This is a genomic window from Shewanella sp. KJ2020 (genome assembly GCF_024197625.1).
Taxonomy (GTDB): Bacteria; Pseudomonadota; Gammaproteobacteria; order Enterobacterales; family Shewanellaceae; genus Shewanella.
Map to the genome: position 1 here is coordinate 1 of NZ_JAKUKD010000024.1, position 57,671 is coordinate 57,671.

Below are 57,671 nucleotides of genomic sequence, written 5' to 3' on the forward strand. Positions count from 1 at the left end.
GCGGTTTCGAGCTTAATGGCAGCGCTATATCGTGCACGTTTACTTTTATTCATATTGTCACCTAAATGGGTTATGAGTGAGATCATAACATTTCTTATTAGGTGGCCAAATTCACTATGCCACTACAAACATAGCGAATGTAAAGTGTCTAAAGAGTTCACTTGGTTGATAGGTCCTGCTTGTCATGCCGCAGAACGACTGATGTTTGCTCATGCAGTTGAAAGCTTGAGTGATGCAATACTCTCTATTTTGCTTAAAGCGCCAGCTATTCGTAACTGGCGTGGAGAGAATTTCAGTGAACATAAGAACAAACTTCATGATCTGGTTCCAAGATGGCCAGAGTTAAACGATGCTTTATTTTGGAAAAATGTAACCGAGTCACGTGAAACTAATAAACGCAGTAATGATAGATTGACGAATATATGGCAAGTGGATTGGCCTGAACATTATTGGCAGTTTAATTCTGAGGCCTTTGAGCGAGTGCTAGCGTTTATAACATCCCAGCAGTTTGAGGATGACAAACTGGTCGCTCTTTCATTAGCGTTTCGCCTTTATGAGCAAGAAAATGAGCCTGAAGAATGGTTAGAACGCATACGACAAACCATTTTAGATAATCCAATACTCGAGTCGTCGCTTGAGGAGCGCTTAGCCTCCTTAAAACAGCGGAAAATCAATCGAGAAGAGAGCCCTTATGAGCGCCAATATCAAGCCAGACGCAAAAAAGAGGAACGTAATCGGGCTCTATGGATAAAGAGATTGCGTGCTAAGCCGGATTCTATTAGAAATCCGCAAAACCTTAGTCCTGGGGAATTAAGTGATGACCAAGGTTGGTTGCTAAATGAAATAGAAGATGGCCACGGAATGAGAATGAACCGTGGAAGAAAAGTCGACTGGCATTCACTCATCAATGAGTTTGGTGAGGACGTTGCCTATGCATTTCGTGACGCAGCAATTGCTCATTGGCGAGCTTATCAACCGGCGCTGCGTTCTGACGGAGCAGACACAAGTTCCGTAAGCTATTCGCTTATTTTTGCTATGGTCGGATTGGAGTTCGAAGCTCAAGAAGTCGATGGCTTTCCACTAAACCTTACCTATGCTGAAGTTGAGCATGCTTTACGTTATGCCACATATGAACTTAATGGCTTTCCAAGTTGGTTGGAGAGTATGTATAAGGCGTACCCGCAGCAAGTCAAAGCTGCCGTAATTAAAGAGCTTTATTGGGAGCTGGAAAATAGCAAAGTCGATAAACCTTTGCATTACATACTGCACGATCTAGCTTATTACGCACCTTGGTTGCACTTCGAGTTAGTTGAGCCCATTAGCCAATGGGTCTCTATCAATCAGTAAGTCATCAGCAAAATTTACGGTATTGCCTTCAAATTCTGACTAATGGTGGCGCTGCTACCGAGTTTCTTGCTGATTTGGCGAAGTCTAAAGTGGAACACTGTGACTCAGAGGATTTATTACCCAACTGGTATGCACTCTGGGTGGATATGGAGCCTGAAACGGGTATTCAAGCTGTCGAGTCTTGGTTGGAAGAAAAAGATACAGATACGGCAACGTTGGCTGCGCAACTCTTTATAACTGCGTTAACAGGCGGGCGGCGTAATGATTTAGGGAATGGTACGGCTGCTGGGAAATTTCGTACAGCCTCTAATCTCAAATCATTATATCTAATGATGCACCGCTTTATTCGTACGAGTGATGATACAGACCATTCAGGTGAGGATTTCTACTCTCCTGAGTTGCGTGATGATGCACAAGATGCGCGAAATCAATTGTTTAATTATCTCGTTGAAATTCCTGGTAAGGATACTTATCTAGCTTTAATTGAGTTAGCTCGAGTCCATCCTGATGATAGTTATCGACAATGGATGAAAAAACGCGCTTACAAACGGGCAGAGGAAGATGCAGATCTCGAACTTTGGTTAGCTCAACAAGTTCGAGATTTTGGGACTGTACTTGAAATGACTCCCGCCACTCATCGACAGCTATTTGATCTTGGCGTATTGCGTTTAAATGATTTCAAAAACTGGGTTGAACGTGGCAATGATAGCCTAGCGGAGACATATCAAAGGGCAGTTGATGAAACAGAGATACGTAAAATTATCGCGCATTGGTTGAATGAAAAAGCGCATAGTCGCTATACATGTGCTGAAGAGGCTCACTTGGCTAATAATCAACGGCCAGATATTTGGTTTCAGCATCCGAACATAAAATCCCCTGTGCCGATAGAACTCAAGTTATTAGATAAAGGTTGGTCTGGACCTGATTTATGTGAACATTTGAGAAATCAGCTTGCAGGAGATTACCTGCGTGAGGAAACTGCTGGTTGTGGGATTTTTTTACTAGTTTGGCAAGGTAAAGAGCCCGGTAAGTGTTGGGAAATTGAAGGTAAAAGAACTAATGTTTCTGAGCTAAAAAAGGCTTTGGAAGAATACTGGCTTAGGATATCGGACCAATTCCCAAATGTATCCTCAATTGAAATTATTGTGATTGATTTAACTTTGAGAGCAGAGCGGTCAACCACTTAACTGGTTATATTGATGTTGACAGTAGATCTTTGCAGTTGTTGTAAAATTTTAATTATCACAGAGTGTTACCGTCACTTGAGTTCAGGTATAAGCACGATTTGGCCTTCGAAAACATGGATGTTTTCGTAGAGCGTATAGGGATATATTCACAGCGTGCCAAAGGAGTGCTTATGCCTGTACCGAACGAAAGCTACTGCTAGTTCAAGTAACAAAATCCAGTTTTGTCCTAGGTTAGTTGGTAACTAGAAATTTTGATAAATCCACCTCAGGCCTTTCGCTAGTCCAACAGGAAAGGTGGAATAATGTTCTGTACCGTTGATAATTTCATCGCTGATGTTGTAAGCCTAGTTTTTCAAAAACTTCTGCACATACCAACAGCTGGCTGCTATCTCAAAATCTTGGGCTTTGGCCCACTTTAGGCCATGGCGAACTAAGCGTTCGGCAAGGCCTTTGCCGCGCAGTTCGTCGGGGACAAAGGTGCGGTTAAAATCGATCTGCTGGCCATCGAGTCGATATTCAAGCACAGCTTCATAGCCATCGATAGGGATAATAAAGCGTTGCTTATCCTGTTGATGTTCAATGGCTATCTCACTATTTTCGTTATCTGACATATATGCTTCCCTCAAGGTATGGCCTAAAGTGTGCTGGCTATCTAGCTATTGGCGCGGATAGTTAAAAGCTTAAGCGACTTCGTGCTGTTTGAGAATCGCTAGTAGCTCTTCTGGCAGTTCGGCTTTCTTACCCGTTTTAAAATTAAACATTACCGCGACCGAAGTGCCTAAGGTGGTTACGGCCTGCTGCTGTTTACTAAAAGCCTGATAATGCATGGTAAATCTATCGCTGTGAATATCACTAATACTGACACTGACCAATAAAGTATCGGGGAAAGTCACTGGGCGTTTATAGCGGGCTTGATTTTCGCTGATTACGGGGCCAATGCCGGATTTATACAGGGTATCTAGCGGGAAGAGGCGGTTAAAGAAGTCGATACGTGCCGTTTCAAAATAGCGGAAATACACCACATTATTTACGTGTTGTAGGGCATCCATTTCACCCCATGCAACGGGGATTTCTGTGACTATGGGATGCTGTGCGAGAAATTTTTCCATTGTACTTTCCGATGTATTTTGCATTGAATTACCCATATAAAAATCCGAGTTGAAACGCTCGTTTAAGATGGCCAGACTAGCAGCATAAAGAATGAGCGACAAGTCTAGGATGCTTGTCAGTAGCGCTTTTATCGCCAAACTTATTTCATTGATTAAATTGCTTGTCTTTTTTATCAATGAACGGCTAACTTAGTCTTAGCGTTTATTAAGGGATTATAAAATAATAATGAATTTAGATGGTTACATTGAGTCTGCTCGCCAGCATCTGCGACACCTTTCCCTGCCTTCTGTGGGGCATATTAATTCAGGAACGAGTGAGTTATGGCGCCGTTTTAGCCAAGGGCTCGTTAAGTTATCCTTTGCGCAAAAGTTGTATCTTATCGCCTTGATACTCGCCTTTAGCTCCACTGGAATGGGCATAGTTGCCTCGGTTGCCGTGATCGCTATGGCCATCGAGTTCTGGCCTGTGTTCGAGCGGGTCTGGCACAGCCTCGCGGGCAAAGCTGTGTTACTGCTGTTTTATGCCATTATTGCCAACTTTGCCTTAGGATGGTCCGGTGCCATAGTGAACGAAGTGGTTGGCGTTTCGGCGAGTCATCTGAGCTACACCCATAACTTGGCGATTTTACTCTATATGCCCGCTTGGTTTGTGATGGTCAGCGCCATTGTACTGCTGGCCTTGCAGCTGATTATTCCCATTTATTTAGTGTTGATTTTTTTACTTAAACCTTTAGGTGTCAAATCGTTACGGCTCACCTCGCATACCTCATTCCGTAAAACGACCTTTGTGATCCGTATCGTGCTAGCGTCTGTGGTGCTGTACCACTTGAGCCTGCTGATCGATTTAGAGGGCAGTATTGAAACGTCATATACCAACTTAATCACGGCAAGCCAACAAACCTCTGAACAGCGTGCCATTGAACCAGCATTGGGGCTGACACCGGATACAATAGGGGAGACTAAGGCTCCAGCCCTTGATTTGGTTCTGATTAAGCCAACCCTTGAAAATGACCAAGGTGCTAATGCACGGGAGCCAAGCGGCGAAGAACGCGAGGAGGAAGAACGCAAGCAAACCTATGCATCGGTGCGGGCTCAATATCAGCACTTAGTGCGACAGTTGCTAGCGAGTTTTGCCTTTACATTCGAGGCAGATAGTCGTTCACGGTGTGAGAAACCCGCCGAGTCTAATGTGATTGAATTGAATGATTACGAGATCTTACAGATTACGCCGGATAAAAAAGCGCATTATGGTTATCGCTTCGAAGTGAAAAAGTGTATTTCGGTGGCGTTTCCATTGGCGGTGAAGAGTAGTTAAACCGCGGAATAAAAAAGCGACCTTCTGGTCGCTTTCGTTTTATCGGCTAAGTCAGCTAGCGAAGGCGTTATTCGATCACTAGCTCATCGAAGCTGCTGATTTTGCGAAACTCACCGGTGCGCTGTTTGCTGTCGCGTACCATTTGGCAAGTCATCATGCCTGCGGCTTCGGCGGCTTTTAATTCTTCAACTACATCAGACACAAACAGTACTTGCTTAGGGCTTAGGCTGATTGTGTTGAGGATATTCGCATAGGCCTGTTTATCCAGTTTATTGCCCGTTCGGGTATCAAAATGGCCGCTAAACATTTCGGTTAAATCACCGCCATCGCTGTGGCTAAATAACAATTTTTGCGCATCGACAGACCCCGATGAAAAGCTATAAATACGCAGTTTTTGGGCACTAAAGCGTTTCACCGCTTCGATAAAGTCGGGGAAGATATGGCCTGTAAATTCGCCATGGGCGTAACCTTGCTTCCAAATTAAGCCTTGCAGGGTTTTGAGTGGGGTTGCTTTACGATCTTCGCTAACCCACTGCTGCAAAATTTCAGTTACGCGCGCTAGGTCCGCATCGGGTTCTAGGGCGATATCTTTAGTGTCACAGATACAGTTTTCAACCAATACATTGTGTTGGTTCTGTTCTAAAAAGTCTGGCAAGGCTTTGACAGAATAGGGGAATAGTACATCTTGGATAAAGTTTAGGTCTGTCGTGGTGCCCGCTGTGTCTACGACTATGGCTCTGATACCCATAATGTTTTGATACTCCACAATATGTTGGCTAAAAAATGCAACCCCGATCCTAAGCGTTATTGGCACAATTGGCTAGTGGATTTCGCCCTTAGACCGTGGGAGATTGTGCGCCATATCACTCAGCTATTCGACTTAAACTTAATTAAATGAGGAATTTTAGAGGCTTATCTAGTGGATATGGATGAAATACTGGATTTAGTGGGGAGAATTATGCTGTTTATGATCCCACAGTTTGTTATCGGCATAAGACTATGGTCTTAATAGCTAAGGGAAATTAGGGCTGTTATTGTAGCTTTACTCTCTTTCGACTTAATTTATTCAACTTTATGGTTTTATAGATGAAGTCGAGCGCCCAGTAATGATGAGGCAGTTTATGAAATATTTACCCGCATTCGGTTTAGGTATTCTCTTGGCGGTATTGAGTTTTGTGAGTTTTGCGCTGGTTGCAACGGCGGGCTATATGTACGCCTTGCTGGGGAGTGTCGATAACCTTAGCCACACTAGCCCGGTTTATCTGGGGTTAGGTGTCCATGACGCCGGGCTGTTAATTTTGCTCTCGGGGTTAATGCTTTTTGCGTATCAACGGCTTTTTCCTCGATTGCCATTTGATTGGTTTGCTGCAGTAGCAATGCAAATGCCACTGGGTTTACTGGTACTTTGGTCCGATGGGGTGTCCTTTAATCTGACGGATTTTTATGGTGTGGCCAGAGCATTAACTCTTTTTGCCGCAACCTTTGGTGTTTTAATGATTTTTTGGCTATTACAGCGCCGTAGTCGTCGGTTTTCACAAACAGTGTGAGCCGTTTAGAAGCTGTTGAATTGGCCGTGGTATAAACATCGCGGCATTTGTTGGGGTTGGGTTCGGCACCGATTAGCACTGGGCTTGGTATTTGGGTGTACCTAGGTCGACTGGCGAATGAAACTTTTAAGTCTATGAATATTCAGGGGTAGTATTTGACGGCCCCTGATTTTATCTTACTGATTTTACATCGCCTTAAGCCGGTGTTGCCGGAGTGGTTGCGGCTTCGAGCCACTGATCAATCTTTTGCTCTAATAGATCCAAGGGCAGGGCGCCGTTTTCAAGCAGCCTGTCATGGAATACTTTGATATCAAACTTATCGCCCAAGGCTTGCTTGGCTTTTTCACGCAGTTCGATAATTTTAAGCTCGCCTAATTTATAGCCTAAGGCTTGCCCCGGCCAAACCACATAGCGCTCGATTTCACCCGTTGCCTCGGAGCGGTGGATACCTTCTGTTTTTACCGCATAATCAATCGCTTGTTCGCGGCTCCAGCCTTTGGCATGCATGCCAGTATCGACCACTAGACGCACGGCGCGGTGTAGTTCTGACTGTAAACGGCCAATGTTGTTGATGGGGTTATCCTGGTAGATCCCCATTTCCGCGGCAAGACGCTCGGCATACAGGGCCCAGCCTTCACCGGCGGCATTAGAGTAAAAAATGGTGCTCAGCAGCGGTAAGCTATCCGATAGGCCGATAATAGTTTGCAGATGATGGCCAGGATTGGTCTCGTGATAGGTTAAGGTTTGCAGCGAGTAAGATGGCAGCGCCGCCATATCGTACAGGCTTATCCAAAATGTCCCCTTACGCGTGCCATCCTGTGACGGTGCATCGTAAAATGCGCCACTGGTGGCCGCCGCGCGGCTGTCGGGCACGGCTTCAACTGCAACTTGTTGATCGGGTAAGCGGCCAAACCATAGGGGTAATTTGGCATTGACTAGCGCAAGATTGGCTTGAATATCCGCCATTAACTGCTGTTTACCTGCGGCGGTGTCTGGGTAGAGATATTTAGGATCTCGCAGCAGTGTTTGCATGCGTTCGCCCACAGTCCCTTCGCGATAGCCGACTTGTTTTAATAAAGCGTCCATTTCAGCTGTGATACGGGCGACTTCCGCTAGGCCGAGTTGATGAATTTCCTCGGCGGTTTTATCCGAGTTGGCAAGATGCTTAATCATCGCCTGATACAACTTAGCCCCTTGGGGCAAATGTCCTATGCCAGCAATATGGGACGCCTTTAACCGCACGCTTTGCAGTGCAGAGATCAGCTGGCGAGTCGCGGGGTAATACTTAGTTTCAACCAGTTCGGCGGCCGAATTGGCTAAAACCTCACTTTCAGGCACTTTGGCGGCGGCTAACTTAGCGTTAAAACTGCTGACTAAGGGATGCTCATTGGCATGGTGCACTAACTGTTGCTGCAAATTGGCTATGGTCTTATCGATAATAAAATCCGGTGGGATCACCCCCATCTGCACATCTTGGGCGAGTTTGTCGATTAAGGTGCCCATCTCCGCGGGATACAGGCTTAAGCGGCTAAGGTAGGCCTGAGCTTCGGCGGTATTGGTGACGGCAAATTTGTCTTCCATATAACCAGGGAATTCAACATGTAACCCAGATAAATGGTTGACAGAATAGGGTAAAAACCATACGCCGTACTCACCGAGCATAGTGCCATAGGCTACGGTTTCGGCGGGAAGTAGTGCACCTTTCACCTCGGATGTTATCGAGTTAAGGCTAACTCGCTCGGAGGCGCTAAGGGTGCTGCTATCGATAGCATTCAGCTCACTCAGTATGGTTTTAAGGGCTTCACGGCGATGATGTTCAGCGGATGGACTGTAGTCGGTGAGTTTCGACATCACCCCTTTACCCGCTTCGGTATCGGGCACGCCATAATAGGTGGCAATCTCGGGTCTTAGGGCGAAATAACGCTGGGTAATGGCCGATAATTGCTGCTTGAGGCTCACGGCTTGAGTGGCATTTTGCGCCGAAGTTTGCGCTGTTGTTTGAGTCGCTGGCGTATCGTTTGGATCGCTACAACCTGTGACTAACAGACCTATTATTAAGCTATTTATTATTCTTTTCATCGAATTACTCATAAGGTGGGTATCAGGTTAAGCCGTGGTTTGGCAGGGAAACCTAAAGTGTTAAACCATGCATAAATGTGATCAACCTCAAAGTTGATCGGTTATCCTAGCAGTTTATTGCACCCAAACCGCAAGAATTTTGTAGCTAATTTTGAGATCCGGATAAGGACGAGTATGAGTTGCGATAAGTGCAAAGATTCTAAGAGGTTAATTAAAGTTCCAAGGGATTTAACCTAAGCCATCTTATTGGCAAGACTCAAAGTTGATGGAAGCATTCAATACTTAGGTACTGGTCCCTACGGCGATCCATTTTCACATATAGCCTCGGGCACTGATTAGGGGGAAATCGTTGAACATTCATTATGATGAGTGGTAAGTTTCTATGGTTATTAAATAATTTTATCTAGACAATCAGAATGATTTTCTTTTATAAGCGGGGTTTAATAAGAGGTTCGGATAAAACTCAATGTCTAAGGGGAATATGTGCACCTGTATTGAACAACCAACATTAATTGACATCAGCAACAGCCACTCTGATTTCAAATCAAGGCTGCACCAGCTAGATGTCGGAAATTGGGTTTTGCTAATGCAGTGCCTTGATTGTGGCCAGCATTATAAAGTAGACGAATGGGATAAATATCAGACTTGCTATGCGGTAAAAGTTCCGTCGCGAGATAACTGGGAATCATGTGATAGCAAGCTACTGATTAAAAATCAAATGGTAGAGAATCGGGGTGGCTATACCCATGATTTATGTATTTGGTCAGGCTGTAGTCTCAAACAAGTAAAAGGGAGTGCTTACTGTGTTAATCATCTGTATTCAACTGGTGCCCGTGAGTAAGCATTTAATAAGTAAAGGCAGCATCGCTCATACGGATCTGGAGCTAAACGCATGTGGCTTCTTATTCCCAAGCAGCCACGAGCTAGGGATTCTGCAAGAGAGCTAACAAGCACTATCTGGGCTAGGGTTATTACACCGCCACGTCTGTGATAGGGTTAACCAAATATTTCCTAATAGGTAAACTTCCATTGCTTAAATGCTGGATTCCCGCTTAGAAGCATCGCGGGAATGACGGAGTGGGGATTACCGTTGACCAGACACCAAATATGAGTGCTTGCTCAAAGGTATTAACCTCCGTAGTGGTGTTTGCTGAACTTTGGTGACACAGGATTATCAGAGGGTTTAACAAGCCTCTGATTTTTATGTTAGCCAAGGAGTTATTGATGAGAAACGCCGTACTTTCAAGCCTTGTTCTTGCCCTGTTTTTGGGGGCTCCCCTGGCGAATGCCAATATAGAATCGATCGAAAATCTTCCGGCTATTCGTGCATTACAACAGCAAGCGCCGCAGTTATTAAGTTCAGGTTTACCAAATGAGCAGCAATTTTCACTGCTTAAACAAGCGGGTGTGGATGTGGTGATCAATTTTATGCCGGACAGCAGTAAAGATGCCCATCCTGATGAAGGTAAACTCGTGACTCAGGCCGGAATGGACTATGTGTATATTCCCGTGGATTGGCAAAATCCAAAGGTCGAAGATGTGGAAGCCTTCTTTGCGGCTATGGATCAGCATAAGGGGAAAGATGTGTTAGTGCATTGCCTTGCTAATTATCGAGCCTCAGCGTTTGCCTATTTATATCAGTTAAAACAAGGCCAAAATCCCAACATGGCACAGACCATGGCGCCATGGAATGATGAATTAGCGATTTACCCTAAATGGCAAGCGTTACTGACCGAAGTGAGTGCTAAATACGGGCATTGATCCTTGGCGACACGCCCTATAATGTGATGGCGCTAATTCGAGGAAGAATGGAATAGCGCCGAAACATCATTTTTTGTCATTTAATAAGCATTGACATTTAAAGGAAAAATATCAGTGGATATAACACCATTTCTTGGTAAGCCTGAATCAGTAAAGGGCTGGATAGATAAATGTATTTCTAATCGCGGTCTCGGATTTTGGCTTGTTTATGAGGACACTCCACAGAATGATGATATTCAACTCACGACAACTTTGTTACCGATAGTGGGTAATACCAATAACTTTTCGGATCAAGAATTTGATGAGTTTGAAAATAGCCTGTTTAAAAGTGGCTATTGTTACTTCTTGAATATGGATCAAATCGAAGATGTCATTGACAACTACACAATGCAGAAAGCGCAATGGACGGATAGTGAATTACTTGAAGCCATTCTTTTTTATTTTGAGCGAGACGCGTTTATTTGCCTCTAAAGCGTTAATGAGTGATAGGTAAGATGACGCATGAGCATTACGGAACGGAATAAAGCTCAGATTTATAATATTGCATCGTCATAATCGTTTTACGCTAGTTAATATAGTTGACAGTGTCAATCAATCTCGATATGGTTGACACTGTCAACTATGTCGAGAATTCAATATGTCCTTATCACTCGGTGAAACTTTGCACAGATTGGTGCATGCCTACAAAAAGCAATTACGGGCAGATATTGATGCACAAGAGATTAATCTGCCTGTCACCCATATCCGGGCCTTAAAGGGCATTTGCCGTAATCCTGAATCTACGGCTCAATCTATTGCCCTACGTATGCAGCGGGATAAAGCACAAATTACCCGTGTTCTTAATGAGCTACAACAGAGTGGTTTGATCACTAAAATCGATAATCCCAAGGATGGTCGTAGCCAATTACTTAGGCCAACGACAGAAGGGGAAAAGCTGATGACTCAAATAAATGCTGCAGAACGGCAAACTGTCACACACATCACTCAAGCACTCAGTCCCGATGACATCAACACATTTATTCGGCTTGCCAACATCATTAGCGATAGTGTCGATAACCCCGAGTGTTGATCGTGCCCATGGTAGTACACAAAGCCAGAGCTACAGGGCTGAATAAAATGCACAGAACGGGAAACCCAATGGGATAAAATGATGAATAAACCTGCACCACGTGAGCTAGAAGTGATCCGCTCGACTTATATCACCCCGCATATGTTACGCATCACCTTAGGCGGTGCGGGATTGGCAGGATTTCCTGTCGATCAAGAGAGTGCTTATATCAAGTTGTTATTCCCGCAAGCGGGTGAACGCCCATTAATGCGAACTTATACTATCCGTCAGCAACGCGATGATGAAATCGATGTGGATTTTGTGCTGCACGATACCGACGGCCCCGCATCCAGTTGGGCGAAAACGGCGCAGGTGGGCGAACTCATTCAAATTGGCGGACCCGGACTTAAAAAACTGATCAACTTTGAGGCGGATTGGTTTTTACTTGCAGGAGATATGACAGCCTTACCCGCGATTAGCGTGAATTTAGCAAAATTACCAAACAATGCCGTGGGTTACGCTGTGATTGAAGTGCTAAGCGAAGCCGATATTCAACCCTTAGCGCATCCTAGCAATGTTCAATTGCATTGGGTGATTAATCCAGAAGGTAAGCCTTTGGCCGAACGCATTGCCCAATTGCCAAAACTTGAGGGGCAAGGCGCCGTATGGCTCGCCTGCGAATTTAGCAGTATGCGCGCCCTAAGAAAGCTGCTTAAGCAGACATATGACTTACCGAAAAGCCATTTTTATACATCAAGTTATTGGAAAATCGGCTGTAATGAAGGCGAGCATAAGCTGGTAAAACAAGAAGATGAGCAGTTAGAAAATGGTACTCAATAATTGCTGATACGATTGCCAAAAAGGCCGCCAGCATCCATGGCAACCTTGTTTAGCTGAATCGCTGTTTATTGATGAATTAACTTACCGTTTTTCACTACATCCTTGCAGGGATTGACGCCGTAGCTGTAGGCCAACTGCGCAGGTGTGGCGATATCCCATAGGCAGAAATCCGCTTGTTTGCCAACGACTAAACTGCCGACGGTATCTTCAATCCCTAGTGCTTTGGCGGCATTGAAAGTGAGTCCGGTTAGGGCTTCCTCTGGGGTTAAGCGGAATAGGGTGCAACCCATATTTAGCATCAATAGGGTCGAGCAAATGGGCGATGAACCTGGGTTAAAGTCGCTCGCCAGCACCATAGGTACGCCATATTGGCGCAGTAAGTCGATGGGCGGTTTTTGGGTTTCCCGCAAAAAGTAAAACGCACCCGGTAACAGTACGGCGCAGGTGCCGCTTTCGCTTAAGGCTTTTACGCCCGCTTCATCTAAGTATTCAATATGATCAACCGACTTAGCGCCTAAGCGTGCGGCCAGTGCTGAGCCACCCATATTGGATAATTGCTCGGCATGCAGTTTGACTTGTAAACCCGCAGCCTTGGCGGCGCTCAGTACGCGCTCGGTTTGCTCTAAGTTAAAGGCGATATTCTCACAGAACACATCCACCGCATCGGCCAGATTCTCAGCAATCACCGCGGGCAGCATCTTATTGATAATTAAGTCGACATAGCCGTCACTATTGTCTTTATATTCCGGCGGAATGGCATGTGCACCGAGGAAGGTGGTCTTCACATCCACATGGTGATGTTTACCGAGTTCGCGGGCGACACGCAGAATTTTTAATTCAGTTTCAGTATCTAAACCATAGCCAGATTTAATTTCAACTGTGGTGACCCCTTCCTTCGCCAAGGCATTTAAGCGCTGGCGACCGAGGTCAAATAATTCTGCTTCATCCGCCTCGCGGCAGGCGTTAACGGTTGAAATAATTCCGCCGCCGGCGCGGGCGATTTCCTCATAGGTGGCGCCCTTTAGGCGTAGCTCAAATTCATTGGCGCGATTGCCCGCAAAAACCAAGTGAGTATGGGCGTCGATCAATCCTGGAGTGATCCAGCCGCCTTTACCCCTGTAAACAGGAATGGACAACACATCGAAGGTGGGCAGTTCACTGCGCGGGCCTAACCAGGCAATTTTACCGTCTTTTACTGCGATTGCCGCATCGGTAATTGCGCCGTAAGGTGCTGATATGGAAGGGTCCATTGTTGCTAAATTAACATCTATCCAAACCTGATCCCAAGACATTGTTATCCCTCGCTGCGTTGGCATTTTTGCCCCGCAAACTCTTTATTATCGAAAGTTATGTGAGCTAGCTTGTATTTACTTGTATATACAAGCTAGGATTGTAGCCGCAATTTTGAACGTTTGAAAGAGCCGCTAGATTCTAGATTTTTATACCGAGGAAATGTTTTGGCTATTCCTAAGTTTGCAGAAATTAAGCAATACATTATCACCTGTATCGAGTCCGGTGAGTGGGAAGAAAATGCCCGAGTGCCCTCGGAGAACCAGCTCGCCGAGCTATTTACCTGCAGCAGGATGACGGCGCGGCGCGCCTTAACGGAACTGACAGACAATGGGGTGCTTGAGCGTTCACAGGGACTGGGCACCTTTGTGGCGGGGCGTAAGTCGCAATCTTCCATGCTCGCCATTCGCAATATCGCCGACGAAATTAAAGACCGTGGTCATGGTTATAGTGTGCAGCAATTAGCACTTGAGCAAGTGAACGCTACCGCGCCGATTGCCATCGCACTGGCGCTGGAGCTCGGGAGTCCGGTGTTTCATTCGGTGTTAGTGCATTGCGAGCAGGGCGTGCCGCTGCAAGTCGAGGAACGTTATGTGAATCCCGCCTTTGCCCCCGATTACCTAGTGCAGGATTTTAGCGAGCAAACACCCCACGAATACCTGTCGCAGGTGGCGCCACTGACCGAGGCGCACCACACCATCGAAGCCATTATTGCCAGTAGTGAGTTGCAACAGAGGTTAGCGATCCCCGCGACCGAGCCCTGTTTACAGATTTTACGCCGCACTTGGTCACGCCAAGGGGTAGTGAGTTTTGCCAAATTAGTACACCCAGGTAGCCGCTTTAAACTCGGCGGACACCTTACCTTTAATAAATAACAACTCGCGAAAACCCGTTATTAACCTTAGGTTTAGCGAAAAACACAATAAAAACAATAGCACTTAGCCGTAAGGCGAGTGAGTTCAACAGGTTGAAAGAGGACATCTCAATGGACAAGCGACACGACCCAAGCCGCCGTATTATTGCGCCCCATGGTAGCCAATTAAGCTGTAAAAGCTGGTTAACCGAAGCGCCAATGCGCATGTTAATGAACAACTTACATCCCGATGTGGCCGAGCGCCCAGAGGATTTAGTGGTTTACGGCGGTATCGGCCGCGCGGCCCGTGACTGGGACTGCTACGACAAGATCATCGAAGTGCTTAAACGCCTCGAAGACGATGAAACCCTATTAGTGCAATCGGGCAAACCTGTGGGCGTATTCCGCACCCATGCAGATGCTCCGCGCGTGCTGATTGCTAACTCTAACCTAGTGCCACATTGGGCAAACTGGGAACACTTCAACGAGCTAGATAAACAAGGTTTGGCAATGTATGGCCAGATGACCGCAGGTTCGTGGATCTATATTGGTACCCAAGGCATTGTCCAAGGTACCTACGAAACTTTTGTGTCGGTCGCAAAACAACACTTTGGCGGCGTTGCTGCCGGTAAGTGGATCCTCACCGGTGGTTTAGGGGGGATGGGCGGTGCGCAAACGCTGGCCGGTACTATGGCTGGCTTCTCTGTACTCGCCTGTGAAGTGGATGAAACTCGTATCGATTTTCGTCTGCGTACCCGTTATGTGGATAAAAAGGCGACTTCATTAGACGAAGCGCTGGCTATGATCAACGATGCCAATGCTTCAGGTAAACCCGTTTCAGTCGGCCTGCTGGCTAACGCTGCCGATGTGTTTGCCGAACTGGTTAAACGTGGCATTACCCCTGATGTTGTTACCGACCAAACCTCTGCCCACGATCCGCTGAATGGCTATTTGCCACAGGGCTGGACTATGGCGCAAGCGGCTGATATGCGTAAAACCGATGAGGCTGCCGTTGTTAAAGCGGCTAAAGCCTCGATGGCGGTGCAGGTACAAGCCATGCTGGATCTGCAAGCGGCAGGCGCGGCGACCTTAGACTATGGTAACAACATTCGCCAAATGGCCTTCGAAACCGGCGTTAAAAACGCCTTCGATTTCCCAGGTTTTGTGCCTGCTTATATTCGTCCTCTTTTCTGTGAAGGCATCGGCCCATTCCGTTGGGTGGCCCTGTCTGGCGATCCTGAGGATATCTACAAGACCGACGCCAAAGTGAAGGAACTGATCCCCGATAACCCACACCTGCACAACTGGTTAGATATGGCGCGCGAGCGTATCGCCTTCCAAGGTCTGCCAGCGCGTATCTGCTGGGTGGGTTTAAAGGACCGTGCCCGTTTAGCGTTAGCCTTTAACGAAATGGTGAAAAATGGCGAACTGTCGGCGCCCATAGTGATTGGTCGCGACCACTTAGACTCAGGCTCAGTCGCCAGTCCTAACCGTGAAACCGAATCTATGCTGGACGGTTCAGATGCGGTATCCGATTGGCCATTGCTAAACGCACTGCTAAACACCGCCAGCGGTGCGACTTGGGTGTCCTTGCACCACGGCGGTGGTGTCGGCATGGGCTTTAGCCAACACTCGGGTGTGGTGATCGTCTGTGACGGTACTGAGGCCGCCGCTAAACGTGTTGGCCGCGTGCTGTGGAACGACCCAGCGACAGGCGTGATGCGTCATGCGGATGCGGGTTATGAGATTGCCAAAAACTGTGCAAAAGAGCAGGGCTTAGATCTGCCCATGCTTAAAGACTAACAACTCAACACAAACCGTGAAAAACAACGACAAGAATACGGATATAAAAATGAAATCAGTCAATCATTTAGTATTAACGCCCGGCAGCTTAAGTCTGGCGCAACTGCGTGAAATCAGTCGCCATAAACTGACACTCGAATTGGCACCAGAGGCGATAAACGACATCAACACCAGCGCGCAAATCGTGCAAAAGGTGCTGGATGAAGGTCGTACCGTTTACGGCATCAACACAGGTTTTGGTCTGCTGGCCAACACTAAGATTGCCCCAGAAGATCTGCAATTACTGCAACGCTCTATCGTGTTATCCCACGCGGCGGGCACGGGCCAATACATGCAGGACGCCACTGTGCGCCTGATGATGGTGTTAAAGATCAACTCGTTAAGCCGTGGCTTCTCGGGTATCCGTTTAGAAGTGATTAACTTCCTTATCAGCCTAGTGAATGCCGAGGTTTATCCTTGCGTGCCTGAAAAAGGCTCAGTGGGTGCCTCCGGTGACCTAGCGCCATTAGCCCATATGTGTTTACCGCTCTTGGGTGAAGGCGAGATGAGCTACCAAGGGCAGATTATTTCGGCCGCCGAAGGCTTAGAAATCGCTGGCCTCAAGCCACTCGATTTAGCCGCGAAGGAAGGTTTAGCGCTACTTAACGGTACTCAGGCTTCTACCGCGCTGGCGCTGGAAGGCTTGTTCCACGCTGAAGACTTGTTTGCTGCCAGCTCAGTGATTGGCGCTATGAGCGTCGAGGCGGCCATGGGTAGCCGTAGTCCGTTTGCTCCACGCATCCATGCGGCCCGTGGTCAAAAAGGTCAAATCGATTCAGCCATGGTGTTCCGTCATCTGTTGGGTGAAGAGTCTGAAATCAGCCTAAGCCATGTGAACTGCGAGAAGGTGCAAGATCCTTATTCGCTGCGCTGTCAACCACAGGTGTTAGGTGCTTGCTTAACGCAAATCCGTCAAGCGGCGGAAGTGTTAGGCACTGAGGCCAATGGCGTGACCGATAACCCGCTGGTATTCCAAGATACTGGCGATATTATCTCTGGCGGTAACTTCCACGCCGAACCAGTCGCTATGGCTGCGGATAATTTGGCGATTGCGATTGCCGAATTAGGCGCCATTGCTGAGCGCCGAATCGCGCTGCTCATCGACTCTAGCCTGTCTAAACTGCCACCTTTCCTAGTGAAAAACGGCGGGGTGAACTCGGGTTTTATGATCGCCCAAGTAACGGCGGCGGCATTGGCTTCTGAAAACAAAACTTACGCCCATCCTGCATCTGTCGATAGTTTACCCACTTCGGCCAATCAAGAAGACCATGTGTCTATGGCCACCTTTGCGGCGCGCCGTTTGCGGGATATGAGTGAAAACACCCGCGGCGTATTAGCGATTGAATTGTTAGCGGCGGCGCAGGGTTTAGATTTTCGCGCACCATTAACGCCAAGTAAGGCGGTGGCTAAGGCCAAAGCTGAATTGCGTGAAGTCGTTGCCTACTATGATAAGGACAGATACTTTGCGCCGGATATCGAAGCTGCCACGGATCTACTTTACACCGCCAGCTTTAATACTTACCTGCCAAAGGGCACTCTGCCGAGTTTTTAAGGGCAGGGCGCTAAGCTTTGTCTAAGTGATAAGGTACATTTTGGCCATAGGTTTGGATATGAGCCCCAAAAGTCGCTCCTAATTGGAGTGTTTAGGGTAAAGAATTAGGCACAGATCTATTATCTGTGCCTTTTTTTATGGGTTTTCCACGGCGCTGTGGTTTTTAGCTTTGTACTTTAGGTGCGTTTTACACCTTCAAATTAAGACATTTTCCTTATTCCTTTACAATGTCAGTTTTCATGGACGTCTATCCATCTATAACCTGCTATTTTTAACGCTTTAGGTGAATCTTTTATAACCTTTGTCGTTAATTTTGTCTTTTTTATAACCACAATTCTATTTTGTGAGACAAAATGCGTCATTGCGACTAGACAAAATGTCTTTGCGGCTGTTTTGGTGTTTAATGCTTTTTTTGGCATCTATTATAGTTTTAATGGTTTTAAATTCTGTAAATTGTGATTTTTTAGTTATTTAATTTTTTGATTGCCTATTTGAGATCTGGATCTCGTGTCATTATTTGTTATCTATTTGCCCTTTGAGGATAATCCTAGCTTAAGTGTGGTCTTTGATTTGACCCGCTCAAACGATTGCAGCGTTACCACTGCAATTACCAAACTCATAACGACAAAAGTGTGAGATAACGCTATGAACAGACGCCAGTTTTTTAAACTGTGTGCGGCCGGAGCGGCAACCTCAGCGATTTCAGCGCTGGGATTGATGTCCGAAAAGGCCTATGCAGCAGTGCGAGAGTTTAAGCTGATCGGAGCCAAAGAAACCCGTAACAACTGTCCGTATTGCTCGGTCGGTTGTGGCCTGCTGATGTACAGCCAAGGCAGCGGGGGTAAAAACTCTGAACATGCTATTTTCCATATCGAGGGTGATGCGGATCATCCAGTAAACCGAGGTGCATTGTGCTCTAAGGGTGCTGGCCTTGTGGATTATGTTAACAGTCCACACCGTTTACAGTATCCAGAATATCGCGCCCCCGGCAGCAACAAATGGGGACGGATCAGCTGGCATGATGCCTTTAAACGTATTGCTCGTTTAATGAAAGATGACCGTGATGCGAACCTGATTGAGAAAAACGCCGATGGCGTAACGGTTAACCGTTGGTTAACCACAGGGATGATGACCTCATCCGGCATGGCCAATGAAAGTGGCTTAGCGACACAAAAATTTGCTCGCGCTTTAGGCCTTGTAGCTATCGATACTATTGCACGTAACTGACACTCTCCAACGGTAGCAAGTCTTGCTCCGACATTTGGACGTGGTGCCATGACCAACCACTGGATCGATATTAAAAATTCTAACGTAGTGATTATTATGGGCGGTAATGCCGCAGAAGCTCACCCTGTCGGATTCGGCTGGGTTACTGAAGCTATGCAGCATAATAATGCTAAGTTGATTGTGGTTGACCCACGTTTCAACCGCAGTGCGTCATTGGCAGATCACTATGCCCCAATCCGCTCAGGAACTGACATTGCATTCCTTCTGGGTGTGATCCGTTATTTGATTTCGACCAATCAAGTTAACTTCGATTATGTGAAAGCCTATACCAACGCCAGTTATCTGGTGCGGGATGATTTTGACTTCCATGACGGCCTATTCTCAGGCTTTGATGAAGCAAAAGGCGAGTACAACAAAGAATCCTGGTTCTATCAACTCGACGAAGACGGCTATGCCATAGTGGATGAAACACTTGAGCACCCGCGTTGTGTGTGGAACTTACTCAAACAACACGTAGAACGTTATGATTTTGCAACGGTAAGTAATATCACTGGTACACCAACCGAAGATTACCAAGTGGTATGTGACGCCATTGCGAGCACTCATACTAAAGATCGTGTGGCGACATTTATGTATGCGCTGGGCTGGACCCACCATAGTAAAGGTGCGCAGAACATCCGTTCTATGGCGATGATCCAGTTATTACTGGGCAACATAGGTCAGTTAGGCGGTGGTGTTAACGCATTGCGCGGTCACGCCAACGTTCAAGGTTCAACCGATATGGGTCTACTGGCTCAAAGTTTACCCGGTTACCTTAAACTGCCAAACGATAAAGAACCTACCTTAGCTGCTCACTTGGCGGCGAACACACCTAAGCCATTGCGCCCAGGTCAAACCAACTACTGGCAAAACTATCCGAAGTTTTATGTGTCCTTGCTCAAAGCCTTCTGGGGTGAGAACGCGACGCCTGAAAACGAGTTCGGTTATCAGTGGTTGCCGAAGTGGGACCAAATGTATGACTTCGGTAAGCATCTGGACATGATGTACCGTGGCAAAGTGAACGGTTGTATTGTGCAAGGGGTTAATGCGATTAACTCAATGCCTAACCGTAATAAGAACATCAAGGCACTGAGTAACCTTAAGTTCCTAGTCGTGCTTGATAACTTGTCATCGGAAACCGCCACCTTCTGGCAAAACGAGCCAGGTTATAACGAGGTCGATACCGCCAGTATTCAAACCGAGGTATTCCGCCTACCTGCGACAGTGTTTGCGGAGGAAGAAGGTTCAATCGTTAACTCTGGTCGTTGGATGCAATGGCACTATAAAGGCGCTAACCCTCCAGGCGAAGCGATGTCGGACTCAGAGATTGTGTCTGGTCTGCTGCTGGAGTTGAGAAAGTTATATCGCGAAGAGGGCGGCAAACTGCCTGAGCCGATTCAAGCGATTAACTGGAACTATACCGACCCGCACAATCCAAGCGCTATCGAGCTAACGAAAGAGTTGAATGGTTACGATATCGCTACCAAGCGTCAGATTAGCAGCTTTGCTGAACTGAAGGCCGATGGTAGTACCGCGAGCGCCTGTTGGGTTTATGCGGGTTCTTGGACTGAAGCCGGTAACCAAATGGCTCGCCGCGATAACCATGACCCATCGGGTAAAGGTATTACGCCGGGCTGGGCCTTCGCATGGCCGCTTAACCGCCGCGTCCTCTACAACCGTGCCTCCTGTGATGTGAACGGTAAACCTTGGGATGAGCACCGTAAGATTGTCGAGTGGAAAGACGGCAAGTGGGAAGGGATAGACGTGCCCGACTTCAATGCCAAGTTGACTCCACAGGAAAGTGCGCATCCTTTCATTATGCAGGCTGACGGCGTGGGTCGTTTCTTCGCGCTCAAACTGCTTAAGGAAGGACCGTTCCCAGAGCATTACGAGCCGGTCGAATCGCCCATCGGCACCAACCCACTGCATCCCAATGTGGTGCACAGCCCTGTGCTGCGTTGGTTCGAAGGGGTGAAAGACACTATTGGTACTAAAGAGGAATATCCCTACGCCTGTACCACTTACTCACTCACAGAACACTTTAACTTCTGGACGACACACTGCCGTTTAGCGGCGATTGCCATGCCAGAGACCTTTGTCGAAATGAATGAGCAATTGGCGGCAGAAAAAGGCATTAAGAATGGCGATTGGGTGAAAGTGAGCTCGAAACGTGGCCACATTCTCACAAAAGCCTTAGTGACTAAGCGTTTGCGTCCATTGCTGGTCAATGGTCAAACGGTACACACGCTAGGTATTCCACGTCACGGTAGCCATAACGCGCTTACACGTAAGGCCTATAGCTGTAACGTCCTTACCACTGAGATGGGTGATGCCAACACGGGTGTGCCTGAGTACAAAGCGTTCCTCGTGAATGTTGAAAAGACGGAGGTCTGATAATGGCGACTCAAGATATCATTCAACGTTCCGGCACTTCGCAAGCCACTCCGCCTGCACAGGCGAGAGTCGGTGGCGTAAAGCAAATTGCGAAGCTGTTTGACGCGACTAAGTGTAATGGCTGTAAAGCCTGTCAGGTTGCTTGTTCTGAATGGAATGACCTGCGTGAAGAAGTGGGATCGTTCCAAGGGACTTATCAAAACCCAGCATCTCTGTCGCCAGAGTGCTGGACCTTGATGAAGTTCAACGAGATCGAAGACCAAGGCAAATTACGTTGGCAGTTTACCCACAGTGCCTGTATGCACTGTGCGGATCCCGCCTGCTTGAAGGCCTGTTCTACCTCTGGCGCGATTGTTCAGCATGCCAATGGCACTGTGGATTTCGATTCGGACAAATGTATTGGCTGTGGTTATTGTGCCAGTGCCTGTCCATTCGATATCCCGAAAATCAGCGCCGTCGACAACAAAGCCTACAAGTGCACTATGTGTTCTGACCGTTTGGCTGTTGGACTCGAACCTTCCTGCGTGAAGTCCTGTACCACGGGTGCGCTACGTTTTGGCACGCGCGAAGACATGCTGTTCTACTCCGAAAAGCGTGTTAACGAGCTGAAAGAACGTGGTTTTGCCAAGGCGGGACTCTACAACCCTGAGGGAGTGGGTGGCACAGGCATGCTGATGATATTGCACGATGTCACTCAGCCTGAAACCTACGAAATGCCAAAGGATCCGCAAATCCCATTGTCTGTCACCCTGTGGCAGGACTGGGTGAAACCACTAGGTACTGTCGGACTTCTTGCAACGGCGGCTGTGGCCTGCCTGCATAAGATCACCGTCGGTCGCAACATAGTGGAAGAGGACCAACCCGGCTATCAACCGCCAGAGGAAGAGGTTAAGCAGGAAGAGGAGGCCAAGAAATGAGCAAGCATAATAAGCAAGAAATGATAGTGCGTCACAAGCTGTTCGACCGCATCTGTCATTGGTTCATTGTGGCCGTGGGGCTAGTCACGTTTCTGACGGGCTTTTCCTTCTTCTATCCCTCCTTCCAATGGTTGGGCGCGATAGCGGGCACGCCGCAATTGGCGAAGTTTATTCACCCAATTGCCGGCCTGATGATGTGTTTACCGCTGATGTTGATGTTGGTGCGTTATTACCACCACAACAAATGGGAAAAACACGATCTGGCTTGGATGCTCGCCATCAAGGACGTGATGTTCGAGAACGAGGACAAAATCCCGCCTATCGGCCATTACAACCCTGGTCAAAAAGTGTTGTTCCGTGCCTTTGTGCTGACTTCTATCACCTTAACCGTGACGGGATTCATCATGTGGCAACCCTACTTTGCACCTTACTTCTCGGCCACTGTGGTGGGCTGGGCGATCGTGCTGCATGCCATTTGTGCCCTGATCATGCTGATGTTTGTGATGGTGCACTTTTGGATGGCGACCTGGGTGGAAGGTTCTATCACAGGCATGCTTTACGGCAAGGTCTCTAAGGCGTGGTGCCGTAAACATCATCCGCTGATGTTGGATGAACATTCGGACGTGGAGAAACATTAATGAGTCATACAGCCGAGATACCTATGGTCCCCGGCAGCGAATCGCCGCTGGAGCTAAAAACCTTAAAGGCGGTGGACCCTAAAGCTGTGTATCACAGACGGGCGCAGCGTTTGTTGTCGTTGGCCAAGGACTCGCCGCTGGCCGACTACTTTGAGCTATGCCGCCGTGTGGTTGCGATTCAGGCCAGATTGGCGGCGGAGGCTGACTTCGGTCAGCTTCTCGCTTGGGGGAAAGATGAAGCGATTCCGCTTTCCCACTTGGGCTTAGAGGCAGATAGCTACTGGCAAGGACTGCTACAACAACTGTTAAGCGATCTGCTGCCGCAGGTGGATGAGGATATGGCGAGAGTGCTGCGGTTGTTGATGCAGCAATCCCCAGAACAACTCACCTCGTGGGGCAGTGCATTGCGTCAGGGACATATGAGTGAAGTACCCGCGCGCTTTAGTTTGTTTATCTGGGCGGCGATGGGGGTCTACTGGTCCCATTGGGCACCTATGGTGATTAAACGGATTGATCAACGCAAAGTCGTGCAGCAGAACCTATGCCCGATTTGCGGGTGTCATCCCGTGGCGAGCGTGATCGTCGACCAGCCGAGAGCGGGTCTGCGTTATCTGCATTGCAGTTTGTGTGAGAGCGAATGGCATTACATTCGCGCCCATTGCACTAGCTGTGGTCAGGATAAAGGGACGACTCTCTGGTCATTCGATGATGCCAAGGCGCAGGTGCGCATCGAGAGCTGCGACGAATGCCATGGTTATACCAAGATGCTGTTCGTCGAAAAGTCACCGCTGATGGATGTCGCGGCCGACGACTTAGCAACCCTGATGCTCGACAGTGAGCTAAATGCCAAGGGCTTTGGAGCGACCACGGTCAATCCATTGCTGCTGGCCCACGAAACTGAGCAATAACCAAAGTTGGGAAGGGCTCATCGAGTCCTTCCCCTTATATTTATCAAGATGATACAAATGATGACCCAAGTACCCGATACACCCCAAGCCCTGTACCGTGCGCTGCCGTCGATGGACAGTTTGCTCGCCGATGCGATATTGGCGCCCCTGCTGCAACGCTATGGTAAAGCGGCGGTAAAAGCGGCGCTGGATAGCCAGTTACGCACGGCGCGTGAGCTGATTGCCGAGGAGCGACGTTTACCCGCTTGGTGTGCTAACCCGTCGTTACTAAACGGATATTTGGTTGATCAGTTGTCAAAGGACTATAGCCATAGTCTTAAGCCCGTGTGGAACCTCACGGGAACCATTCTGCATACCAATCTTGGTCGTGCCCAACAGTCTGAGGCGGCTATTCGTGCAGTGAGCTCTGTGATGCGTTATCCCACGCCGCTGGAGTTTGAGTTAGCAGCCGGTGAGCGCGGTCATAGGGATAATGCCATTAGTGGGTTAATCCAGCGCCTAACTGGGGCTGAAGCCTGCTGCGTGGTGAATAACAACGCTGCCGCTGTGCTGCTGATGTTGTCGGCGGTCGCGGCGGGCAAAGAAGTGATCGTCTCCCGCGGTGAGCTGGTGGAAATTGGCGGCGCCTTTCGCATTCCAGACATTATGCGCCAAGCGGGCTGCACCTTAGTCGAAGTCGGCAGCACTAATCGTACTCACCTTAAGGACTATGAGCAGGCGATCACCGAAAATACCGCCGCCATCATGAAAGTGCACACCAGCAACTATCATATCAGTGGTTTTACCGCCGCAGTGGAGGAGGCAAGGCTGGGTCAGTTATGCCGTGAGCGTGGCATATCACTCATTTCGGATCTTGGCAGTGGTTCACTCACCGACTTACGCCGTTTTGGCTTAAAACAAGAGCCGACTCCCCAAGCCATGTTGGCGGATGGGGTCGATCTGGTTAGCTTCTCTGGCGATAAACTCCTCGGCGGCCCGCAATCGGGTTTGATTGTTGGTAAGCAGGCGCTGATCAACAAACTTCAAAGTCATCCGCTAAAGCGTGCATTGCGTTGCGACAAGCTGATTCTCGCGGCGCTCGAGGCAACGCTGATCCACTATCTCAACCCCGAAACCTTGGATCGGGAACTGCCGATTATGGCCAAATTTGCCCGCAGCCAAGCTGAGTTACGCCAAATCGGTGGGCGTTTACAGCGCGCCTTAGCGCCGCTGTTTGCCCCGAGCTATGGCATCGAGTTAGTGGCGTGCCAAACCCAAGTAGGTAGTGGCTCGCAGCCCGATACCTTTTTACCCTCAATCGCACTGTGCTTTAAGGCGCAAGATGGCGGCAGTTTAACGTTGCTCGAGCAGCAATTTAAGCAGGCGCAACGGCCAGTAATTGGCCGAATGGCTCAAGATCAACTTCGCCTCGATCTGCGCGGTATTGATGATGAGGCCGAATTATTGGCCGAACTTAGCACCTTAGGTGTGCAGCTATGATTATGGTCACTGCGGGCCATGTCGACCACGGCAAGAGCACGTTGATCCGTGCCTTGACGGGCATGAACACCGACAGACTCCCCGAAGAAAAACGCCGTGGTATGACTATCGATCTCGGCTACGCCTTTATGCCACTGCGAGATGGCACTCGCTTAGCCTTTATCGATGTGCCCGGCCATGAAAAATTCATCAATAACATGCTGGTGGGCGTGAGCCATGTGCGCCATGCGCTGCTGGTGTTGGCCTGTGACGACGGCGTGATGCCGCAAACCCGCGAACATCTGCAAATCCTCGCCCTCCTACCGCTCAATAGTTTGACCTTAGTGCTAACCAAGCGGGATTTGGTCGATGACCAAACCGCCGCCAAGTTGGCTTCAGAGGGAATTGCGCTGCTTGCCGAATACGGTATCGAGGCTAGCGGCGTGTTTGAGGTTTGCGCTAATGATGCAGGTGATGCGGGGGTAGAAACCCTTAAGCAACATATTTTGGATATTGCCGAACAGCAATCGACCCAAGCGGAAGATGCCAGCAGCTTTAGGATGACGCTCGATCGCGCCTTTAGCGTTAAAGGTGCGGGCTGTGTGGTCACTGGCACTGTGATTAGCGGCAGTGTGTGTGTCGGCGATAGCCTCTACAGCTCTGGGCAAAAAGCGAAATTACGGGTGCGCGGCATTCACTGCCAAGGGATGGAAGTCCATCGAGCACTCAGTGGCACTCGGGTGGCCTTGAATCTTACTGGTGTTGATAACCATAGGGCGCCTGCCCGCGGCGACTGGTTAAGCAGTCTGCCTCAGGCTGAGCTGTGCACCAGACCTGTAGTGCAGATCCGCAGTTTTGAACCCTTAACCCATTGGCAAAATGTTCATTGTCACCACGGCGCCGACCATACCCTAGGGCGAGTGTCACTACTCGATGAGGCCGATGAGCAGGGGCGTTATCTGGCCGAAATTGTGCTCGATAAGCCGCTGCTGTTATGCCAAGACGATCCGATAGTGCTCAGGCATATTGGCGGCAAGCAAACGCTGGGCGCAGGGCGGGTGCTGGCATTAAAAGTCCCCAATCGTAAGAAGCGCACGGCGGAGCGTGTCAGTAAGTTACAACAGCTGGCTCAGCGCTCCAACCCAGTGAATGTGCTGGCGCTACTCGGTCAGAGTGAGGCGCTCAGCATCGATGAAATCCGTTGGCGCTGGCAGCTAACCGATGAAGGACTCGCAGCTATGCTGGCGCAGGCGGGGCTGACTCGTCTCGGTACCTATGGGCTATCGACTCAGTTACTTGAGCAAGAAAAACAGCAATTTATTGAGCTGTTACGTGAGTATCACCAACAGCACCCAGACCAATTAGGGCTGGGGCGTAATCGTCTGCAACGTATGAGCCACAGCATATTACCCAACGAGCTTGCCAATAAGGTGCTCGATAGCCTCTGCCAAGAAGGGCTGATGGTGCTGCGCGGCGCCTTGTTACAGCTGGCGGATCACAGAATTGTCCTCGATAGCGAGGCGCAGCAGTGTTGGCAACGCTTGGCCCCTTGGTTGGCGCTGCAAACATCCCCCGTGTGGGTGACAGAGATGGGGGAATATCTGGAACTCGAGCCCGCCAAACTCAGATTGTTATGTTTTCAACTGGTGCAACAGGGCTTTATTACCGCGGTGGTGAAGGACAGGTATTTGCTGAGTGAGCAGTTGTGCCACTACGCCAATCTGGTGCGTGAGCATGTGGACACCCACGGCAAGCTTGAAACCGCAGAGTTTAAGGATCTCATTGGCCTAGGACGCAAGGTCAGCATTCAATTGTTGGAGTTTTTTGACCGCAGCGGTTTTACCCGCAGGAAGTATCGCAGTAACAGTCGGGAAATTCGGGATGGGGAACTGTTTTATTCCCATGAGAATTGGCGGAAGAACATAGGAGTCGAACCTACCCAGGACTGCTGGCAGCCCTACCCGGATTTGAAATCCGGACGCCTCACCGGAGACGACGTTCTTCCAATAGAAGACCAAGCGATAGTAGAAAATGCGTAAACATGAATCAAGCGTATTTGCATTTCATTAAGTGGTTTGTGACTTGAGTCGTATTTTATAAGCAAACTAATTGTTTTTATTTGAATTTATGAGTTTTGAGGGTCGCTATGGAATATCATTCACATACTGTGGTCACAGAGAGACAGGTGACCCTTTTAGAGCTGGGACTGGCATCGGAACTCACGGATTATTTAGCCAATGAGGTGCGAGTTGCGCTGGTGTATAACGGCATTTCCCACACTGTGATGTTAGCCAGCCCCGAAAATCTTGAAGAATTCGCGATTGGTTTTACCTTGTCGGAGCGGATTGTTTCCCATGTGAATGAAATCAAAGGGGTGGATCTGGAATTCACCCCCGAAGGCGTGCTTATTCAAGTGGAGATCACCCAAAGATGCTTTATGGAACTCAAGCAGCAGCGGCGCAATATGGCGGGGCGTACTGGCTGTGGTCTTTGCGGTGTGGCTCAGTTAGAAGAGGCGGTTAAACCCGTTATCCGTGTAGACTCGGATGCCAGATTTAATATCGATCATCTTCAGATCGCGCTTGGGCAACTTAAGGAAAATCAGCATCACTTTAAGCTCACTGGGGCGACCCATGCCGCCATGGGCTTAGATCAAGACGGACAAATCATCGCCGCCTTTGAGGACATTGGTCGGCATATTGCACTGGATAAGTTAATCGGTGGATTTTCAATGCGTAAGGCACAGCGCCCTGTCGCCGTGTTGCTCACCAGCCGCGCCAGTTTCGAAATGGTGCAAAAGGCCGCCAGTGCCAATATCCAAATTCTGTTTGCTATGTCCGCCGTGACTTCACTGGCGTTGGAATTAGCAGAGAAAAGCAATATCACGCTTATCGGTTTTTGCCGCAATGGCAGGGCCACGCTCTACACCCACGGTTATCGCCTGTTGGGGCAGCAGTGTGTCAGCTTAGCTAAAGCCATTTAAGCGTGAGGCCACTTGAGATTGAAGTTGTCGAACGCCTTCAAACACTCTGGCACACAGGTTATAAGCGCGTTGCGCTTATTTTTTATAGTCTCGTTCATTAGGGTAATGACATGACATGGCAACAATTTAAACAACAATATCTGATTCGATTTTGGGCGCCAATGCCTGCGGTAATCGCCGCCGGTATCCTTTCTACTTACTATTTTGGTTTAACGGGCACTTTTTGGGCTGTCACGGGGGAATTTACTCGCTGGGGAGGGCACTTACTGCAACTGGTAGGCGCTAATCCTGAAACCTGGGGTTATTTCAAAGTGATAGGTTTACAGGGATCTCCCTTAGATCGAATAGACGGCATGATGATCATCGGTATGTTTGGTGGTTGTATCGCGGCGGCGCTCTGGGCCAATAACGTTAAACTGCGTATGCCACAGAGCCGTATCCGTATTGCTCAGGCACTTATCGGCGGTATTATTGCCGGCTTTGGTGCGCGCTTGGCGATGGGCTGTAACTTAGCGGCCTTCTTCACGGGTATTCCGCAGTTTTCCTTACACGCGTGGTTTTTTGCCCTCGCGACGGCGGCGGGCTCTTACTTTGGCGCGCGCTTTACGCTGTTACCCATGTTCCGTATTCCGGTGAAATTGAAGAAAGTCGATAAGGCGACTTCGGTTAAACAGGATGAAAACCAAGCCAGACGGCGTTTTCGCATCGGTATGTTAGTGTTTGCGGCGATTATCGGCTGGGGATTATTGACTATGTTCAATGCGCCTAAACTAGGTATCGCTATGCTCTGCGGTGTGGGTTTTGGCCTGTTGATTGAGCGGGCGCAAATCTGCTTTACCTCGGCATTTCGCGATATGTGGATCACCGGACGCACCCATATGGCGAAGGCGATTATTCTCGGTATGGCGGTGAGTGCCATCGGGATTTATAGCTATGTGCAATTAGGTGTGCCGCCCAAAATTATGTGGGCCGGCCCGAATGCGGTGATCGGCGGCCTGTTGTTTGGATTTGGCATTGTGCTGGCGGGTGGTTGTGAGACGGGTTGGATGTACCGTGCAGTCGAAGGCCAAGTGCATTTCTGGTGGGTCGGTTTAGGCAACGTGTTAGGTTCGACTTTACTGGCGTACTACTGGGATGATATCGCTCAGCCATTAGCAACCAACTGGGACAAAGTTAATTTACTGACCAGCTTTGGCGATAAGGGCGGCTTATTAGTGACCTATCTGCTGCTGGGATTGTCGTTTGCGGCCATGTTGCTGTGGGAAAAACGTTTCTTTGCCCGCAAAGCGAAGCGGGATGAACAACTGATCGCGGAGGCGGCGTAATGAGTCAATATATTCCAGATTATCAACTCGATATGGTGGGCGAGCCTTGCCCTTATCCCGCAGTGGCAACCCTTGAGGCAATGCCGACACTGAAACCGGGGGAGATATTAGAAGTGATCAGTGACTGCCCGCAGTCAATCAATAATATTCCCTTAGATGCCAAGAATCATGGCTATAAAGTGCTAGAGATTGAGCAGAATGGGCCAACGATTCGCTATCTGATCCAGCGTTAATTGAGCCATTAGAATAAGGCCATCACGGCAAATGAAAAGCGCTGCATTAGCAGCGCTTTTTGATCTTAGCCTTGGCAATCGGCGGGTAAATATTCGTCGGGAATGCCGTTACTGCTACACACCCAAGTGACATTATTCTGCCCATCGACTTGGGGCGATAGATACACCTCATAGTCTTGATAATCCCCTAGGGTTTCGCCGCCCACAAACCCGACTATGCCATCGGTGTAGAGATTGAAGGTGGCCAGTTGTGCATCCGTGAGCCCAAGGGCTTCTAATTCTGTCGGCCAGGCTTTGTTGGCTTGGTAGTAGGCCGTTAAAGTATCTGTAATGGGTGTTAATGATAGATGTAACTGATCTATATGCTTAACCGCAGCATCGGTATCGGGAACGGTCAAAGTTAAAGCCTGAGTTTGATCAGTTGGCGCCTCATAACTTACCCCCGCGCCCATCTTTTCTTGGTAGTCCTTATAGGCGGGAATCGCAATCGCAGCGGCGATACCGATAATGGCTGCGAGGATAATAATACCGCCACCCGCTGTGCCCATACGTGGCATAAACAGGCTGAAAACATAAGCCCAAGCACTGCGAGAAGGCGCCGTATAATCTTTACCCTGCGCCTTGGCTTGCACCCTTGCCATACGTTTAGTTAACCAAGGATAGCTGCCATTAAGCTCGTGCAATGACATCCAAAATCCGCTCGATTCTTGGGTTTGGCGAATATATTGGTCCACATTCATACGTTTCCACTGCTCAACCCCGGCCGCCAATACGGCAACGGCATTGGTGGCCGAACGTAAACTGTTACAGCAACGCAACCCGTGTAAATCGCAGGTATATTCGCAGGCGCGGGAATAGGCTGCGCCGACTAGGGGTAACCAAGTGGCGAACACTAATAAAGGCGCTTTGCCTATATGATTGCGGCGAATATGGCCTAACTCGTGGCCGATATAGAAGTTAAGCGCATCTTTATCTGACTCAAGCGCATCCACAATGGATGAGAACAGCACTATATAGTGACGTCCAAGGAAGCGGGTCGCCAATGCATTAAGCATGCCATCGGCGGCGAGTAGGTAGGCTCTTGGTGGTTCTTTTATTTCTAAGCGTTCGCAGCAGGCTAAATATTGTTTATGTAAATCAGGGAATTGCTCTGCGTTGATCTCAACAGCTGTGCCTTTTAAGTAGCTGATAAAGGCGGAATGGCTAAAGAGGTAGATGATGAAAAACGCCAACACATAAAGCAGCGCGACACCTAGAGTGCCTATGATCAATCCGGCCCAGATGAGCCCTGAAATAATGGCTAACAGGGTGAACAGCGATTTTTCCTTCGAATAGACAATATCCGTCATCTGAATGGGATTGTCGTTCCCTGTGGTAATAACTTGTTCCATGTTGATCCTTTTCCTAGTGAAGTGACAAGCGGCGTGAAAATAGTCAATTTCACTAGGAAATTCAATCTTTATAACAGGGGGGAACCAACAATTTCCCCTTAAGCGCTAAAAATGGCTTAAGGTGCCAATACGGCGGTGCCATTTTTTATCGCGTTTTGTACCAGCTCATAAACCTGTTTTTCGGCCACATTGACTAACGCTTGGTGCTCATCGCCGAGTTGTTCCATCTCTTCGCCCATCACTTCCATCGACTCGCCTAAGCTTTCAATTTGCTCGTTAACCTCGGCATCTTTTTCACCCGAGGCGAGATTGACTAAGAGCTTGTTGGTTTCGGCACTGATGGCATCACCTTTTACCTGCATTTGCTCACCCAAGCGCTGCATTTTTTCACCTTGCAGCTGCATTGGGCGCACAGCTTCTTTCACTTGATTCACAAGGTACGGGTCAGTAACCACATAGCTGTTTCCGGCTGTCTTAACCCAAAGATAATCCGTTTGATAAGGATTATTTTGGCCTTTGAGTTTATTCCAATCTTGGCTCTCACCTGCGCCTATAGTGAGCTCGCCATTTTGGCGCACATAAATCCACGAAAAGTCAGGATAATTACGGCTATTGATCGAAATATTGGTTTCGGTAGATGACGGATTGCTTGTCTGTTGTGCCGCCCAAATCCCACAGGGGATCAGCGCGAGGATAAATAAACCGCCGAATACTTTAGTGCGTGTGTTCATAATGCTTCCTTGTATGAATAAGTATTTGTGATTAACTCACATGTATAAGCAGAGTCTATGCTAATAAAATAATCCTTATTTATCATTGTGATAAAAATAGTGTCCGCTTGGTAAACCAAAATGTGTCCGCACGTTAGTCTAAAAGTGTCCGGGCAATTGCCCGTCAGTGGACACTCTTGGGATAACTCATAGGGTTGCACTACACTTATGCGTGTTTGTTAAACACAGCTTGATTGTGGGGTTGGTATTGAGTGGTATTTGTGGCTTAGTGCTAATCTTTGCCAGTTCGACAAGCGTATTTTGCTGATGTTTGTACAACCTAGTGGTAGTGGCGCTAAATATCAGGGTAGAAATGAGAGCCTATGGGAGCATCAAGGTGAGGCAAAAGTAGTTTGGGGCTACGACACGCCGGAAATGACCTGTAAACTGGTAAGCAAATAGCGTTAATTGAATGATAAACACCCTATGGCACATAGGTTAGCTTATCAGGATTCAGGATTAGAAGTTCACCCCTAATCCTAAGGTGTAACTGGTATCTCTGGTATTACCTATCACTGTTTGAGTGTCGTTGAAGTCATATTTAAATGACAAATAAATCCGCTGAGTTAGTAGATATTTAAGTCCAACGGTCGAGTTTGAGATGTAATCAATCGTAGGCATATCTGGGAAGGCAATTTGCAGATCGGCATAGGATTCTAAAATACCGCCAAACCAATATTGTTTATAGTTCAGTGAGGCTGCCCAAGCATTTAGTTCTAATTTAAAGGAATGTTGTTCAAGCCAAAAATGGTTGTAGGTTACGACGAAGTCTAATTTATCGCGCCCAGCACCCCAAAAACGATAACCAGGACCGAGCGCTGCATAATAGCTATGGCTATCTATGCCGAGTTTATCTTGTTGATAAAAATCTTCCTGACGTAACAGCCAATGCTCATTGATCAGATAGTCTAATGAATAATGTCCTTCGAAGGTGTTGCGCTTAGTCACGTCATCTTCGGTCTCGTAGCGCACTTCGGTCTTGAGATTGTGTCGCCATTGCAGAGTTTCCGCCGTGATATCGCCTTTGAGATGTAGCTTCTGGCTATTTTTCTTGTTTTTGGTGACATCGAGTGTGGTTTCTACGCTGCCGTTAAAATTCCAATCTGAGTTTGCATACTGCTGCGAATACCTCAACTCACTCACGGGAGTGAGTTGGTTATTAATGAATACCATGCCATGTTCATTAGAAGCTTGAATACTGATTTTTTGTATGGAGCGACTGATACTCCAAGGTCTAGGATCTGTGACTTCGAGGCTGAGAATAGCATTGCGTTGAATGGTAATTTTAGGGGTATAACTGGTGTTGATGATGAGATTTTGATCGTTAAACTCTTTAATTTCACCGCTAATTTTATCGCCATTGAGCAGAAAAACTGTGTCGGCATAACACAAGGGGCTGACACTCGAGAGCATAGCAACAAGGTACAATGCTGGATTGGATATCAGATTATGCATCTTGCTCGTGGGCTCAAAATAAATGGAGAGTAAGAGTCGTCATTCTACTCGAACACAGGCGCTACAAAGCAATAACATTCCATAAAAGTGTTAATAAGGGATTGAAAACCGGTTCGCAATCCCTTGTTTATTTGCCAGGCTAGCGTGAGTTGATCTCAGTGATCTTGATATTGATAAGTTGTTTCTGCCATTGGTTTTTATCTATGCCTTCGACCCAAATAACAGGGCTCTTACGTTGCTCGCCTTTACGTAGATAGGTTTCTGGCATGCGGAAAATGGCTTCCCAAACTTCGAGTTTTTCGGTTTTGAGGAGTGTCCCGTCATCGCCAAAGAAGCTAGCTTCGACTTCAACTAAGGTCACATGTTCGCCGCTGGTGCTGGCAAGTTCGAAGCTAAGGCCGAGTTTATCGCCCTTCCACTGGCTGTCGGTAAAGCTGACTTTAATGCCGTCTTTGGCGGTAGAGCCCAAGAGTTCAGGGCGCGCAATGGCATTGGCGGTTAGCATGGTGACTGGCGCCGCAGCTTCAACGGCGGATGTGCTGCTGGCTACTGCCGCTGCCGTTGTTGTTACAACTGTACTTGGGGTGGCCGCAATGGTGGCAACCGCTGGCGCTTCAGCGGCTTTGGTCTCTGTGATGATATATTCCCAAGTGAAGTCATCTTTCAATCTGACTTGTGCGCCATTCTCAAGGGTAATGGTGGCCACATCGGCTGCCATCACTGAGGATGAGAGCAATAAGAGTGAACTAAGTGCGCTAAGGCGAAATGAGGTTTGCATTAGATTTCAGGCTCCGATAACCGTCTGAGTCAATATTCTGCCCTAACATAAACAATTTACCGCGCATTAGTCACTGTCTAAGTCGCATTTGGGGGAATAAAGTGGATTAGTCTGGACTTAACCTGTTCTGATTGACATCAGGATGCAATCAGAACCGACAGGTTGATTTAACTTACTTTTGCCCCAAAGCAAGATAACTTTGTTGTCAGTTTGCAGCATGAATTGTCATTGTTTCCCCTGTGACTCGCCATAAACTCGTCCCTGAGGGCTCGACGACGGCATCCATGCCGCCAACGGTCACAGTTGCAACAATGCCAATCTTAACTAACACTTCTGCTGTTCGTTTAGCTAAAAAAATATTGCACCTAAGTGTGCCACGGCTCGAAGATCAGCCCTTTGTTATCTGATAATTTGAGATACTTAAAGTAATGGGTACCCAAAAGAAAGACCTGACCATGAGGGATTGCAAGCATCGTTACAGTGAATCAGACTTGCCTAGTCTGGTTCATGCCCTGCATACGATCATTTTTCCAGTTTAGGGATAACCAATTTTTGCTAGCACTTGTTGAGTGAATCGAAATCTGACGAACGAGTTGCTCGACAAAATCTCATCTATGTGCCTAATGTTTGGCTCTATCGTAAAACGACTAACAATGCATGGATATACAGTCGTATTTAAATGTAGATGCTTTTGAGTGCATTTAAACTATTAGCTTGCGCGTTTTCTCCGTCTAAAATTAACAAAACCCTTTAAAATCATTTTGATAAACTTCACTCAAATTAGTAAATAGGTTTGGGAAACACGCATACGCGTTTTTCAAGATGGTGTATTTAACAGAAAGCTGATAAGTTCTTTACATACAGATAGTTAACTGTGCGCGTTTCCACAGGTCTAACGAGGTAAACGCGCAACGTATAAATACTAAAACGTTAAAATTTTCCAGCATCATAGAAAGGAGTATCTAATGAGAATGCTATTTGTTATAGCACTAGCTTTTGTTATCTCAGGCTGTGCCACAACTTCTGGAACTAATCCGATAATTGGCTATAGTGGCTTTGATAATGCCAAAACGGTTTCTATCGATCCGCATGGCAATGCATGCTCCTCAATGGTATGTACGGGACTCGGAGCTCAGTGGAATTCCTCAAATCCAGATTCAGCCATTCTCATAGTTCAGGTTTTTAATGAGTATGCAGCTATCAGTCAGGCAGAACTTATCATCGACGGTAACAAGGTAACCTTATCATCTGCACAAACCGTAACTGACTTTAGTTATCCCGGGTCAGCTATACGCGAATCTTCAAAAGGGTTTGGTATACCGTTCTCTGTAATTGAACAAATTCTGTCTGCAAAGCGAGTGTGGCTTAGAGTACATACGCCAACAGGCTACATCGAGGACCCTGTAATAGACGGAGAAAAAGATAGCAAGGCATATCATGCACTTTCTCGTTTCGTCACTGCCGTCAAGTCCTAATTTTAACAAGGCCAGACAGAGGGACCAAAAAACTACCGCTTTGCTCAGGTTTTTCGGCCCCTGCTGGCGGCGTTATAACTCAAGGAGGGCGCTGTGCTATTTAAATATCTAGAGCCTGATAGGATTGATGTTTTAGATTCGAATCTTATTCGCTTTACGCAGCCAGCTGACTTTAATGATCCTTTTGAGTTTAAACCTGTCATTTCAACTTTGGCTTCAAAAGAAGAAATGGACGAGGTGTTCGAAAGTAAAATCAAGAGTTTAATTAAAACTGAGTTAGAAAAAATCCCCCCTGTGTTAAGAACATTAATATCACCAGCTCAGTTAGAAGCTTTAACAAGACAAAACTACGGTCAATATTGTCGGGAAATAAATAAGCAGTTTTCAGCCATGAGTGGCGTAATCGCCCAAACTTTTGCTGAAAAATCAAACGAAATGATCGGAGTTCTTTCGCTAACGGAGAAAAACAGCAATTTACTTATGTGGGCGCACTATGCCCGTTCACATACAGGATTTTGTATAGGATTTGACGATAACAATCCGTTCTTCAATCATAAACGAAGCGATAGAGATGAGTTTTATCATCTTCGAAAAGTAGAATATGCGAAAGATAGACCGACAAAACGTGTAATGGAGCTTACTGGAGTTGAACTGCTCTTAGTTAAATCTGAAGATTGGTTTTATGAGCAAGAGTGGCGTATGTGTGCTGTATTAAGCGACTCAAATAAAGTGATTGAGGCGGAAACGTATCCTATACACCTTTTTAACTTTCCAAAAAGTGCAGTTAAAGAAGTTATCTTAGGAGCGCGTATGGAAAATAAGAAAAAAGATCAGCTGCTCAACATTCTTGGTTCAAAATATGAAAACGTGGTGGTTAAGCAGGCAATTATTTCACCAACAGAGTTCAAGATCGAGCTCGTTGAGTTATAACAATCCGCATCATACGGGGTCTGCTGCTCATGCGACGCTCACAAGTTCGCGCGCATGGGCAGAGTGTTATCTCCATAGAAATTTTAATTCGAAACTGACAAGTTAGAGCAAAGGGTCTATCACGCTTTTGTCCAAAACCGTGTTGGTGAATCAGACTTGCCTAGTCTGATTCACGCACAAAAAACCTGCTAGGTACTCGCAATGTTTTATAGCAGTTGTTCAAACAATGATAGCCTGAGCAGGTTGCAGGCAACACTAAAAGTGTATTATGTTTTTGATCTAAAATGGGTATTAAGATAAAGCTATGGAAACTCAGCAACCTAAAATAGTTAATTTCGTATATAAGGCTCCAGTAGTGTTGGCTATGCTATTCACGGGAATGTATGGGCTAATACTTTTTATAGACGTTACAAATGATTCAACTACCTTAATAAACGCTGCATTTGCAGTAATGTTGGGTCTGTCGGCGATATGCTTTTCCATCGCAGTAGCCCAAAAGGATAAACGTATTTCTGATCGTCTTCTTTTCGCTGGGGAAAGGTTGCTTCACGGAGCTATATTAGTAATTGTAACGTCGTTAATTAAATATCTACTGTTTAAAGTTAACAACTATGTAATCGATATTGCTTCTGCTAATGAATTTGTTAAATGCATATTTTGGTCTGTCAACATATTTGCGTGTGTTGTTTTTTTAAATGGATTGTTTTTTGCTCATACGGGTATAAGAATTCTCAATGATCTGCTAATTCTGAGAATGACAAGGCACCGAGACTGGGATGATATGTTTTAAACGTCGTTTAGCTTGCTTTGTCCAATATGAGCGGGTGAATCACTCTACACCAGACTGATTCACGCGAGCCGCTAAAACCCGCCCTATTGCCCCGTTTGCGGCTATTCTGGGGCTGTTTTTTCTCTTAAGATGAATCAAATCTCTGGAGAACTGATTCATGTCCCTGTTATGCCTATTCCGACAGGTTATATCGTTCATTGATTAGTTTGTAGCCAAACGAAGCATTACTAATAGAATAGCTAATCCGAATCTGGCTCATAAGAGTGAATTATCTAATAAGGTTTTGTCCCAAAGTGTGCTGCGTAAGACCTTTAAATCTACAGGTTACGCTAATGCCATGGCTCATCATAAGCCAGCACTTAAAGAATAAAATGACCAAGTATGATCCTTCAGCAGTGCTATTCAGAAATTCTTAAAGTACTTTTGTCCAAGAGCATGCTGTGTGTTTCTGTAAAACCTGCAAGCTACACCGATGCTAAAAAGGTGAGCAATACCATGGTTCGCCCTTAAATATGGTCTGCATTCAATAACCAAGCAATGATATTAGTCTTTCAATATTCAATGCTCTTCTGTCCCCCATTGAGTTGTGTGCTTTTGAGTGGAAGTTGTACGATTAAGCCACACTCTATAATCAAAACTGTCAGTTTGTGTATGAGTTAGTACACTTAAGGAGGGTAAAATGCTTATCAAATATCATACTTATGGATTGGTTTTTTGCTTAGTTTTTAGTGGTCTAGCTTGGGCTGATGAGATCTCTAAAACGGGCTGCGCTGCAAAATTAGCGGCTATAAGTGCTGAACTCACTGAGGCTAAGGCTGCTGGTAATCAGCATAAAGTCGCTGGACTTGAAAAGGCCTATAGTGAGGTCGCTAACCATTGCGATGATGACAGCTTAACTGCCGAACGTTTAGCTAAGATTGAGGCCTTGGAAGCTAAATTAGCCGAGCGTCAACATGAGCTTACCGAAGCAATTGCTGATGGTAAGTCTATGGATAAAATCAATAAAAAACGCCAAAAAATTGCAGAAGTTGAATCTGAGCTTGCTAAGGCTAGAGCCGAACTCGCGCAATAACTTCAGACTCTTTCGGTTTACCCTGCGTAACCAATACTCAAAACGGCAGATTCAGTGCTGGAGTTATAGCCAGCACTGAGTATGAGATGCTCGGTGACTCGGTATCTAAGGCCTGCTTCAGCGCCCCACTGAGTGGTTTTATCTTCTTCCCAAGTGGGTTTGCCATCGACTATTCTGGGCGAAATATTGTTGGTATAAGCTGTGGTGTTGATATAAGCACTGCCGCCCGCATAAAAGCTTAAATCCTCAGTGAAACTGTAGCTTAAACCTAAACGCCAGAGGCTTTCTTGGCGGTGGGACTGCGCGGGTTCTGGTACGGTAATATCGGTTTCGCGGCCGCGGGCATAACCTAAGTAATAACCCCATTGCTGATAGTTATTATCGAAATGATAGGGGGCTATTGTAATGCCGTAGAGGTTGTCTGCGGCGGGAACGTAATCGAGCATCAGCGCGATATAAGGGGTGTTTTCAGTTTCATCCGACATAACAGATGGTTGATAAGTGTTATATTCGGCCGCTTGAAGCGGTTGGCATAGGCTCAGTAGTCCAATGCTAAGATAGGCTAGCGGGTATGAATAACGACACATGGGATGAGTTCCTTGGGATCAGGTTGAAGATTGTTCATTTTCCTTTGTGTCAGGTCAATTCAAAATGCTAAAATCTCTTTTAAAATAAGTATTTGTAAATTTATTGTGTTTGGGTATGAGTATTTTCTAGGGTGACATTAACCGAGGTCAACTCGGCCGTTACCTTTGTATGGGTTTGTTGCGCTAGTGGAGTGGAATTGTGGATCAGGAAATAAGGCTCGAAATTTCGACATGGTTAGCGGGCTTTGGGATTGATAGCCAACCCTCGGACGGCATATCTACCAGCATTATGATCATTGCTTGCATACTGCTTGCGGGTATCGCTTATCTCATTGTTCGACGTGTAGTCATACGCGCGGTCAACATGGTGATCCTGCGCTCCAAAGTCACCTGGGACGATGTGTTTATGCGCTACAAGGTGCTCGAAAAACTGGCCATGCTAGTGCCTGCAATCGTGCTCAATCTATTAGTGCCCATCGCTTTAACCGAACATCAAATCTTAAGTAATTTAATCGACAGGCTGCTGAGTATTTGGCTGGTGGTGCTGATGATCCGCGCTATTTATGCGGGTTTAGATGCGGTCGATGAAATTTCAGATATAAATTTAGTCAGCCGGCGTTTACCGGTGAAAAGTTTTGTCCAGCTCACTAAGTTATTCCTGTTCTTTGTAGGGCTTATTGTTTCTATTTCAGTTCTGGCCGACCAATCTCCCGTGTATTTCCTCAGCGGTTTAGGGGTAGCAACGGGTTTTGTGATGTTAGTGTTCCGCGACACTATTTTGGGCTTTGTGGCGGGCATTCAGTTAGCGGCTAACCGTATGGTGAGTAAGGGCGACTGGATCCAGATGGACAAATACGGCGCCGACGGTGCGGTAGAAGAAGTCTCGCTGACCACAGTCAAAGTGCGTAACTGGGATAAAACCATCACTATGATCCCCGCCTATGCCTTAGTGTCGGATGCATTTCGCAACTGGCGTGGTATGTCGGAGTCGGGCGGCCGTCGGATTAAACGCGCCATTAATATCGATATCAACAGCATTAAGTTCTTGACCGAGGAAGAGCGGAATCGTCTCAGTAAAATCAACTGTTTGAAAGAATACTTTCCAGCAAAAATCAATGAGATTCGCGAGTCTAATGCTAAGGTTTCCGATCTCGATATGATGGTTAACGGTCGTCATCTAACAAACGTAGGGACCTTCCGCGCTTACCTGCAGGAATATCTACAACGTCACGATAAGGTGCACAAGGATATGACCTTAATGGTGCGTCAGCTCGCGCCAACGACCGAGGGGTTACCAATAGAGATTTATATCTTTACTAACGATACCCGTTGGGCATTTTATGAGGCGATACAAGCCGATATCTTCGACCATATCTTTGCGGTATTGCCAGAGTTTGGCTTGCAGGCCTTTCAAGCGCCGACGGGCAATGATATTCGCAGTTTAAAATCGGTGAAGGTTGAGGGCTAAACTCGACTGACTAAAATAGCGGCGATGCGTTGATCATCGCGCAAACGCCGCCGAAGCCGCCATTGTCACTAATGTTTCGCGCTCGCCACAAAATCGGGTATCACCTTAGGATGGCGGCCTTTAATGGTGCGGTAGAAGCTCAAAATATCATGCATATCGGTTGCGATATCGCCACTGGGTTGCAATGGCGTGTGGATCACCACAGTGCGGCGGCTAAAGTCTAGGCCCACGGGAACAATCGGCACCCCAGCTTTGTTGGCTATATGGTAGAAACCGCATTTCCAGCGTTTAACGGGACTGCGGGTTCCCTCGGGGGCTAATGCTAGCTTGTAATCGGGTTTAGATTCAAAAAGCTGTACGGCACTATCGACTAAGTTATTGTTTTTACGCCTATCTACTGGGCTGCCGCCTATGGCGCGAAAGAACCATCCCCAAGGTGGAATAAATAACTGATGCTTACCGAGAAAGTGAATTCGCGTATTTAAAGCACCGCGGGCGAGGACGCCAATAATAAAATCCCAGTTACTGGTGTGGGGCGCCACTATTACAATGTATTTTTTCAGTTCGGGCAGTTGCCCTTCAATCTGCCACCCCAAAATCTTTAGTAGCCAGCAGCATAATCTTGTAAACATAGTTCAGTGCTCAGAGTCGAAAAATTAATAATATCATCAGCTTTTTTTGAATTATAAATCGGCTTAGGCAGGATAGTCTGTGCCGAATTCGCTATAGTACAGTCTAACCTGATTCTAGGGGAGCGCTACTATGTTGCAGGAAGGATGGATGTTACGGAAAGGATGGATACAAAAATGCATGTTGCAGGGGACCACGCTGTTATTACTGCTGCTGAGTTGTTATGCCAGTGCGGTACCTACGGATGAGATCACCCAAATGCTGAAGGGGCAGGAAGATGCGTGGAACCGCGGCGACCTCGATGCCTATATGCAAGGTTACTGGAAGAGTAGCCAATTGCGATTTGTTTCTAATGGTAAATTTCGTTACGGCTGGGATGAAACCCTTGCAGCCTACAAGAAAAACTATCCGAATAAAGAGACGCTGGGTGAGCTGAAGTTCACTATCAAAGAAATCAAAATGCTCAGCAATTATGCGGCCATGGTGGTGGGACGATGGGATTTACACCGTCCAAAGGATGCCCCTACAGGGGTGTTTACCCTCTTGGTAGAAAAGATTGATGACCGCTGGGTGATCACTATGGATCACAGTTCGGATTAATGGGCTGGATAAGGGCCGCGAACTTTAGGATTCAACCGGTTCTGTTGGCAGGCTAAAGTGAAAATCCTGCTGCCCGAGGCGTCTGCCTTTACCATCGTATCTCACCTCGGTGAAGTGGATCGCGCCCAATGTATCTTCGAGCAAAATACTGGTGGAGCGGGTGCCATAGTCTGGGTGGCGAATATAAATCGCCGCTAAACGCCGCTCCCATTCTAGCCCGACGCCTGTGTTGGGTAGCTCACTATCCTGGGGCTGGGAGTCGTCTTGCATCAGTTTGATCAGTGCCTGCACATCGAAGTCGCCCGCCTGCTTGATCAGGGCCTCTAATGCCTGTTGCCCCTTGGCCATTTTAGGCCAAATATCATCGAGGGCACCATTGCTAATCGCATGGAAACCGTCGGCTAATTTTACCGTTTCCCGCTTGACGCTGTTAAAACAATATAGATCAGTGCCTTGGCCAAAAACCAAATTAAACGGTTGATAATCATCGCAATGTTCACTGAGCCAGTTTGGGCAAATCAATGAACCCGAACTCAATGCTTTAATGATAAGTTCACCACGGCTGCGCATCGCCTCTTGCTGTTTTTGTGGCATGCGTAAGTTGGTGACGCCCGCAACTTGGCCTTGCTTATTCACTCCAAACCAAGTGCCACCTGCCTGTAAATCCTTACCCGCGAGTATATTTTGCTCCGGCGGCCAAATATGCGCCGGCGCCGTTGGCCTGTGGTGAAATTCATCACGATTGGCGCAGATGATCAGGGGATACTTAGGATGAGCATTAAGGGCGATGAAAAGTATGCACATGGTAGGCTAAATTAATCCAACGATAGGATTAACTTAGCCTGTCTATCCACAAATGAACAGTATTAGTGGTGGCTGTGTTTATCGGCAGGGGAATGTGGCTTCTGTGCCGATGCCCCATGGTGGGCGTGTTTGTGGGCCTGTTCATGGGTATTATGCCCGTGTGAATGCCCATGGGGGGCTGGTTTTACCAACATCAGGCGGCGTAAAAATTTACGGGGGCCTAAGCGCAATAAACTTGCGGCAAACAGTCCTGAGAGCATGAGTAATGCCACTAGATTGAGAGTTTCCGGCAATGTTATCAATGAGAACCACATAGGCAAACGCAGCGCCGCGACTAAAGCGACGCTAATGATCGCCAGTAAAATGCCTCTCTGCGTCCATGTCATCAATCTAAGCTGGGCAATATTGAGCACAGGCGCGGCTATCAAGGGCAGCATAATGGCCAGTGGGCTCCAACCGCTGTAAGCGAGGGCTAGGGCGAGTACTGCTGCACCTAAGTTACAGAAACGCATAGGTAAAAAGACTAATAATAGCACTATGACCTGCAACACTGGATTGCTTAAGGGGACGGATGGGTGGCCGATAAGATTGACCAGCACTAGGCTGAGCAAAATCCAAGGCGCGCTGCGGTCAACTAAATGGGCAAAACCAAAACGTAGGGCATGGCTGGGTAATTTAGTGTGGGGATCCGTGATTTCAACCTGGGCGTGGCTCAAATAAGCACTCAGGATAAAAACCACCAGTAGCTGAAATACTGCCAACCAAGGGCCGAGTAATAGCACAGTGATCACCAGCGCCTCTGGGCCCGCTAAGCGTTGGAACCAGCGGCGGGACAGGCTGCTGTCCTGTGGCGTTAACCCCAATTTAAAACGCAGTGTGGCGACGGCATAACTGAGCAAGAGTACGGGCGCGATAGTCATTAGCCAGCTCATTAATTGCTCTGTGCTGTGGTCGTGGTGAGCATGCTCGTGACCACCAGAATCAATCATTAGCAAAGCCATTAGCAAGGCTATGCCTAATAAACTACCAACCCCAGCTTGGTATTCATATTTGCCTTGCGTATCATTTTCATGCTGACCATGGGGTTGATGTAATACTACATGCAGAATTGAACCTGTAATAAAGGCCTGTAAGTAGATAGTGTCATCAATATTTAAATAAGGTAAGAATTGCTCACTAGCGAAATAGCCTATACCTGTGAATAGCATAATGGCTGCAAAAATAAGGACTGTCCAACGGGCACCAAGATGGGGTTTTAGAACCCACCACACTGCAAAACCGACGGGCAGTTGGTGGAGTATGACACCAAGGGCTAGCATTATGGAGTTGCCATCCTGCTGTGCTAAAACCATGGCAGTGCCATCGGTGATTGTATGTAGTAATAAGCCGCCAATGCCTAAAAATAGGGCAAAATTATGGGTGATTTCAGAATAGCGGTGGAATAAACGTTCGCTGGCTGTCGGCCCCCATAAACCCAGCACCACAAAGACAATTGCCAGCAGGCCACCATGTTCCAGTAGTTCTGGCAAAATATGGATCAGCACTAATCCGCCTAAGGAGACGAATATAAAGCCATCGAGTCCCTTCTGTAGTCCGCTGCCCGATGAAAAGTAGCGGTAAAACAGCGGCCCGATTAAGAGTGCAATACAACTAGCAAGAAGATAGAGCATGAATTCCACGGAAATTTACTGAAAAAACGCCATAGTATACCAGCTGTAATGCAAAGTGAGCAGTGGCTTAGTGGCAATTTACTCAACTGATATTTTTACATCGAATTGGAGGAAGACATTTTATTTACTTTCGCCATTTAACCGATAAATTTTCAGACCTACGGCGAGAAAAGGTTATACAATATGGGCTTATGTTTGCTTAGGCGTTGATAAAGTTAAATGGATATATTTTCTGCTGCAGTTATGTTGTTTCTGATTATGGATCCCCTCGGTAATTTACCGATTTTCGCATCGATTTTAAGGCATATCGATCCGAAAAAACGTCGTAAGGTACTGATCCGCGAGTTGCTCTTTGCATTAGTGATCATGCTTGCCTTCCTTTATGCGGGAGAGGCAATCTTAAGTTTCTTAAATCTTCGCTCCGAATCCGTGAGCATTGCGGGCGGCATCATTTTATTCCTGATTGCGATTCGGATGATTTTCCCGCAACCCGGCGGCGTAGTCGGCCTAGCCGCAGGTGAAGAGCCTTTTATCGTCCCTATGGCGATCCCGCTAATGGCGGGCCCATCGATCCTCGCTGCATTGATCCTACTGGCACATACCGACAGTTCCCGTATGGGCGACTGGACCATAGCCTTAGTCTCTGCTTGGGGAGCGAGTGCAGTTATCCTAATGTTCTATAAGCTCTTTACCCGCATGTTGGGTGAAAAGGGGTTAACTGCCGTTGAACGTCTTATGGGTATGGTACTGGTGATGATATCGGTACAAATGTTCCTCGATGGTGTTTCAAATTATATGAAAACCGCGGGATAACATGCCCCACTGTAACAAAAACCGTATTAACTTAGCGTTAATACGGTTTTTTTATGGCCGAAGACTTAAATTGACGGCTAGCTGAATGAATGCTGACAAAATATAAAATCAACTCTGTAAAGTAATATATCGAGTTGTTACTCAGATGTGGTGCTGATAATGTTGGCGCTTCTCTTCCTGTTCAGGCTGGAAGAATTAACTCAATCTTGCCGTATATAAAGGCGTACTTGTCTTATTAGCAACGGGCGCTAGCCTTAATAAGTTGCTTGGCCGAGGCGCATAAGTCGTTATGGAAGGAAAACTGAAGATGCAAACAACAAAAGCCATGACGGCATTGGGATTAATGCTGGCATTGATCAGCGGCGCGAGCATGGCTGCGCCCCAGCAAACGCCCGCGGATGCGGGGGTTATTAATAAAGATCGTATTCTATATTGGTTGATTAAGCGGGGCGAAGTGTCTGCCGATGCGAGTGAGAGCGTTAAGCAGGCCGCAGTTCAGGCTTACATTCAGCGAGCCTTGGTTGCACAACCTAAGTTACCTCGAATCGAGGTTGAGGCCGAACATGCCCGTCAGCACAAAGCCCAATCATCCCAGATGCTGCGTTCTCCGGCGCAGCGTGTATTGGCCGATGCCGATGTGACCAAAACCGTTAAAGTTTTAACAGTACTGATTGATTTTCCAGACTTAAAATTTAATAACAATGGATTAACGGCCAGTGATACCGCCATGTATTACTCTAGCTATCCGGTTTCCCACTATAAGAATTTACTCTTTTCAACGACGGGATTTGCTGGCCCACAGGGGCAGACACTGACGTCGGGATATCAGTATTATCAGGCGGTGTCGGGTAAGAGTTTCTTTTTCACTGGGGATGTAAAGGGCTGGTATAGCGCCAGTCAAAATGCCACATATTATGGCGCCAATGATCCTGACACTGGCAGTGATACGCAAGTGACTGAACTGGTAAAGGAAGCCGTTTCCCAAGCCGCAGCCAGTATGTCGGCGGCTGAGCTAGCAAGCTATGATGTTGAAGATCCGTATGATTTAAACGATAACGGTAATTACGACGAGCCCGATGGCATTATCGATCATGTGATGATCTTTCACTCGAGCATAGGTGAAGAGGCCGGGGGCGGGAAATTAGGGGATAACGCCATCTGGTCCCATCGTTATTATGTTGACCAAAGCACTCAAGGCTACAGTATTCCGGGGTCGACCAAAAAAGTCTTTGGTTACACTATTCAACCTATAGATGCGGCAACTGGGGTTTGTACCCATGAGTTTGGCCATGATCTAGGGCTACCCGATGAGTACGATACTTCTGATGCTGAAGACCAAGATGGTTCGCCAGTGGGGCTGTGGTCATTAATGTCCGGCGGCAGTTGGGCTGGGACTATACCCGGTGCGCAGCCCAGTGGCTTTAGCCCCTATGCCCGTTCTTACCTGCAGACAAAATACAAAGGCAAATGGCTTAATGAGCGTGAAATTGCCCTAGAGAGCATTCCTAAAGCTGGGATGGAAATCACTCTGAATGAGGCGGTTAATCAAGAGGTTATTAACCAAGTTTCGATTCCATTACCCGTAGCCCAGATTTCCTTTAAAGCACCCTATCAGGGCAGCTATCAGTACTATTCTGGTCAAGGGGATATGCTGACTAATAGCATGAGCTTTACGATTAATTTGCCGAGTACAACGGATAAACTCACGCTCTCTATGCAGGCGAGTTGGGAAATTGAAACCGACTACGACTATATGCAGGTAAAAGTGAACGGCGTGGCGATTGCGGGTAATTACACTAAGTCCAGCAACACAATTAACAGCGCCCGGCACATTATTACCGATAAATCATCGACTATCTCGACAGCTGTGGGTAGTGATGCTTGGGTAAATTTAGAATATGACTTATCGAGTTATGCTGGTAAGGCCGCCACCATTGAATTTAACTATGTGACCGATGAGGCGGTAAAAGAGTCGGGGATCACCATAGATAATATCAGCATTAAACAAGGTTCGAGTGAGCTTTATGCTGATAATGCTGAGGTCGCGAACAAAGCCACACTAGCGGGTTATAGCCGGATCACTAATACTCGCCCTGGTGCCGCATCCCGCTATCTTATCCAGCTGCGCAGCCATAATGGTATAGACGCGGGTTTAAGGGATGAGGGTTTTGATCCCGGGGTGCTCTTATGGTTAGAGGATTTTAGTTATAGCGATAATAATGTGTCGGGCCATGCTGGCCATAGTTTGATTGGGGTGATTGATGCCGACCAAAATATGATAGGCACTCGTTCGACCGATGAGCAGATCCGCGATGCCGCCTTTAGCACGGTAAGGCAAACCGCCTATGACGGTGATAATCACCTGAGTGCAGTCACCTTATTCGATGACAGCTTAGATTACAGTGCGCCGCTGCAACCTCAATCGGGGATGGTGTTACAAAAACTGGGGGTGACTATGGAAGTGTTATCCCAGGCGAGTAACAACAGCACGGCGGTGATCCGCTTAGCAAATGCCAATGCCGATCCTGGGTTAACCCCATTAACTGCCGCGATTACCTTAGTACAAACGGGTCAAACCGTGGCTGTCTCTGCGGTTGCCCAAGGGGGAGAAGGTAGTTATAGCTATGGGTGGGACTTTGGGGTTGCGGGTGCTTCAAGCACGCTTGCCTCAACGACTTACACTTATACCAATGGGGGCAATTACACTATCACGCTGACGGTGACCGATGCTAAGGGTAACCAAGCTACAGCCACTCAAGCCCTAGTGATCACTTTGCCTCTCACGGTTAACTTTTCTCACACTGCTAACCAGTTGACTGTGAGTTTCACTAATACGTCTGCGGGTGGTTCAGGCAACTTAACCTATGCATGGGATTTTGGTGATGGTTTGACTAGCTCAGCCGTCGCACCGAGCCATACTTATGCGAAAGCGGGGACTTATACTGTGACATTGAAGGTCAGTGATGAACAGAATAGTCAGGCTAGCAGCAGTAAGACTATCACAGTGACCGCCCCCGTCACTCCGCCAGCCAAGGAAAGTTCAGGTGGCGGCAGTTTAGGATGGTTAAGTCTCGCATTTCTTGGCTTATTCGTTTGGCGCCGCCAGCATTAATACGATTAAGTTGAGCCGATAAATATAAAATGCCTCTGATATCAGAGGCATTTTTGTTTGTTAGCGTTTGTTGAGGGCTTCGATAGCTTGTACTGCCGCGGGCAGAAAAATCTCACTGACGATCATCTCATCGTGGCCGTGGTGAAAATAACGCCGCCGTCCCCAAAGTTCATCCTCGACGCGCTGATCTAAACTTTTGGCCAGTTGGGCTAGGCGGCTACAGGTTTCGAAGCGGGCAACTTCAATTCTGCCGGGAATAAAGTTATCTTGGCTGAACAGCAGTTCCCCCAGTGGGCGAGTGCCAAGACCAAGGAAATCTGCTTGTCGTTCAAACAGTAAGGTTTGTGGAATTAAGGTTCTGGCGAATACCCAAGGAATAGTGTCAAGGCAGAGCAGCACTTCACGGATCCACACTAAACCCTGCTGGGGATATTCACCTTCGAGTGGGGTAAGCTGACCTTCTCCTAACACTTTAACCTCAAACTGGTTGCAACAGGTTTTTAGTTTTTGTGTGAGGCTGCCCGGCGCGAGCAACCAATCTTTCAGGGGAGATTGGGGAAGTTTGTTGGCACTCTCGGCGCAAAACCACTGAATAGATTCACCATAGGGGAAGCTTAAGCTGGTCACATTCATCAAATACTCGTTACAATATAAGCAAACGTCGGCAGTCTACCAGATAGATTGGGAAGTTTCTTCCATCGACCATTATTGTTTTTAGGGAGCCGTAAGCCGCTATGAAAAAAATATTATCAGCCTGCCTGATTTTGCTCAATTTAGCCTTTAATGCTTATGCGGCCGATGAAAAGGAAGCGCCGCCCGCAACACAGAGTGAATACGCTTATTACGGCTTCGAGCCTGAGATAGTGACTAACTATATTTCGAACCGTAAAAAGCTTGGCTTTGTGAAGATCAGCGTCGAATTAATGGTTAAAGACCCAGAGGATCTCATCATTATTGAGCGCCACAATCCGCTACTGCGCGCCGCGATTATTGAGGTGTTGGGCAATCAATCGGAAGAAAAGATTAAGTCGCTCACTGGCCGTGAAGAAATTCGACGCGAGTGTTTCGATATGGTCAATAATCTCATTACCCAAGAAGCGGGTAAGCCATTGATCGTAAACTTACTCTTTACCTCTTATCTGTACGATTAATTCGTACAACTATTTTACCTGAGGCCGACGCATGTTGGCCCGTTGCGCTAGCAGAACCCCCATATACCAGAGCCGCTATGTCAAAACCTGCCGTTAAATCCGCTCTCAAACCCAGTACCGCATCTCGGGGTAAAGTACACGGGCGGCCAAATGTTGCGCGGGTCGATTCTAAGTCCCAATCAGTGGGGAAGCATAAGACAATATCCGCGGCTACCAAGGGTCGCAAGCCGCTAAAAAAAGCCCTACATCCACGCAATATTCACCTGGATGGCTATGATTTTTCGGCGCTAATCAGTGTATTCCCTAAGCTTAAAGCCTTTGTTCGCCCGACGCCCTACGGTGCTTTATCCATAGATTTTGCCGATCCCTTGGCGGTTAAGACGCTCAATGCCGCACTCCTAAAACATCACTATGGGATTGGATCTTGGGATATTCCTAAGGGGGCGCTTTGTCCGCCCATACCCGGTCGCGTCGATTATTTGCATTATTTGGCAGACCTTTTAGCCGAAGGCGATAAGTCATTGGCTCTGGGGAACGCTAGGGTATTAGATATAGGCACAGGCGCGAACGGCATTTATCCCATATTGGGCAGCCAAGTGTATGGCTGGCAATTTGTCGCCTCGGATATCAATGCCCATTCACTCGCCAATGTGCAGGGCATTATCGAGCAAAACCCAGTGCTGCAGGGGCGGATAAGTTTACGATTACAACCGGATGAACAGGCGGTGTTTAAGGGGATCATCGAAGCCGATGATTGCTTCGAGCTGACCCTGTGCAATCCCCCTTTTCATGCATCGCTTGCCGAGGCCAGTGAAGGCTCTTTGCGTAAGGTGCGCAATCTTGCAGCGAACCGAGGGGGAAAGGCTCCGCTAGCAAGCGCTAAGCTGAATTTCGGTGGTCAGGCGGCGGAACTTTGGTGCCAAGGTGGCGAGCAACAATTTTTAGCGACCATGATCCACGAAAGCCAACTTTTTGCCGAGCAATGCCTGTGGTTCACTAGCCTAGTGTCGAAGAAGGAAAATCTGAAACTTTGTTATCAAGCCTTAGCGCAGTTGAAAGTTGATACTGTGAAGACGATTGAGATGCAGCAGGGCAATAAGATCACCCGGGTCTTAGCGTGGAGTTTTCAGTCGGCGGCTAAGCGCAAAATTTGGCGCGATGAATACTTAACTCGTTAAAAAACAAAACAGGCGCCAGTGGCGCCTGTTCTTATTAAAGGTAAAAATAACCACTGTTACTGCGGCTTTTCTTCCTGATGATCGCGGCGGAATAACGCCCACTCTTCCATGGATTCGCCACTTGGCAAGGTACAGATCCCATGCTCACCTTCGGCGGTTTTCTCTATTGCTAAGCTGCCGCCGAGGGAGATGCAATACTCAGAAGCGGGATTGGCCATGTTGACTTGTGTAGCAGGCTTTTCGGCTTCACCGCAACCGACGAATGCCACAGCGGTCAGCAGTGTTGCCACCAATGGAAAACGAGTTTTCATACATATTCCTTAATCGTATTCACTTATTTACGCCCTAAAATTCGCAGAATTCGTAGGAATAAGTTGATGATATCCATATACAAAGCGGCTGCGCTATCGATGGCATTATCTATGGTTTTGGGAATTTGATTCGCCCGTCCCCAGTCGTAACCTATATACCCGCAGAAAATCAGCACTACTATCCAATCTAAAATGCCGTGGTGGGTATTAAAGATAAATACTTCAATCAGTTCGACGACGATAACCAGCAACAAAGCGATAGTGAGTGCGCCGGCAATTTTTTGGAAAAAGGCGGGGAAGAGTGTGCCTAAACACATCATGGCAATGGTGACTAGCCCTGTGATGCGAATGGCTTCGGTCACTAATTCAGGATCGTACTGACTGACCACCATATTGATAATTAAGCCGAAGGGGACGACCACAAAGTTGTAGCCAATAAAGCTGACGACGGGATTGCTCGATTTTTGAAACAGATAAATCCCGAAGAAACAGGAGGCAAAATAGCCGATAAAGAAAATCCAAGGATTAACGCTGGCAATCGCTTCTGGGTCGATATTGGTGACCATCCAATAGTTAACGGCGAACCCCCAAATGAGCGTGAGGCCTATAACGAGGTTATAAATACCTGCACCAACGATGGGATCGTCGGTGGTCATGCGATCAAAGACACTGTTTTCAGAATCCATATGGTTTCCCTGTGATTTCCCTATTGTTACTGGTTGCTAAGCCTCACCAGAGCGGCGCTAAGTTAAGGCAAATAAAGCTATTTTTCAAGTTTACGCATTTTGAGCGCCACAGACATGACAGCTGGCTTGTTTGGGTAATTTCATCTCTCGGAATTCCATCGTCATCGCATCGATCATCAAAATACGCCCGGCGAGGGTTTTGCCTATGCCTGTGATGACTTTGATCGCTTCCACTGCCTGTAAACAACCTATCATACCGACGACGGGGGCAAGAATTCCCGATTCGACACAACTGAGCTGCTGCTCGCCAAATAATGAACTAAAGCAATGATAACAAGGTGTTTGTTCTTGATAGTCAAATACTGTCACCATGCCCTCCATACGGATGGCGGCGGAAACCAAGGGCACTCTATGCTTAAAGCAACTGAGATTGAGCTGCTCACGTACGCTAACATTATCGGTGCAATCGAGCACTAGATGATGGTCAGCGACTAAGGCATCGATTTCATGGTCGTCTAGTACGGCATTGATAGTATTGATTTTTATATGGGGATTGAGCTGGCTTAGGCTCTGTTTAGCCGATTCGACCTTAGCTTGGCCAATATTCGCATCCTGGTGAAGCACTTGGCGTTGTAGGTTAGATAACTCAACCCTATCAAAATCCACTAATGTGAGTTCGCCTATACCTGCGACCGTAAGATATTGACTGGCGGCGCAGCCTAGGCCACCGGCGCCTATCATCAAGACTTTGGCGAGTTTTAAGCGTTCCTGACCATCGATATCCATGGCTTTGATGGATATCTGGCGGCTGTAGCGGGTGAGCTCGCTATCGCTAAGGATGTCTACTTGTTCGTTCATAAAGAGACCTTAGCAGAGTACGCTGTTAAAGGGTTCAACTGTGACTTTAGTGCCCGCCGGCGTGTCACCTTGGAACTGTTCTAACAACACAAAACAGTTGGCCAGACTCATAGAGGTCAACATGCCCGAACCTTGGCTGCCGGTGATCGCCACTTCGAGTTCACCCTGGGGATTACGGCTTAAAATCCCCCGTTGATATTCGACGCGGCCCGGTTGTTTACGCACCGGAGTCGTCAGTGTGGCGTCTAACATCAAAGGTTCTACTGGGGTTAAACCTTGCATCTTGTTCAATATTGGCCAAACGAGTTTATAAAAAGTCACCATGGACGAGACCGGATTACCCGGTAAACCACAGAATATCGCCTTGCCAATCCGTCCCATCGCAAAGGGTTTGCCCGGTTTAATCGCGAGCTTCCAGAAGGTGATTTGGCCTTCTTCATCGAGAATTTGCTTAGTAAAATCCGCTTCGCCGACCGAAACACCGCCCGAGGTTAATACCATATCCGCTATGCTGGCGGCATGGCGAAATGCGTGACGAATGGCCTCGGGATCATCGGCAATCACGCCTAAATCCAGCCATTCCACATTGGCGCGGCTGAGTAATCCTTGGATGGAATAACGGTTAGAATCATAAATTTGCCCCGGCGCTAATTCACTGCCGACCGGGCGTAGCTCATCCCCGGTTGAGAAAAAGGCGACTTTAAGTTGGCGGTAAACCCTGACTTGGCTAACGCCTATGGTGGCGAGTACACCCAGTTCGGCGGCACCGATTTCGATCCCCGCATTAAGCACTTGGGTGCCTTGGGTGAGTTCTTCACCACGGCAACGCACATTGGCGCCTTTGCCCTTGGGGTGCTTGATAAGAATAAATTCCCCTTGGACTTGGGTTTCTTCCTGCATTTGCACTGTGTCATAACCCGCAGGAACTGGAGCCCCCGTCATGATCCGTATGCAGCTATTCGCTTGGGCTTCACCTTGAAAGCCATGTCCCGCGAAGGAACTGCCGATAAGGCGTAGAGCCGTTTGCTCTGTCTGTTGCTGTAAGTCGGCAAAACGGAAGGCATAGCCGTCCATCGATGAGTTATCGAAGGGCGGCAGATCGATGCAGGACGCTAAATTTTCGGCGAGCACTCGACCTAAGGCTTGGGGCAATAATACGACTTCGGTGTCTGACACTGGGCTAACTTGTTCGAGCAAAAGGGGAATAGCTTGATCGGGATGCATTAGGCTAGGTTGCGAACAAGGATCGGCTTTTACGGACATCGGGTCTTCCTTATATGCTGTGAGTTGTGTGGCAACATTGGGCTTATTATGCCACGGTGATCGGCGATGGCCATGATCTGCATGCGAGTTTCTGTGATGGGCAATCGGTTTTTTACTGCCACAGTTTAGGAAAGTGGGCGCTTTATGTTGAATAGTCTTAACATAAAATCTCAAACTTAAACGCGAGTCGATGAACAAATGAAAATCATTTTTATCAAATAATCATTAAGTTAGCTCAAGGTTCAAAGGTAAATTTTATTGCTTTTATTGTCCCCCTTAATGACAATGGGCCAAGATTTCAGTTCGAATGCCAAAGAGGATTTACTATGCTGTCAGCAACCATGATCGAAAAGTTGAATGAACAAATTAATATGGAGTTCTTCTCCTCCAATTTATACCTGCAAATGAGCGCATGGTGTGAAGATCAAGGCTTTGAAGGCGCAGCTAAGTTTATGCGTGAACATGCGGACGAAGAAATGGGCCATATGCGTCGCCTGTTTACTTATGTGAGTGAAACCGGTGGCCTGCCATTGTTAGGTGCGATTGAGGCGCCGCAGTCACAGTTTTCATCCTTACTGGCCTTGTTCGAGTTGACCTATGAGCACGAGCAGTTAATCACTCGCCAAATTAATGCGTTAGCCCATGCCGCATTTTCTAATCAAGATTATTCCACTTTCAACTTCCTGCAATGGTATGTGGCCGAGCAGCATGAAGAAGAAAAGCTGTTTAAGTCGATTGTCGATAAGATCCGTTTAGTGGGTGAAGATGGTAAAGCGTTGTTCTTTATTGATAAAGATCTGGCTAAATTGGCCTCTAAGGGCGGCGAAAGCATTATGAATGGCCAAAGCCAGCCACAGGCTTAAGTCCGTTTTATTCGCCACAAAAAAGCAGCCTAGTCTGCTTTTTTGCTATGAGTGCTTAGCTTTCTATCATCTTAGATATTCACACAACTATCCTGATAATCATGGTGAATATGCTTGATATACAGCAGCGGCGTGACCTCATCGAATGGCAGCGGTTTTGAGATTAAATAGCCCTGGGCGAAATGACAGCCTAGGTCCCGCAGGAAATGCCACTGGGCCTCGGTTTCTATGCCTTCGGCAACGAGCTCCATTTCAAGGCTTTGGCCCATCATCACTATCGCTTTAACTAAGTTTGCATTCGAGTTGTTATCGAGGGCATTTTCCACAAAACTGCGGTCGATTTTGATGACAGAAATAGGGAATTTTTTCAAATAACTCAATGAGGAATAACCTGTCCCAAAATCATCGATATAGATTTGCGAGCCTAAGTGGCGAATGGATTCTAGGGTGCTTAAGCAGTGGCTCGCATCGCCCATCAACATGCTTTCGGTGATCTCAATATGCACATTGCGCGGGTTCACATGGTGGCGGTTAAAGCATTCCTGCAGCACTTGGTCAAAGCCCATGCCGCGGGTGTTGATACATTGACGGCTGGAAACATTAATGGCGACATTGATATTTAAGCCGCTTTTCTGCCACTGCCTGAGGTCGTGCATCGCTTGGTTGAGTACCCACTCGCCCATAGGTTCTATAAGCCCAGTCTCTTCGGCGATAGTGATAAATTGATCCGGTGGTATCAGGCCAAAATCAGGATCTTGCCAGCGGATAAGCGCCTCAACACTGCACACTTGGCCGGTTTTCATATCGACTATAGGTTGATAATGCAGGGTAAATTCATTTTGTGCTACGGCGCGTCGCAGGCGTTGTTCCAGTTCCATGCGAGCATACATGGTTTGATTCATACCTGCGGTAAAGTATTTGAAGGTGTTTCGGCCGGCATCTTTGGCTTGATACATGGCCATTTCAGTATTGCGGGTGAGGGAGCTTACGTCGAGACCATCTTCGGGGTACACACCAATACCGAAACTGGCGGAGATCTGGATCTCCCGTTCGTTCAGTATAAAAGGCGCGGATAGGGTTTCAATGATGCGGCTGGCCATATGTTCGATGGCGAGTTCGTTCGTTAGGCGTGGCAATATGAGGACAAATTCATCCCCACCGATACGGGCGATAAAATCGGTTTTACCCGCAATTTCCTCTAGGCGTTTAGCTACATCGAGTAGCAACAGGTCGCCAGTGGCATGGCCCTGTACATCATTAATATATTTAAATTGATCTAAGTCGATCAGCAGAATAGCCAGCTTACGTGAGTCGTGCTGTGCTACATGGATTTCATGCTGCAGACGTTCATTAAAAAGTTTGCGGTTAGGTAGGCCTGTAAGGCTATCGAAGTTAGCCTGATACCAAAGATCCTGTTCATATTGTTTACGTTTACTGATATCCATAAATAAACCAATATGTTGGATTATCTGCCCCTGCTCATTGCGCACCACAGTTATCGCCAGATACTCGGGGTAGACTTGGCCATCCTTGCGTTTATTCCAGATTTCTCCCTCCCACTTACCTTCCTGTTCTAGGGCCTCCCACATAGCGGTGTAGAAATGCTGGGTATGGCGTTTAGAGCTTAGGAGTGAGGGGCTGCGTCCCTTCACGTCTTCTAAGGTGTAACCCGTGATCTGGCTAAATGCGGGGTTGACCATTTCGATATGATTATCCGCATCCGTCACCATTATGCCTTCGGCTGAATAATTGAATACGGCGGCGGCACGATTGAGCGCATGGTTAGCCTTTTGGCGCTCGCTAATCATCAGGTTCATGGCGCGGGCCATGCGGCCGAGTTCATCCGAACCTGAAACATTGATATTGATGTTGAGCTGAGGATCGGCCGCCATCTGCTGCATGTTATTGGCAATTTTTGTGATTTTATCGATAAAGCTGCGAATAATCTTACGCCCTAGCCAGAGTGTGATAGTGGCGGTAAACAAGGCGGAAAAGAGGTATAAACCGAGAAGCGTCAGGGCTTGGTTTTGCTGAGTTTCACTCTGCTGCGCCATGGACTCAGTGATCTCATTACCTATGGCGTGCAGTTTATTGATGCGATCCGTTGTCAGTGACCACCAATCTTTGCTGCTGACCGGATGGGGTGGCATTAACAGTTTGTCTATGGCCCCACTCAGATTGGTGTCGTTCACATGGGCGAGGGCGGCGATCTCTTCGCGGGCAAGCCTTTGAGGTTGCAACTGTTGTAGCTTAGACATATCAAATTGGAATTGGTGAATGCTGTCTTCGATAACATTGACCGTGGGGATTAAGCTTGGCTGGTTGCGGGTCTCATGCTTTAGCTCATCCAGATTAAGCTGAATGATAGCCAAGGCCCGATTGAATTTATCCAGTGAGTTAGCATCGCCCTTGAGCAAATAGTTCTGATAACTATCGATCAAACCGCCATAGCCTAAATGGGCATTGATATTTTGCACTAAAGTGCTAACACGGTTCTGCTGTTCAATCTGTTGATTAATATTGAGTATTTGTAAGTTTTCTGGAGAAGCTTGTATTTGGCGGATCAGTGATTGTCTATCTGAAATCGAGGCATTGCTGGCGTGCAAAATGGCTTGGCCATATTCGTACATTATCGTGCTTATGCTGCGGTAATCATCGATGCTCAATGAGCTTGATAACAGCATACTGTTAATGGCGCTGCGCTCTTTGACGGCAAGCTCCTGCACCATCAGGAGATTTAATAAATCGGCATAGGCGCGGGATTGGTTAATATCATTGGTTTGCAGTTGTAGCTGCTGGATCAGTTGCAGGAGTTGGGCATTAAGCTGATTGTATAAGTTGCTGAAAACCTGAGGATACTGTTTCAATACATCCTGGTGGGCTGGTATGAGTTTGTGGCTCGATAGCCGTAGTGCGTCGAGCCGCTCCTGCAGCCGCGCTGAACTCAATGGATTGTTATCTAAGACGGTAATTAAATCGTTTAAAGACGGCCCATTGAGCAATTCATCCAATGCTTTAGCCGTGCTCTGTTGCTGTTGCAGTAACTCTGATTGATTCTGGGAGCTGGCCGTTTGATTAGTCGGGACACTTAGGCCGTATTCTTTATGGAGTTGATAGAGGAGTT

The 57,671-nt window shown here is 47.4% G+C and carries 50 protein-coding genes, 1 tRNA gene and 2 pseudogenes (1 of these 53 running past the window's edge); 32 read left to right on the plus strand and 21 right to left on the minus strand.

The features are described from left to right. Both MJO46_RS13145 and MJO46_RS13150 read left to right on the plus strand, forming a co-directional pair. On the plus strand, positions 1-1,347 hold a 1,347-nt coding region (locus MJO46_RS13145; RefSeq protein WP_253989679.1), incomplete at its 5' end, for a hypothetical protein. Further along, complete coding sequence (locus tag MJO46_RS13150; protein ID WP_253989680.1) at positions 1,326-2,534, plus strand: hypothetical protein; 1,209 nt, start codon at positions 1,326-1,328, stop codon at positions 2,532-2,534. The genes MJO46_RS13145 and MJO46_RS13150, both read left to right, overlap by 22 nt. Positions 2,535-2,878: 344 nt before the next feature. Here MJO46_RS13150 and MJO46_RS13155 read toward each other — a convergent pair whose 3' ends face one another. Next, a complete protein-coding gene (locus MJO46_RS13155; RefSeq protein WP_253989681.1) occupies positions 2,879-3,145 on the minus strand; it encodes a GNAT family N-acetyltransferase in 267 nt (88 codons plus the stop codon). Between the two features lie 69 nt (positions 3,146-3,214). Beyond that, positions 3,215-3,643, minus strand: a complete 429-nt coding sequence (locus tag MJO46_RS13160; protein ID WP_253989682.1) for a thioesterase family protein — start codon at positions 3,641-3,643, stop codon at positions 3,215-3,217. A 226-nt stretch (positions 3,644-3,869) separates the two neighbouring features. Between MJO46_RS13160 and MJO46_RS13165 the strand changes: the two genes are divergently transcribed. After that, positions 3,870-4,958: a hypothetical protein gene (locus tag MJO46_RS13165; RefSeq protein WP_253989683.1), complete on the plus strand. Its 1,089-nt coding sequence runs from the start codon at positions 3,870-3,872 to the stop codon at positions 4,956-4,958. A gap of 67 nt (positions 4,959-5,025) precedes the next feature. Here the strand turns inward: MJO46_RS13165 and mtnC are convergent, their stop codons facing one another. Then, positions 5,026-5,706: an acireductone synthase gene (gene mtnC / locus MJO46_RS13170; protein ID WP_253989684.1), complete on the minus strand. Its 681-nt coding sequence runs from the start codon at positions 5,704-5,706 to the stop codon at positions 5,026-5,028. A gap of 373 nt (positions 5,707-6,079) precedes the next feature. Between mtnC and MJO46_RS13175 the strand changes: the two genes are divergently transcribed. Beyond that, positions 6,080-6,505 carry a hypothetical protein gene (locus MJO46_RS13175; RefSeq protein ID WP_253989685.1) on the plus strand — a complete coding sequence of 142 codons (426 nt, stop codon included), beginning with the start codon at positions 6,080-6,082 and terminating at the stop codon, positions 6,503-6,505. 195 nt (positions 6,506-6,700) lie between these two features. On the opposite strand, the gene MJO46_RS13180 is transcribed toward MJO46_RS13175, so the two are convergent. Continuing rightward, complete coding sequence (locus MJO46_RS13180; protein WP_253989686.1) at positions 6,701-8,584, minus strand: DUF885 family protein; 1,884 nt, start codon at positions 8,582-8,584, stop codon at positions 6,701-6,703. Positions 8,585-9,808: 1,224 nt separating this feature from the next. Here MJO46_RS13180 and MJO46_RS13185 point away from each other — a divergent pair. From MJO46_RS13185 to MJO46_RS13200, 4 genes are all read left to right on the plus strand, one after another. Then, complete coding sequence (locus MJO46_RS13185) at positions 9,809-10,345, plus strand: protein tyrosine phosphatase family protein (protein WP_253989687.1); 537 nt, start codon at positions 9,809-9,811, stop codon at positions 10,343-10,345. Between the two features lie 114 nt (positions 10,346-10,459). Beyond that, on the plus strand, positions 10,460-10,816 hold the full coding sequence (locus MJO46_RS13190) for a hypothetical protein (RefSeq protein WP_253989688.1): 357 nt from the start codon (positions 10,460-10,462) through the stop codon (positions 10,814-10,816). A 166-nt stretch (positions 10,817-10,982) separates the two neighbouring features. Then, positions 10,983-11,414, plus strand: a complete 432-nt coding sequence (locus MJO46_RS13195; RefSeq protein ID WP_253989689.1) for a MarR family winged helix-turn-helix transcriptional regulator — start codon at positions 10,983-10,985, stop codon at positions 11,412-11,414. An 81-nt stretch (positions 11,415-11,495) separates the two neighbouring features. After that, positions 11,496-12,233 (plus strand): siderophore-interacting protein, encoded by a 738-nt coding sequence (locus MJO46_RS13200; RefSeq protein ID WP_253989690.1) that lies wholly within the window; start codon positions 11,496-11,498, stop codon positions 12,231-12,233. 65 nt (positions 12,234-12,298) lie between these two features. Here the strand turns inward: MJO46_RS13200 and hutI are convergent, their stop codons facing one another. After that, complete coding sequence (hutI, locus tag MJO46_RS13205; RefSeq protein WP_253989691.1) at positions 12,299-13,525, minus strand: imidazolonepropionase; 1,227 nt, start codon at positions 13,523-13,525, stop codon at positions 12,299-12,301. Between the two features lie 165 nt (positions 13,526-13,690). Between hutI and hutC the strand changes: the two genes are divergently transcribed. From hutC to selB, 9 genes and pseudogenes are all read left to right on the plus strand, one after another. Beyond that, on the plus strand, positions 13,691-14,398 hold the full coding sequence (hutC, locus tag MJO46_RS13210) for a histidine utilization repressor (protein ID WP_253989692.1): 708 nt from the start codon (positions 13,691-13,693) through the stop codon (positions 14,396-14,398). Positions 14,399-14,508: 110 nt separating this feature from the next. Then, a complete protein-coding gene (gene hutU, locus MJO46_RS13215) occupies positions 14,509-16,179 on the plus strand; it encodes a urocanate hydratase (RefSeq protein ID WP_253989693.1) in 1,671 nt (556 codons plus the stop codon). 49 nt (positions 16,180-16,228) lie between these two features. Beyond that, positions 16,229-17,770 (plus strand): histidine ammonia-lyase, encoded by a 1,542-nt coding sequence (hutH, locus tag MJO46_RS13220; protein ID WP_253989694.1) that lies wholly within the window; start codon positions 16,229-16,231, stop codon positions 17,768-17,770. 645 nt (positions 17,771-18,415) lie between these two features. Further along, complete coding sequence (fdnG, locus tag MJO46_RS13225) at positions 18,416-21,430, plus strand: formate dehydrogenase-N subunit alpha (RefSeq protein WP_253989695.1); 3,015 nt, start codon at positions 18,416-18,418, stop codon at positions 21,428-21,430. 2 nt (positions 21,431-21,432) lie between these two features. After that, entirely contained in the window at positions 21,433-22,347 is a 915-nt protein-coding gene (gene fdxH, locus MJO46_RS13230; protein WP_037416276.1) for a formate dehydrogenase subunit beta, read from the plus strand. Beyond that, positions 22,344-22,985: a formate dehydrogenase subunit gamma gene (locus tag MJO46_RS13235; RefSeq protein ID WP_172587841.1), complete on the plus strand. Its 642-nt coding sequence runs from the start codon at positions 22,344-22,346 to the stop codon at positions 22,983-22,985. Before fdxH ends, MJO46_RS13235 begins: the two co-directional genes overlap by 4 nt. After that, on the plus strand, positions 22,985-23,893 hold the full coding sequence (gene fdhE, locus MJO46_RS13240; RefSeq protein ID WP_253989696.1) for a formate dehydrogenase accessory protein FdhE: 909 nt from the start codon (positions 22,985-22,987) through the stop codon (positions 23,891-23,893). The genes MJO46_RS13235 and fdhE overlap by 1 nt, the downstream gene beginning before the upstream one ends. A gap of 57 nt (positions 23,894-23,950) precedes the next feature. Further along, positions 23,951-25,372 (plus strand): L-seryl-tRNA(Sec) selenium transferase, encoded by a 1,422-nt coding sequence (selA, locus tag MJO46_RS13245; RefSeq protein WP_253989697.1) that lies wholly within the window; start codon positions 23,951-23,953, stop codon positions 25,370-25,372. A 2-nt stretch (positions 25,373-25,374) separates the two neighbouring features. Then, a pseudogene (gene selB, locus MJO46_RS19995) lies at positions 25,375-27,192 on the plus strand (selenocysteine-specific translation elongation factor); the annotation flags it as partial. Positions 27,193-27,261: 69 nt separating this feature from the next. On the opposite strand, the gene MJO46_RS13255 reads toward selB, so the two are convergent. Beyond that, positions 27,262-27,356, minus strand: a tRNA-Sec gene (locus MJO46_RS13255). A 141-nt stretch (positions 27,357-27,497) separates the two neighbouring features. Between MJO46_RS13255 and fdhD the strand changes: the two genes are divergently transcribed. The 3 genes from fdhD (at position 27,498) to yedF (ending at position 29,892) form a co-directional block, all read left to right on the plus strand. Further along, positions 27,498-28,334, plus strand: coding sequence for a formate dehydrogenase accessory sulfurtransferase FdhD (gene fdhD / locus MJO46_RS13260; protein WP_253989699.1), 837 nt, complete (start codon positions 27,498-27,500; stop codon positions 28,332-28,334). 110 nt (positions 28,335-28,444) lie between these two features. Then, on the plus strand, positions 28,445-29,659 hold the full coding sequence (gene yedE, locus MJO46_RS13265; RefSeq protein ID WP_253989700.1) for a selenium metabolism membrane protein YedE/FdhT: 1,215 nt from the start codon (positions 28,445-28,447) through the stop codon (positions 29,657-29,659). Then, complete coding sequence (gene yedF, locus MJO46_RS13270) at positions 29,659-29,892, plus strand: sulfurtransferase-like selenium metabolism protein YedF (protein ID WP_011070517.1); 234 nt, start codon at positions 29,659-29,661, stop codon at positions 29,890-29,892. Before yedE ends, yedF begins: the two co-directional genes overlap by 1 nt. A 65-nt stretch (positions 29,893-29,957) precedes the next feature. Here yedF and MJO46_RS13275 read toward each other — a convergent pair whose 3' ends face one another. Both MJO46_RS13275 and MJO46_RS13280 read right to left on the minus strand, forming a co-directional pair. Further along, positions 29,958-31,283 (minus strand): M48 family metallopeptidase, encoded by a 1,326-nt coding sequence (locus MJO46_RS13275; protein WP_253989701.1) that lies wholly within the window; start codon positions 31,281-31,283, stop codon positions 29,958-29,960. 116 nt (positions 31,284-31,399) lie between these two features. Beyond that, the gene (locus MJO46_RS13280) at positions 31,400-32,014 is read right to left on the minus strand and encodes a hypothetical protein (protein ID WP_253989702.1); all 615 of its coding nucleotides are present in this window, start codon (positions 32,012-32,014) and stop codon (positions 31,400-31,402) included. Positions 32,015-32,311: 297 nt separating this feature from the next. Between MJO46_RS13280 and MJO46_RS13285 the strand changes: the two are divergent. After that, positions 32,312-32,455, plus strand: a pseudogene (locus MJO46_RS13285) (MliC family protein); the annotation flags it as partial. Positions 32,456-32,512: 57 nt separating this feature from the next. On the opposite strand, the gene MJO46_RS13290 reads toward MJO46_RS13285, so the two are convergent. From MJO46_RS13290 to MJO46_RS19905, 3 genes are all read right to left on the minus strand, one after another. Further along, the gene (locus MJO46_RS13290; RefSeq protein ID WP_253989703.1) at positions 32,513-33,508 is read right to left on the minus strand and encodes a DUF481 domain-containing protein; all 996 of its coding nucleotides are present in this window, start codon (positions 33,506-33,508) and stop codon (positions 32,513-32,515) included. Positions 33,509-33,647: 139 nt separating this feature from the next. Further along, positions 33,648-34,286: a DUF3157 family protein gene (locus MJO46_RS13295; RefSeq protein ID WP_253989704.1), complete on the minus strand. Its 639-nt coding sequence runs from the start codon at positions 34,284-34,286 to the stop codon at positions 33,648-33,650. Positions 34,287-34,491: 205 nt separating this feature from the next. Further along, positions 34,492-34,617 (minus strand): hypothetical protein, encoded by a 126-nt coding sequence (locus tag MJO46_RS19905; protein ID WP_259512830.1) that lies wholly within the window; start codon positions 34,615-34,617, stop codon positions 34,492-34,494. A 634-nt stretch (positions 34,618-35,251) separates the two neighbouring features. Here MJO46_RS19905 and MJO46_RS13300 point away from each other — a divergent pair. From MJO46_RS13300 to MJO46_RS13315, 4 genes are all read left to right on the plus strand, one after another. Beyond that, the gene (locus MJO46_RS13300; RefSeq protein ID WP_253989705.1) at positions 35,252-35,761 is read left to right on the plus strand and encodes a hypothetical protein; all 510 of its coding nucleotides are present in this window, start codon (positions 35,252-35,254) and stop codon (positions 35,759-35,761) included. A 93-nt stretch (positions 35,762-35,854) separates the two neighbouring features. Further along, positions 35,855-36,691 (plus strand): DUF2971 domain-containing protein, encoded by an 837-nt coding sequence (locus tag MJO46_RS20000; protein WP_253989706.1) that lies wholly within the window; start codon positions 35,855-35,857, stop codon positions 36,689-36,691. Positions 36,692-36,995: 304 nt separating this feature from the next. After that, on the plus strand, positions 36,996-37,481 hold the full coding sequence (locus MJO46_RS13310; RefSeq protein WP_253989707.1) for a hypothetical protein: 486 nt from the start codon (positions 36,996-36,998) through the stop codon (positions 37,479-37,481). Positions 37,482-38,160: 679 nt separating this feature from the next. Further along, the gene (locus MJO46_RS13315) at positions 38,161-38,553 is read left to right on the plus strand and encodes a DUF1090 domain-containing protein (protein WP_253989708.1); all 393 of its coding nucleotides are present in this window, start codon (positions 38,161-38,163) and stop codon (positions 38,551-38,553) included. Positions 38,554-38,570: 17 nt separating this feature from the next. Here the strand turns inward: MJO46_RS13315 and MJO46_RS13320 are convergent, their stop codons facing one another. Continuing rightward, complete coding sequence (locus MJO46_RS13320) at positions 38,571-39,140, minus strand: outer membrane protein (RefSeq protein WP_253989709.1); 570 nt, start codon at positions 39,138-39,140, stop codon at positions 38,571-38,573. Between the two features lie 199 nt (positions 39,141-39,339). On the opposite strand from MJO46_RS13320, the gene MJO46_RS13325 reads away from it, so the two are divergent. Beyond that, positions 39,340-40,608 carry a mechanosensitive ion channel domain-containing protein gene (locus tag MJO46_RS13325; RefSeq protein WP_253989710.1) on the plus strand — a complete coding sequence of 423 codons (1,269 nt, stop codon included), beginning with the start codon at positions 39,340-39,342 and terminating at the stop codon, positions 40,606-40,608. Positions 40,609-40,676: 68 nt separating this feature from the next. On the opposite strand, the gene MJO46_RS13330 is transcribed toward MJO46_RS13325, so the two are convergent. Next, the gene (locus tag MJO46_RS13330; protein ID WP_253989711.1) at positions 40,677-41,240 is read right to left on the minus strand and encodes a lysophospholipid acyltransferase family protein; all 564 of its coding nucleotides are present in this window, start codon (positions 41,238-41,240) and stop codon (positions 40,677-40,679) included. Between the two features lie 148 nt (positions 41,241-41,388). On the opposite strand from MJO46_RS13330, the gene MJO46_RS13335 reads away from it, so the two are divergent. Next, entirely contained in the window at positions 41,389-41,838 is a 450-nt protein-coding gene (locus MJO46_RS13335) for a DUF4440 domain-containing protein (RefSeq protein WP_253989712.1), read from the plus strand. Positions 41,839-41,862: 24 nt separating this feature from the next. Here MJO46_RS13335 and MJO46_RS13340 read toward each other — a convergent pair whose 3' ends face one another. Then, positions 41,863-42,642, minus strand: coding sequence for an NRDE family protein (locus tag MJO46_RS13340; RefSeq protein WP_253989713.1), 780 nt, complete (start codon positions 42,640-42,642; stop codon positions 41,863-41,865). Positions 42,643-42,704: 62 nt separating this feature from the next. Beyond that, positions 42,705-44,312: a metal transporter gene (locus MJO46_RS13345; protein ID WP_253989752.1), complete on the minus strand. Its 1,608-nt coding sequence runs from the start codon at positions 44,310-44,312 to the stop codon at positions 42,705-42,707. A gap of 219 nt (positions 44,313-44,531) precedes the next feature. Here MJO46_RS13345 and MJO46_RS13350 point away from each other — a divergent pair, with 219 nt between their 5' ends. Together MJO46_RS13350 and MJO46_RS13355 are read left to right on the plus strand one after the other, a co-directional pair. Continuing rightward, entirely contained in the window at positions 44,532-45,125 is a 594-nt protein-coding gene (locus tag MJO46_RS13350; protein ID WP_253989714.1) for a YhgN family NAAT transporter, read from the plus strand. 307 nt (positions 45,126-45,432) lie between these two features. Further along, positions 45,433-48,237 (plus strand): immune inhibitor A domain-containing protein, encoded by a 2,805-nt coding sequence (locus tag MJO46_RS13355; protein ID WP_253989715.1) that lies wholly within the window; start codon positions 45,433-45,435, stop codon positions 48,235-48,237. A 60-nt stretch (positions 48,238-48,297) separates the two neighbouring features. Here the strand turns inward: MJO46_RS13355 and MJO46_RS13360 are convergent, their stop codons facing one another. Continuing rightward, positions 48,298-48,870: a chorismate lyase gene (locus tag MJO46_RS13360; protein ID WP_253989716.1), complete on the minus strand. Its 573-nt coding sequence runs from the start codon at positions 48,868-48,870 to the stop codon at positions 48,298-48,300. Positions 48,871-48,971: 101 nt separating this feature from the next. Here MJO46_RS13360 and MJO46_RS13365 point away from each other — a divergent pair, with 101 nt between their 5' ends. Continuing rightward, entirely contained in the window at positions 48,972-49,388 is a 417-nt protein-coding gene (locus MJO46_RS13365) for a flagellar basal body-associated protein FliL (RefSeq protein WP_253989717.1), read from the plus strand. 77 nt (positions 49,389-49,465) lie between these two features. Then, positions 49,466-50,566: a 23S rRNA (adenine(1618)-N(6))-methyltransferase RlmF gene (gene rlmF / locus MJO46_RS13370; RefSeq protein WP_253989718.1), complete on the plus strand. Its 1,101-nt coding sequence runs from the start codon at positions 49,466-49,468 to the stop codon at positions 50,564-50,566. Positions 50,567-50,622: 56 nt separating this feature from the next. Here rlmF and MJO46_RS13375 read toward each other — a convergent pair whose 3' ends face one another. The 4 genes from MJO46_RS13375 to glp form a co-directional block, all read right to left on the minus strand. Continuing rightward, positions 50,623-50,877: a DUF333 domain-containing protein gene (locus tag MJO46_RS13375; RefSeq protein ID WP_253989719.1), complete on the minus strand. Its 255-nt coding sequence runs from the start codon at positions 50,875-50,877 to the stop codon at positions 50,623-50,625. A 23-nt stretch (positions 50,878-50,900) separates the two neighbouring features. Next, entirely contained in the window at positions 50,901-51,563 is a 663-nt protein-coding gene (locus MJO46_RS13380) for a Bax inhibitor-1 family protein (RefSeq protein WP_106648561.1), read from the minus strand. Positions 51,564-51,653: 90 nt separating this feature from the next. Continuing rightward, positions 51,654-52,421: a molybdopterin-synthase adenylyltransferase MoeB gene (gene moeB, locus MJO46_RS13385; protein WP_253989720.1), complete on the minus strand. Its 768-nt coding sequence runs from the start codon at positions 52,419-52,421 to the stop codon at positions 51,654-51,656. Between the two features lie 9 nt (positions 52,422-52,430). Then, positions 52,431-53,684, minus strand: a complete 1,254-nt coding sequence (gene glp, locus MJO46_RS13390; protein WP_253989721.1) for a gephyrin-like molybdotransferase Glp — start codon at positions 53,682-53,684, stop codon at positions 52,431-52,433. Between the two features lie 326 nt (positions 53,685-54,010). On the opposite strand from glp, the gene ftnA reads away from it, so the two are divergent. Next, positions 54,011-54,547, plus strand: coding sequence for a non-heme ferritin (gene ftnA / locus MJO46_RS13395; protein ID WP_253989722.1), 537 nt, complete (start codon positions 54,011-54,013; stop codon positions 54,545-54,547). Positions 54,548-54,618: 71 nt separating this feature from the next. Here the strand turns inward: ftnA and MJO46_RS13400 are convergent, their stop codons facing one another. Further along, positions 54,619-57,671, minus strand: partial view of an EAL domain-containing protein gene (locus tag MJO46_RS13400; RefSeq protein ID WP_253989723.1) — the 3' portion only. 172 nt of this gene lie beyond the right edge of the window; 3,053 of the gene's 3,225 nt are visible here — the last part of the coding sequence; the start codon falls outside the window, past its right edge; its stop codon occupies positions 54,619-54,621.

Excerpts from the sequence above, each read along its gene's own strand:
- MJO46_RS13150 (WP_253989680.1), top strand. The coding sequence starts at position 1,326 with ATGGGTCTCTATCAATCAGTAAGTCATCAGCAAAATTTACGGTATTGC.
- MJO46_RS13155 (WP_253989681.1), bottom strand. The coding sequence starts at position 3,145 with ATGTCAGATAACGAAAATAGTGAGATAGCCATTGAACATCAACAGGAT.
- MJO46_RS13160 (WP_253989682.1), bottom strand. The coding sequence starts at position 3,643 with ATGGAAAAATTTCTCGCACAGCATCCCATAGTCACAGAAATCCCCGTT.
- MJO46_RS13165 (WP_253989683.1), top strand. The coding sequence starts at position 3,870 with ATGAATTTAGATGGTTACATTGAGTCTGCTCGCCAGCATCTGCGACAC.
- mtnC (WP_253989684.1), bottom strand. The coding sequence starts at position 5,706 with ATGGGTATCAGAGCCATAGTCGTAGACACAGCGGGCACCACGACAGAC.
- MJO46_RS13175 (WP_253989685.1), top strand. The coding sequence starts at position 6,080 with ATGAAATATTTACCCGCATTCGGTTTAGGTATTCTCTTGGCGGTATTG.
- MJO46_RS13180 (WP_253989686.1), bottom strand. The coding sequence starts at position 8,584 with ATGAAAAGAATAATAAATAGCTTAATAATAGGTCTGTTAGTCACAGGT.
- MJO46_RS13185 (WP_253989687.1), top strand. The coding sequence starts at position 9,809 with ATGAGAAACGCCGTACTTTCAAGCCTTGTTCTTGCCCTGTTTTTGGGG.
- MJO46_RS13195 (WP_253989689.1), top strand. The coding sequence starts at position 10,983 with ATGTCCTTATCACTCGGTGAAACTTTGCACAGATTGGTGCATGCCTAC.
- MJO46_RS13200 (WP_253989690.1), top strand. The coding sequence starts at position 11,496 with ATGAATAAACCTGCACCACGTGAGCTAGAAGTGATCCGCTCGACTTAT.
- hutI (WP_253989691.1), bottom strand. The coding sequence starts at position 13,525 with ATGTCTTGGGATCAGGTTTGGATAGATGTTAATTTAGCAACAATGGAC.
- hutU (WP_253989693.1), top strand. The coding sequence starts at position 14,509 with ATGGACAAGCGACACGACCCAAGCCGCCGTATTATTGCGCCCCATGGT.
- hutH (WP_253989694.1), top strand. The coding sequence starts at position 16,229 with ATGAAATCAGTCAATCATTTAGTATTAACGCCCGGCAGCTTAAGTCTG.
- fdxH (WP_037416276.1), top strand. The coding sequence starts at position 21,433 with ATGGCGACTCAAGATATCATTCAACGTTCCGGCACTTCGCAAGCCACT.
- MJO46_RS13235 (WP_172587841.1), top strand. The coding sequence starts at position 22,344 with ATGAGCAAGCATAATAAGCAAGAAATGATAGTGCGTCACAAGCTGTTC.
- fdhE (WP_253989696.1), top strand. The coding sequence starts at position 22,985 with ATGAGTCATACAGCCGAGATACCTATGGTCCCCGGCAGCGAATCGCCG.
- selA (WP_253989697.1), top strand. The coding sequence starts at position 23,951 with ATGATGACCCAAGTACCCGATACACCCCAAGCCCTGTACCGTGCGCTG.
- fdhD (WP_253989699.1), top strand. The coding sequence starts at position 27,498 with ATGGAATATCATTCACATACTGTGGTCACAGAGAGACAGGTGACCCTT.
- yedE (WP_253989700.1), top strand. The coding sequence starts at position 28,445 with ATGACATGGCAACAATTTAAACAACAATATCTGATTCGATTTTGGGCG.
- yedF (WP_011070517.1), top strand. The coding sequence starts at position 29,659 with ATGAGTCAATATATTCCAGATTATCAACTCGATATGGTGGGCGAGCCT.
- MJO46_RS13275 (WP_253989701.1), bottom strand. The coding sequence starts at position 31,283 with ATGGAACAAGTTATTACCACAGGGAACGACAATCCCATTCAGATGACG.
- MJO46_RS13280 (WP_253989702.1), bottom strand. The coding sequence starts at position 32,014 with ATGAACACACGCACTAAAGTATTCGGCGGTTTATTTATCCTCGCGCTG.
- MJO46_RS13290 (WP_253989703.1), bottom strand. The coding sequence starts at position 33,508 with ATGCATAATCTGATATCCAATCCAGCATTGTACCTTGTTGCTATGCTC.
- MJO46_RS13295 (WP_253989704.1), bottom strand. The coding sequence starts at position 34,286 with ATGCAAACCTCATTTCGCCTTAGCGCACTTAGTTCACTCTTATTGCTC.
- MJO46_RS13300 (WP_253989705.1), top strand. The coding sequence starts at position 35,252 with ATGAGAATGCTATTTGTTATAGCACTAGCTTTTGTTATCTCAGGCTGT.
- MJO46_RS13310 (WP_253989707.1), top strand. The coding sequence starts at position 36,996 with ATGGAAACTCAGCAACCTAAAATAGTTAATTTCGTATATAAGGCTCCA.
- MJO46_RS13315 (WP_253989708.1), top strand. The coding sequence starts at position 38,161 with ATGCTTATCAAATATCATACTTATGGATTGGTTTTTTGCTTAGTTTTT.
- MJO46_RS13320 (WP_253989709.1), bottom strand. The coding sequence starts at position 39,140 with ATGTGTCGTTATTCATACCCGCTAGCCTATCTTAGCATTGGACTACTG.
- MJO46_RS13330 (WP_253989711.1), bottom strand. The coding sequence starts at position 41,240 with ATGTTTACAAGATTATGCTGCTGGCTACTAAAGATTTTGGGGTGGCAG.
- MJO46_RS13335 (WP_253989712.1), top strand. The coding sequence starts at position 41,389 with ATGTTACGGAAAGGATGGATACAAAAATGCATGTTGCAGGGGACCACG.
- MJO46_RS13340 (WP_253989713.1), bottom strand. The coding sequence starts at position 42,642 with ATGTGCATACTTTTCATCGCCCTTAATGCTCATCCTAAGTATCCCCTG.
- MJO46_RS13345 (WP_253989752.1), bottom strand. The coding sequence starts at position 44,312 with ATGCTCTATCTTCTTGCTAGTTGTATTGCACTCTTAATCGGGCCGCTG.
- MJO46_RS13350 (WP_253989714.1), top strand. The coding sequence starts at position 44,532 with ATGGATATATTTTCTGCTGCAGTTATGTTGTTTCTGATTATGGATCCC.
- MJO46_RS13355 (WP_253989715.1), top strand. The coding sequence starts at position 45,433 with ATGCAAACAACAAAAGCCATGACGGCATTGGGATTAATGCTGGCATTG.
- MJO46_RS13360 (WP_253989716.1), bottom strand. The coding sequence starts at position 48,870 with ATGAATGTGACCAGCTTAAGCTTCCCCTATGGTGAATCTATTCAGTGG.
- MJO46_RS13365 (WP_253989717.1), top strand. The coding sequence starts at position 48,972 with ATGAAAAAAATATTATCAGCCTGCCTGATTTTGCTCAATTTAGCCTTT.
- rlmF (WP_253989718.1), top strand. The coding sequence starts at position 49,466 with ATGTCAAAACCTGCCGTTAAATCCGCTCTCAAACCCAGTACCGCATCT.
- MJO46_RS13375 (WP_253989719.1), bottom strand. The coding sequence starts at position 50,877 with ATGAAAACTCGTTTTCCATTGGTGGCAACACTGCTGACCGCTGTGGCA.
- MJO46_RS13380 (WP_106648561.1), bottom strand. The coding sequence starts at position 51,563 with ATGGATTCTGAAAACAGTGTCTTTGATCGCATGACCACCGACGATCCC.
- moeB (WP_253989720.1), bottom strand. The coding sequence starts at position 52,421 with ATGAACGAACAAGTAGACATCCTTAGCGATAGCGAGCTCACCCGCTAC.
- glp (WP_253989721.1), bottom strand. The coding sequence starts at position 53,684 with ATGTCCGTAAAAGCCGATCCTTGTTCGCAACCTAGCCTAATGCATCCC.
- ftnA (WP_253989722.1), top strand. The coding sequence starts at position 54,011 with ATGCTGTCAGCAACCATGATCGAAAAGTTGAATGAACAAATTAATATG.